This window comes from Hymenobacter terrenus, from assembly GCF_000972495.1.
GTDB classification, from domain to species: domain Bacteria; phylum Bacteroidota; class Bacteroidia; order Cytophagales; family Hymenobacteraceae; genus Hymenobacter; species Hymenobacter terrenus.
Map to the genome: position 1 here is coordinate 115,343 of NZ_LATM01000008.1, position 57,671 is coordinate 173,013.

A 57,671-nucleotide genomic window follows, 5' to 3' on the forward strand; every position below is an offset into this window, starting at 1 on the left:
TCCGTGGGATGGCCCCCGCTGCGGCGCACGGCCTGGCCGGTGGGGGCCTCACCTAGCACCGTCACGGCCAGGGTGAGCCCGCCGCGACTGGCAGTGGTGTCGCCACCCACCAGGTCCACGTTGTAGGCCTCGCATGCCAGGCGCATGCCGGCGTAAAGCTCCTCAATGGCTTCCACGGTGAAGCGCGAACCTGCCGAAATACCCACCACCAGCTGCGTGGGCAGGGCATTCATGGCGGCCACGTCCGACACGTTCACCGCCACCGCCTTATAGCCCAAGTGGCGTAATGGGCAAAATGATAAGTCGAAATGAATGCCTTCAACCAGCAGGTCGGTGGTTATTACCTGCTCGGTGCCGGGCGTGGGGGCAATGATGGCGGCATCGTCGCCAATGCCCAGCACGGTGCCGGGCTGACGCGTGCTGATACCGGCTTGCAGACGGCGAATAAGTGCAAATTCGCCAATGGCGGTGAGGGGCGTGAGGTCGGACATGAGCGTGGCGTGAAGCTCCAGCTTCGAGGTTTTGGGTGGCAAAGAGGCGCGAAACTGGAGCTTCGCGCCACGGCGCAAAAGTACGCTCACAAAAAAAGAGGGAATTGCATCCCTCCTTTTTTCAGTTGAAACCTGCGCTGTTTATTTCACCACCAGCCCTTTGTATATTTTAGGCTGCCCGGCGGCGCTCAATATCTGCGGGCTATTTACTACCTGAACCTAAAACTGGTCAGGCCCCTGGTTGTTGCGCGGAATAAAGCCCTCTACTTTTCCGTTTGGATGGCCAACTAACCGCCTTTTTCACATGCTAGCCCTGCCTAGCAAATCTACCTTATTGTTGTTACCCATGAGTTTTTCCCCTCCCCTTTCCCGCAAGGCCCAAATTGACCATACCGCTACCGCTCTGTTCCATGAGCGGGGCTTTGCAGCCACCAGCATGCGCCAGCTAGCCACGGCGCTGGGGCTGGAGGCCGGGAGCCTGTATTCGCACATCAAGTCGAAGGAGGAAATCCTGCACCGCGTGTGCTTTGGGCTGGCCGAGGATTTCTTCGCCGGGTTTGGGGCCGCCACCGCTGATGCCACGGCCCCAATAGCCACGCAACTGCGACAGGCCATCGAGGGCCACGTACGGGTTCTCACCCGCGACAGCGCCGCCTCGGCGGTGTTTCTGCACGAGTGGCGCCACCTGAGCGGGCCGGCCCACACCGAATTCCTAATCCTGCGCGACCGCTACGAAACCGCCTTTCGCGAGCTGATTCAGCGCGGTATTGCCGCTGGCGAGCTACACACGCCCGATGCCGCCTTTGCCACCCTCACCCTACTGGCCAGCCTCAACTGGCTGCCAGACTGGTATCGCTCCGAGGGCAAATTGACACCCGATGAAATTGCCCATCGCCTGGCCGAGCAGCTGCTGGCCGGGCTTCTCAAAGGATAAAGCGCCCTACGAACGAACCGATAGGTAATCCTCGTTTCCTGAATTACTCGGGCTACTCAACGGCCACGACAACAATATCGATTCGCGGTGGCCGTTGGGGGCCTACGCTGGGCCAGTCCGTACTTCATTGCTCCCCATTACCGTCAATTGTTTGAGCTATTCAGACTGGTGTAGCTTTGCGAAGTCGGTTATTTTCTCTATCTCGTTTTTTCTATGCGCAATTCCCTCTTTTTCTCCCTCAAACCAGTGGTTGTAGGCGTGTTGATAATCACCGGCTGCGCGGCCTCCTGCAAGCGCGATGGCAGCAAGACCGCCGCGCTGAATCCGGCCTCGACCGCCGCCGTAAAAGCCCAGTTTGATATCCTCCGCGACTCTGTTGATGTGAAATGGCGCACCATGACCGAGAGCGACGACCAGAAAATAGGTACCACCCGCCTGCTCTTGCGCGAGCTACAAAACCAGCCCGGCGCCAACGCTACCCAGCTACAAAACCTGGAGCGCGCCAACACCCGCCTCAAGGCCATCCGCTACGATCAGCAAACCATGGCCAGCTCCGCCCTGATTGATCGGTACGACGCCGCGCAGGACTCGCTGCTCAAAGTGGTGTACCCCGTGGCGGCTCCCGGTGGCAACGCCCCCACCGAAAACGCCCGCAACTTCGTGGAGGGCCTCCAACAGCTCGATGCCAGCGTGGTGGGTTACCGCGTGCAGTACGACCGCGCTGCTAAGCAGTACAATCAGTACCTCAAGCTGCATCAGGCCGAGCTTCAGTCCTTAGGCGGCAGGTACGCTGAGCTGAAGCCGCTACCGCTGTTCGAGCTGCAAAACTAAGCCCACAACCAGACTAGAGGCAGGCGCATCAAGTACCGTCGCCCTCACCTCCTGCGAACACCGCAAAGACTACCCCCTGAGAACAAGTGCGGCACGAGCACGCCCACCAAGCTCAGCGGCAATTCATAGCATTAAACTTCAATAAAAAAGGCGGCCGGCAAATTTGCCGGCCGCCTTTTTTGATCTGATTTCGCTGCTTACAGCGCGGCCATTTCTTCTCTCACGAAGTCGGCCAACGTGCGCAGGTAATCGGTGCTGAAATCGAAGCGAATGCCCGCCGCCGCGTAAATCTGGCCGATGGGTGCGGTGTAGCCCAGGGCCAGGGCGCGCTTGTAGGCGGCCAGTCCCTCGGCGGGATTTTGGCGGTAGTTGCGCCACACGGCAATGGCCCCGAGCTGGGCCATGGCGTACTCAATGTAGTAGAAGGGCACTTCGTAGAGGTGCAACTGCTTCTGCCACAGGAAAGGCTTGAACGTTTCCAACCCTTTCCAGTCCACAGTGCGCTGGTTGAACTCGTCGAAAATATCCACCCAGCACTGGTGGCGCTCGGCCTCGGTGTGAGTGGGGTTCTCGTATACCCAGTGCTGAAACTTATCAATGGTAGCCACCCACGGGAAGGTTTCGAGCACGCTTTCGAGGTGAGTTTTCTTGGCCCGGCGCAGGTCCTCGGCGTTGGGGAAGAAGACGTGCCACTGGTCCATGCTCATCAGCTCCATACTCATCGAGGCCAACTCCGCCACTTCGGACGGTGGGTGCTTGTCGGCACCCAGCGGCAGACCGCGGGTGAGGAAGGAATGCACGGCGTGGCCGCCTTCGTGCAGCATGGTCACCACGTCGCGCAACGAGCTGGTGGCATTCATAAAAATAAACGGCACACCCGTCTCGTCCAGCGGATAGTTGTAGCCGCCGGGAGCTTTGCCTTTGCGGCTTTCCAGGTCGAGGTGGCCCATATGGCGCATGGTGCGTAGGCAGTCGCCAAGGTAAGAATCCAGGTTCTGGAAGACGGTGATGGTTTTGTCCAGCAGCTCCTCACCGGTGCCGAAGGGCCGCAGCGGCGGCTGACCGCTGGGGTCCACATCGAGGTCCCAGGGCCGCAGGGCGGGTAGGTTCAAGTCTTGCCGACGTTCCAAATCGAAGTCGTCAATCAGCGGCACCACCGTTTCGCGGATGGCCCGGTGAAAATCAAAGCAGTCTTGCGGCGTGTAGTCGAACCGACCCAGGGCGGCAAACATGTAGTCGCGGAAGTTGACAAACCCTGCATTCAACGCCACTTGGTGACGCAGGCCCACCAGTTCGGTAAAGAGCTCATCGAGGGGTTTGGCGTCTTGCAGGCGGCGGGCCTGAATGGCGCGCCAAGCCGTTTCGCGCACTGCCCGGTCAGGGTTTTTGAGGCGGTCGGCGGCTTGGGGCAGGGTTAGCTCCTGGCCGTCGAGGGTCACGTTCATAGCTCCCACGGTAGCCGCGTACTGCTGCTGCTTGGTGCTGATTTCGGTTTTGAGCGGAATGTTCTCGACCCGGTAAATTTCCGATGCCCGGCGCACCGAACGCAAAAACACGCCGTAGCGGTTTTCGTTGAGCCCAGCCAAGTGCGGCGAGGCCAGCATCTTTTCGTTGAGGGCGTGGTCGTAAGGAGCGACTTGGGGCTCCACTTCGTTCACGAAATACTGGAAGGCTTCGGCCCGGGTGGGGTCCTGGGTATCGCAGGTCATGCGGATGTAACGCCAGGCCAGGTCTTCGCTGAGCACGGCTTCCAGTTCGGAGCGGTCGAGCAACCAGCGTTCCAGCTCGGCGGCCGTGACCACCGGCCGGTCTTGCAGCTCCTGAAAAAACGGCTCAATGGCCGTCCAATCAGTCACTATAAAATCCTCGGGTAAGTACTGGCGTGGAGGCCGGCTGGTGTCGGTCGCCGACTCGGCGGTAGGTTCAGCAAGTAGCATCATAATACAATAGTAATCGAAGGAAATTAGGGAGCGGTTGCTCCGGCCGAGGCCTTCGCTCTACGAAACAAAAAACGAGCCGACTAAGAAATGTTTCCTCAGCTTAGGACTTATCTAACCTAACTCGCCTGCGCTGTTGAGTAAAAGAATGATTCTGTTGAGCTTGCCAAGGGAGGTTTTGGAATCGATTCGAAAACTAATTCGCCAGAACAAGGGTCTTTCAAGAAGCTTCATACTAAACGGTTAATCCAAATTGTAGCCTAACCTTCAAGTAGCACCGAGTTAGCAGTGCTGCCACTTTACGGCTGAGGAAGTCACTGCTCTTTTCCTACCAACGTGTTACAGGTTTACGGCTGGTCCACTATGATTAGAGCGGTGTAGGAATCCATTTCTAGGTCGTCGGGCTACCCTCTCCGCAGGAGAGGGATTGGGGGTGAGGCTTCCCAACCGCGCCGTACCTACGAACTGGAGAAGTGCTACAGATTTCAGTAGTAACTGCCAATTAGCCAATTTCTATCACCACATCGTCGGTCATGGGGTGGGCCACGCAGGTCAGCACGTACCCTTGCTTCATTTCTGAATCCGAAAGGCCTTCGCGTTCATCGAGATGTACTTTGCCGCTTAGGCACTTGCCGCGACAGGCGGTGCAAAGGCCCGCCTGGCAGGAATAAGGCAGGTCAATATCCTGGTCCAGAGCTGTTTCGAGGATGGTTTTATTGGCGGGCACCTCAATCAGATACTCACTGCCTTCGTACTGAATGGTGACGGTGCGGGTGTTCTTAACAGCATCGCTGGAACTGGCCGATACGTCGCCGTGGCCGCTGGGCTGGCCGGCAATAGCCTCCGCCGTATCGGCGCTGGCTACGAAGCTCTCGCGGCGGATGCGAGCCTCGGGCACCTTCAGCAAGTCGAGGGCGGCACGGGCTTCTACCATCAGGCCCTCGGGGCCGCACATAAAGTACTCGGCCTGCTCAGCCGGAAACTGATGGCGCTGCTCCAGAATGCGCAGCAGCATGGTGCGATTCAGGCGACCAGTGTGGCGGTGGGCACCGCCCGGGCGCAGGGGCTGGCTGTACACGTGCTCCACTTGCAGGTGGCCGTTGCTGCGGGCTTCGAGGTCGGCGAGCTGCTGCTGAAAAATCACCGATTCCTCGTTGCGGTTGCCGTAAATCAGCAGCACGTGGCTCTGGGGCTCGGTGTTTATTACGGCCTTCAGAATTGACATCAGCGGCGTGATACCCGAGCCGGCCCCGATGAGCACCAGCGACCGGGCCGCCTTGGGGCTGGGGCTGAGGGTAAAATTGCCCAGCGGCTCCATCACTTCTATTTGCTGGCCTACTTGCACCGTATCGAGCAGATAGTTGCTCACCAGCCCTCCGGTCACTCGCTTCACCGTCACGGACAGCCGGGGCGCCTCGTGCGGGGTGCTGCTCAGGGAGTAAGCCCGACGCTCCTTTTTGCCCTCCGGGCCGCAAGGCAGAATCAGCGTCAGGAACTGGCCGGGCCGGCTGGCAATGGGCTGGCGGTCGGGCCGTTCGAGGTGGATGGTAACAGAATCGGCGGTTTCCTGGGTCAGCGCAATAACAGTCAGGGTTTGGTACATTGGTGAATGAACAAATGAGTGAGGAAGCGAATACGAGGCCGGGCAACCCGCCAGATTCGCCGTGAGTAGTAAACAACAATGGGCGCCAATTGTGAACCTGGCAGCTCCAACTTGCCCGGCAAAGGTAACTTGCCGTCCCTGCTACGGCTCTGCGTCCGCTCCGAGTTTCATATCCTCCCCTTTCTATGCTTGCTGACCTCCTGCTCCGCCACCAGGCCGAATTTGGCCCCGTTCTACCCATCGACCTCAACGGTCCCAACGTCACCCGGCTCGATTTAACGGATAATAACCCCCTCGTAGCCCACGCCGACTTGCGCGATACGGCCGCTTTCGAGGTAATCGTCAACGCGCTGCTGGCCGCGCAGGACGCGACCATCGGCGTGGGCGGCTATCTCGAAAACCGCATTATCTACCGCCGCAGTCAGCATTTCGGGCTTGGCCAGGTCGAGGAAGCTAGGTCGCTGCATTTGGGCATTGATGTATGGATTGCGGCTGGCACGCCCCTGCTCGCCCCCCTGCCCGCCCGGGTGCACAGCCTGGCCGACAACGCCAGCTTCGGCGACTACGGCATCACCGTCATCCTCCAGCACGAGCTCGAAGGCACCACCTTCTACAGCCTCTACGGCCACCTCAGCCGCAAAGAATGGACGTTGCTCCGCGTGGGTCAGCAGCTGGAAAAAGGCCAGGCCTTCGCCACCGTGGGCCCCTACCCTGAAAATGGCGACTGGCCGCCCCACCTGCATTTCCAGCTAATTGCCGACCTGCAAGGCCGAGTGGGTGACTTCCCTGGCGTGGCCCGCCCGAGTGAGCGGGAAATATGGTCCGCGCTCTGCCCCGACCCAAATCTGGTATTACAGTGCTCTCTCCTGGACCGCAGATTGAACGGATTTTAACGGATTTTTTGTGGTTCCGCTCCTTTGTTTTGAAGCGGTAATGTATGTGATTCCCCTAAATCTGGAACCACAAAAAACTGCTTCAACGTGATGGCGAATAAGGCCCAACTCGGTTAAAGCCGCCAAGCGGAACCACAAAAAATCCGTTAAAATCCGTTCAATCTGCGGTCCTTAGTCGAATTTGATGGCCACCACTGGCTTGATGCGCGCGATGAGGTAAGTCGGAATCAGCACCGCCAGCAGTGATGCTCCGAAGGTAGCCACGTTCAGCAGCACCAGCATTTTAGGGTCCCAGAAAATGGGCACCCGGTCCATGTAGTAGTTCTCAGGGTCGAGGGGAATGACTTTGAAATAGTACTGTACGGCGCAGAAACCCAGTGCAATGGCGTTGCCAATGAGCATGCCCCGCACCGTGAGCGACAGCCCCCGGAAGAAGAACATGCGCCGAATCTGATTATCCGTTGCCCCCAACGCCTTCAAAATTCCAATCATGTTGGTGCGCTCCAGAATCATGATAAAGATGGTTGCTACCATGTTGAACGTGGCCACGAAAATTATCAGCACCAAAAAAATAATCACGTTACGGTTCAGCAGCTGCAACCAGTCGAACAGCTGGGCATACTGGTCCGTGATTTTATCAATTTTGAGGTCGTAAGGCAGCTGCTCGTAGAACTCATTCGTCGTGTGGTCCAGGGTTTTGAAGTTTTTCAGCACCACTTCCATGCCGCCCACCAGCGAGTCGGGCCAGGCGGGCGAGTTCAACTCCCGAATCTGCCGGATGTCGCCGATAACGTACACCTCGTCAAACTCATCCAAGCCTGTCGAATAAATCCCGCTCACCCGAAACTGACGAATGCGCGGCGGGTTCTGGATAAAGTAAAACAAGGCTTTGTCACCCACCGCCAGCCGCAGCTTATCGGCCACCCGGCGCGAGAGCAGCACGTCATCGCTGGCCACCGAATCCGGGAAGCTGAGGAAATTGCCCGTAATCAGGTTCTGACGCATCGGCGAGAGGCCGTCGCCTTCCGAAATGCCTTTCAGCACCACGCCCAGCACTTCGTCCTTGGTTTTGATAATGGCCGTTTTCACGGCGTACGGCTGCGTCGATTTCACCTCCGGGAACTCATGTAGCCGCTCCACTAGGCGCGGCCCGGCAATGGGCGCCACCTCCAGCGAGTTATTCGTGTCGTAGCGCGAGATTTGCAGGTGCGAGCCAAACGAGAAAATCTTGTTCTGAATCTCGTTCCGGAATCCTTGCAGGATGGCAAACGACACCACCATCACCGCCAAGCCCATGGCAATGCTGATGATGGCTATTTTTGTGACCGAAGCCGTGAAGGAGCCGGAATCGGCTCCCCCATCAATCTTCTGCGAAATGTAGCGGGCAACATTCATTGTTCGACCGTAAAGCTACGTTTTGAACCGATACCGGCCATGCTACGGCCCTGTTCCCACCGGGCTTCTCCTAGCCGCATCGCTTTCTTTCGTCTTTTATTTCGCATTTATGATTGGTATTTCTGCAAAAGTCACCCTGGCGATGCTGCTCGCGCTGCCCACGTGCGGCACCTCTCGGCCCGCCGCCACGGCCGCCCGGCCGCCTGCCACCGCCCAAGATTCGGCCCATACGGAAATTGCCCCGCCCGCCGTTGCGCCCATCGTCGTTGGGGCCGAGCAGCTAGCCAAATACCTGCCCCAGCTTCAGAATAAGCGCGTAGGCCTGGTCATCAACCAAACGTCTCGCGTCGGCAACACCTATCTGGTCGACACGCTGCGCGCCCGCGGCGTCAACGTGACGGCCATATTTGCTCCTGAGCACGGCTTCCGGGGCGAAGCCGCCGACGGCGCCACCATCAAAGACGGCCGCGACGCCCGCAGCGGGGTGCCCGTGCGCTCCGTCTACGGCAAAACCAAAAAGCCGACCCCCGAAATGCTGGCCGATGTCGACGTACTGGTTTTCGACATTCAGGACGTCGGCGCCCGCTTCTACACCTTCATCAGCACGCTGCACTACGTGATGGAAGCCGCTGCCGAGCTTAACAAAACCGTCCTCGTTCTCGACCGTCCCAATCCCAACGGCAACTTAGTAGATGGCCCCATCCTGGAACCAGCCCACAAATCCTTCGTCGGCCTCGACCCCTTGCCCATTGCCCACGGCCTGACCGTTGGCGAGCTAGCCACCATGCTCAACGGCGAAAAATGGCTGGCCGGTGGCCGGCGCTGCCAGCTCACGGTGATACCCCTCGCGGCCGGCTACACCCACGCCACGCCCTACCACCTGCCCGTGCGCCCCTCCCCCAACCTGCCCACCGACCAGGCCATTGCCCTCTACCCGAGCATCTGTCTGTTCGAGGGTACTAACGTGAGCGTAGGCCGCGGCACTACCACGCCGTTCGAAGTCATCGGCAGCCCTACGCAGCCGGCTACCCGCCCCTACTCCTTCACCCCGCAGCCCAACGCCGGCTCGCCCACCCCGCCCCTCAACGGCCAGCTCTGTTACGGCCTCAACCTGGCCGATGCGCCCACCCGCAGCGAATCAACGGGCCTCGTGCTGAAATACCTACTCGATTTCTACCAGCAAAGCACCGACAAGCCCCATTTCTTCGGGAAATATTTTGAGGAGCTGGCCGGCACCACCACGTTGCGCGAGCAAATCATCGCCGGCAAGTCGGAAGCCGCCATCCGAACCTCCTGGGAGCCCGGCCTCACGAAATTCAGGGCGCTCCGGCGCAAGTACCTGTTGTACCCGGAACGGTAATGGCCGTTTGCCTATTCCCATTTAGTAAGTTGTGCGGTCAACATGACGTTCTTTTTGGTCTGAAACCCATTCTCAATGCTACGAATCATCTTTATGGGCACGCCCGATTTTGCCGTGCCCACCCTGGAAAGCCTGCTGGCCTGGCCCGGCGGACAAGTGGTAGCCGTTGTCACGGCGCCTGACCGGCCCGCCGGGCGTGGCCGCCAACTGCAAGCTTCTGCTGTGAAAACCGCCGCCCAAGCCCACAGCCTCCCCATCCTGCAACCCACCAACTTAAAGTCGCCCGAATTTCAAGCCGAGCTAAAAGCCTATGGTGCCGATTTGCAGGTAGTGGTGGCCTTCCGCATGCTACCCGAGGCCGTGTGGAACATGCCCCGCTTGGGCTCCATCAACATCCACGCCTCGCTGCTGCCCCAGTACCGGGGCGCCGCCCCCATCAACTGGGCCCTGATACACGGCGACACCGAAACGGGCGTCACTTCCTTCTTCCTGCGGCACGAAATCGACACCGGCGACTTGATTTTGCAGGACCGCGTGCCTATTGGCCCCGAGGATAATTTCGGCAGTCTCTACGACAAGCTGAAAACTGCCGGCGCCGCCCTGGCCCGGCGCTCCGTCGAAGCCATTGCCGCTGGCACCGCCCCCAGCACCCCACAGGAGCAGCGCGACGACCTGCGCCCCGCGCCCAAAATTCAAAAGGAAACCGGGCGCCTGGATTTCAGCCGCCCCGCCGCCGAACTGGTGAATTGGGTGCGAGGCCTCTCCCCCATTCCCGCCGCCTTCGCCACCCTGCCCGACGGCCGCATTCTGAAAATATTTCGGGCCAAAGTCAGTCTCCCCGAGCCTGATGCGGAACCACCTCCCGCCCCCGGCACCTGGGCCTCCGATGGCCGGCACTACCTGCGCGTAGCTGCCGCCGATGCCTGGCTCGACGTGCTCGACGTGCAGCTCGAAGGCAAGAAACGTTTGCCCGTGAAGGAACTGCTGCTCGGTTTCAAGCTGCCCGCGCAATCTGTTTAATCGTGTTTTTCACCATCTTTTCATCATGGTTTCATTCGTGGTTGCCGTCGCCGAAAACGGCGTTATTGGTCAGCAGGGCGAACTACCCTGGGGCCGCTTGCCTGCTGACCTTCAACACTTTAAACGCCTCACCGTGGGCCACCCCGTAATAATGGGCCGCCGCACGTACGATAGTCTCGGCCGGGCCCTCCCCAAGCGTCCTAATATCGTGGTAACACGCCAAACCAATTGGGCTGCCCCCGGCTGCGAAACCGCCGCCTCGGTGCCCGCCGCCCTGGACCGCGCCCGCGAATTAGCTGAGGAAGTATGCGTCATCGGCGGCGGTGAAATCTATCGCGAAGCCTTGCCCGCCGCCGATGTCATCTACCTCACCGAAGTCCACCACAGCTTCGAAGGCGATGCCCATTTTCCCGCCCTCGACCCCACCGAATGGCGCGAGGAAACCCGCGAGCGCCACGAAACCGACGAGCAGCACGCTTACGCGTTCAGCTTTGTGACGCTCCGGCGACGCTGAAAATCCAATCTGAAATAAAGCAAAAGAGGCCACCCAATTGGATGGTCTCTTTCGTTGAGAGTAGTTGCTGAACCTTAGCGCATCAGCACCAGCTTGCCCCAATCATTCTTGAAGGCTTTGTCGCCAGCCGTTTCGCGGTGGCTAAACTGGTTGCCGGGATCATCGAGCGCCACACGGTAGAGATACGTGCCATTGGCCAGCCGGTCACCGTAGGTATCGGTGCCGTCCCAGGCAAAATCGGTGATATTGTTGCCAATGTGCAAGGGGCCCAGCTCGTTCATAAAAATCTCGCGCACTACGCGCCCGGTCAGGGTCAGAATCTGAATTTTCATGTTGCGCGGCAACTCCTGTCCGGTCACCGTGAACACGAAGCGCGCCTTGTTAATAACTGGGTTCGGATACGGATAGAGGTTGGTGATTTTCGAGGCGTTCACCACCTCAAACTTCACCTGAAACTCCTGTGAGCCCGCACTGGCATTGCTGGGGTCGCGGCCCTGCACTCGCAATGTGTACATTCCATCGGCCAGGGGCGCGCTTTGGCCAGGTCGGTATTCCAGCTTAGCCACGCTGCCATTGGTTTTATCAACGCTAAAATTGACATCGGCCCCTGTCACGTTCACGGCGGCCGGCACTGCCTGACCAGGCCGTTGCAACGTCACATTAAAAAACGACGCGTCCGTCACGTGACGCAGCTTATCCTCGTCATTAAGCTGGATGCTGATGACTGGCGTAGGTGACACCAACTCACCATTAAGAATATGGCGGCCATCGAAAGCCACGTCTAAGGTCGGCGGCAAGTTGTTGTCGATTATCGTGAAGGCATCCAGCAGCAGCTCGTTATTAGAATACAGTTGTTCAGGCTGCAAGCGAGGGTTTACGAATACTTCGATGGTAAAAGTGCCGGACCTTCCGATCATGTCGATGCTTACGGGCACCACCGCGGTAGCCCCCGCCGCCAGCGCACCAGGCACACTTATAACCGTGGTATAATCTACGTTGTTGGTGGCCGCATTACGCAGATTCACGCGAGCTTGCAACGGCGCGGCGAAAGCTGCGGTCGACACATTTTGGAAATTTACTGGAAAGCTAATATTGCCTGTCGTAGTCGCCTGCTGGACCAAAGTAGCGGGGGCATAGCTTGCGGCCGGCACCAAATCGCGGCGCACCACGCCTTCGGGCAGGGGTCGATACGTGACCAGCCACTGGCGCAGTTGCGGTGGTATCCGCGTAACCGAATCCCCGAGGGCCAGTTCCAAGCGCAGATATGGGTACTGCGAAGCCGCAATGGTGGACAATGCCTGCGCCGAGGAAGTAACGTTAGGGAATACCACTGATTCGGTACCCTGCGGGTCGATGGCCACCACTTTGAGGGTGTGATAACCATTAGCATTAGCCGTGCGGATAGTAGAGTATAAGCTCAGCCATTCTCCAACCGGCCCGATGCGGGGCGACACTACCCGGCCGGCGGTGGACCGCTGCTGCAGGGTATCCCGCAGCTCAATGATTTGGTCGTGGCCAGGGGTGCTCAGGGCCGCGTTGGGGCCGACTTCGTGCACGAGGCGGCCGGTAGTGGCCGTCAGCTTCTGGCCCAGCAATGCCAGCGGCTCGCCATCGGCCAGCTGGTTAATCAGCTGCGAGCCAAGTAAGGTTTGCAGCGTGGCTTTGAGTGATGCCGGCAGCAGCGAGTACCGCAGATGGTTGACCGATACGAGGGCTACGTAAGAACCTGGGGGCACTGCTGCCAAAAAGTTGGCTAGCTCTTGCTGGCGGGCAGCGCTGGAGTTCAGGTTATCGAGCGGATCGGGAGCCGGGTCGGTAGCGGAGACCTGGTCGGCAGCGGAGAAATAATAGAACTTATTCGGGGCCTGTCCGCAGTTCTGATACGCCGCCGGCATGGCGACGGGACGCAAACCAGACGGCTCATACACCGCCACCAACAGGTTGGGAGAAGTTATTCCGCAGCGGCTCACCGACGAGGGCGAGCCAGCCGACTGGATATAGATGCCAGCGCCCGTAAGCGAATTAAATTGGGGCGCGCTACCAACAGCTACGCCCCCGCCACGCGTACGCATCACCAGCGGCACCCGATTTGGTACGAAGGTCCAGGCACCGGCCGGGCCACTTACATCAACGCCCGTGCGAGTAGTGCGTTGCAACTGGGCATAGTGGCTCTGCGACCACCCGCCTGGGCTGCTTGGAATCACCCGGAACGAAGATGTTACCCAATTCCCATCTTCACCAGGATTCGGAGTGTGAAAGCGCGCACGCCAGTACCATACCACACTATCACGCGGGGCTACACTAGGCAAAACGGGCTGCCATTCGGCTGCTACCCCCGCTGTAATGAGGGGAGCACGCAACAACCGGCTACTATTGAAGGTAGAAACGGTATCTAATTCAAAGTCATAGCCGCGCTGGGCCCCATTAGGGTCATTATTCTGCACCACCAGGCGGTGCGGGACAGTATTCACAATTGCAAATTCAGTGGGATTAACAACTGACAAGCCGCCCTCCAAAAAGGTATAGTCTATTTCTGCCGTGTTGTTAGTTTCACTACTCTCTACCACTCGGTTGCTAGGGTCCAGCTCTACCCGAAACGTGCTGGTGCCAGCTTCCGTCGGCGTGTTTGGCAGGGTCAGGGCATAAGTCGTATCCTGGGCCCAGGCCTGACGGCGGGTGAAGATAGAATATACCTGCGGCGGACGCCCCGAGCTATACCGGCGCGTCACCTTGATTTCCAAGGGGTCGTAGGTAATTTTAGCCGGATTGGATACCCCCACATTCAGGATAAACTCGGTGGAAGCGGCCCGCACTCGGCCGGACTGACCCAGTGCCGGAGAGACAGACAATGATGCGGCATTGGCAACAAAATCCGGGCGCTCGGGGGCGAACAAAGCCAGCGTTGGGTCACCTTGCCAGCTCGTACATAACAACTGCTCAATTCCAATATCACTTCTGAAATCAGGAGTTCCCTGCAGACGTCGCACCAGTTCATCATTCACGACTGTTATGGGCTTACCATACCAGGCGGGGTCGTTAAACAGCAGCTTGTATAGCACCGCTTGAGCTTTACTCAACTCATAAGGGAAACCGAAGCCAGACTGGCCCAATGAACCCAAAGCACCTTTCTGGTCAGCAAATAACCATTGTTCTACCGTCGTCGAAACAGATGTGAGTGTACCATTAGCAGCACAGCCGTATAAAAAAAGGAAGGGATACCGCCCGGTATTATTGTAGCTGGGAGACGTGGTCGGCGAACCGAAATTAAGCGCGAAGAAGTTGTTGGCGCCATGACCAAAGTACGTAATTAGCGAAAGCCCGGCATTAAGTTGCGCCGAAATATCAATACTCACAGGTAGTTTATCAGGCGTGACTCGGAACTCGGTAGCCACACGTCCTCCTAGGAAGGGCCGCTCCACTCGGGCTTTGGCACTATCCAGGTAAGACCGGAAGGTAACTGTTTCAGCAGCATCATATCCCCCCACCAAATGAAGCACGTTTTTACGCCAAGGAGCGGCAGGCAGTGCTTCGTGAAAGGTCAGTTTGTTCAGATAGCTTATAATCTGCTGTGGCGTGGTAGCCGTGAGACGCCCCGTATGCAGCTTAGCCACGAAATCATTATTATCGATATTAGCCGTGAGCATGTTATCAGATACCGAACGGCTACTAGTAGGCACCAAGTTCACACCCTCCGCGTTGTTCCGATTGAACGCCCCGCTCTCACTAGGCACGATACCCTTGCCAAGCAATAATAAATAACGGTTAGTTGCCGTAGGAGCAGCCGCAACTATCCAGCGACTAAAGTGGCGCAATGCCAGCCACGAACGGTCTCCATAGGTAAACTGGTCATATAGTTGGGGAGCGGTAACCACCAATGTATCGTAGCGTCCACCCGCCGCCGAAGCCCGGTAAGCCGCGTACGCTTTGGGCGCGTTGACAATGCCCGTAGCCGGGTCCCGTTTCATCAGTTTTGGATGGGTAATAATGATAAACGTGGGCACCGCCGGGTTGATGGCCCGGAAGTACACACGCCTAGCTGGCAGAGAAGGTACCGCAGGGCGCGCTTCATCGGCTAGCAGAAGCTGGTGAGTGGCGTTGGCATTGGCGTCGGGAAAAACGAACCGCCGGCTGGTCCCGCTGCTGCCGACGGTACTCACGATGCGCTGCACGTTGTAAATGTCCTGCACGTCAAATCCTACGGCAGTGGCTGGAATAGAACTGCTCTCAAACTCATAGGTGGCGGGCCCCGTCAGGAGCGAGTCGTTCTGAAATGTGACACTATGGCGGTCTGGAATCCAAAGGTTAAGCTGCGGCGCTATAATGCGGATGTAACAGGCGTAATAATTATCACCAGGCACACCGGAAGCATCTTGTTGATAGACAATCTTAACCTTGCCTGCGGCATCAACATCCGAGCGTAATAATTGGAAAGTTCGCCGCCCCAGGCTGCGGCCAGTCCACCTGATTACCCCCAAACTGCGCCGGGTGCCGGAAGGGGTCACGACCAATACCTCAGTATCATGGACTGACCCAGTGGCTCCAAACATGGCAACTTCTACTTGAGGTGCTGGCCCGGTCGCGGCCACATTTCGGATTACAGAATCGCATTCAACTGTTGCAGTTCCTCCACCAAAGAATCCCTCGCCAGCTTCCAACCACGGTAAGTAAACGCTCTTCAGCATTGGATCATCTAGATAAAAATTCACTTTCAAATTTACCTGGCTAGTCAAGCGGTGTGGATGCACTGCCCCACCGGCCGCGCTGGGCTGAGCCATGCGCCGGCCTGAGCGGGCGGTGCTCCAGGTGATGAAGTAGCTGGCGGTGTCCGTGTAAAAGCTGTAATAGGTATGCGGCTGGTCCTGACGGTTCTTATATAGCTCGCCATCCAGCTTACCGTCGTTGTGCACGGCGTAGAATTCCAGGAAGGTGGTTGGGTCGAGCACGTTTGGGTTGCCTCCCAGGTAAGTGGCAATTTCCCGACCGCGCCGCCAGACTTGCAGCTGGCTGGGAACTACCCCACTAATACCGGCCTGGGTTAGATACTGATAATCGAGCTTGTAAAGCCCGTCTTTCAGAATCTTAACCTTGTAGTATTGCTGGCCCGGCACAATCCACTCGTTGCCCACGGGGCCCGACTGGGCGGCTGCCCACTGGCTACTTAATAATAGCCCTACCAACACCCAAAATATCCTCCAACTCCTATCTACTTGCTTGTAGTTTTTATACATAGTACGTAAGTTTTTCTGCCTGCAAAGGTCTCACCCTAGCAACTAGCCAGGGTGAATAATCTCGTATTCACAAGGATAGGGGTTACTTGAACCCGTACCCTAGCGAGACAATCAGCGAGTTGCTTTGGGAGGAGCTGCCTAGCTTCTCAATCGCCAGACGTGACAAGGCTAGGTCAACGCGCAGGCCGCTGATGGCCACGCCGGCCCCAAGGCTATACTGGCCCTTCCAGCTGCTATTGTAAGTGCCAGTGCTGCTAACGGCAAAGTCCTGAATTTTCTGAAAGTTGCCTACGCCGCCGCGCAGAAACACCAGGTTCCTATAGCCTAGCTCTAGCCCGGCGCTTGGGTCGGCGCTCACAGCTTTACTGGATATGAGCGTATTGCGCTTCCCATCGGTCGTGGTTTCCAAATCGGCAGCTACCAAGGCCGAGAACTGCTTGGGCAGCTCAAAACGGCGCCCCACGCCCAGCACTAAGCGCGGCAGCGTGATTTCGGAGCTGTTGGTGGGAATCGCGTCGTTGCCAATGGCCACGGCACTATTCGCGCCCTTGCGGTACTCATCGGCATTGATAGTCCACTGGGTGAACGTGGTGGTAATGTCGCGGGCCATGAGGCCCAGGTTCCAACCATTGCGGTTGTACTGCACCCCGGCATCAATCCCGAAGCCGTACCCATTCGCAAACTTACCAATGTTACGATAAATGATTTTGGCGTTTGCTCCCACGCTCAGGCCTTCTACGCTACTCAGCTTACGGGCGTAAGAGAGCAGTAATGCATAGTCGGCCACCGAAAAGTATTCGATTTTACTGTAATCGACGTAGCCGTATTCATTGATAAGATTACGAGTGTCAGCAATATTATCGACTCCCAGACGCATCACGCTCACGCCAATAGCACTTTGCTGGTCCAGGGGCATAGAGAAAGCGGCGTAATCATTCTTCACCACTCCCGAAAACAGCTCGGAGTGCATCAGCACCCCATCGTATTTGTGGGTTTGGTTTACCAGGCCAGCTGGGTTCCAGTAGCCGGAGGTTGCATCATTAGTCAGGCTCACCTGCACTTTGCCCATACCGAGTGCCCGAGCGCCCACACCGATGTTCAAAAATTCGTTGCTGTATTTGGGCGTTTTGGAAGACTGGGCAGCAACAGGCAGAGCAAGCATGGCCGTAGCAGCCAGCAGGGAAACCCCACGAGTGACAGAGAAAAGTTGAAGCATAAACAAGGAGATGGGTAAGAGTTGCGCCGACGGAACGCAAGTTACTTCATTATAGTGCATCAGGGCCCATCAATTTCGGGTTAACAAGGCCTCTGGGTCGGGGAATAAGGAGTAATACGCGGTGGGTGAAGACGGGAGAACCGCATCACTCATCAAGCAACTGAGTGAAATTTAAGCACTGGTTTCAGCCTCTATACCGCAGGTGCTGGACTCCGCCACTCCTCTTGGTGAAGACCTCTAGCAAATAGCTACCGGGCCGCTAGTATCTCGGGCAAAAATTTTACATCTGATAATCAGTACAAAGCAAAATAAATGAGTTGCTTTCATTGAATTATTCATCCAGTACCTTGCGTTACAAAGTACCTACCATACATTTGTACTGTTTCTCACCCACTAGCTATTCGTAACGCCCATGAAACTCGAGAACACCCAGGTTCAGATGCGCAAGGGAATCCTTGAATTCTGCATCCTGGAAATCATCGCCCGCGGCGAAGCCTACGCCTCCGACATGCTGGAGGAGCTGACTTCGGCCCGCATGATAGTGGTGGAGGGCACGCTCTACCCGCTCCTGACCCGCCTGAAAAATGCCGCGCTGCTGGACTATGTCTGGAAGGAAAGCACCAGCGGCCCGCCTCGCAAATACTACACCCTGACCGACGCTGGCCGCCAATTTCTGGATGAGCTGCGCGACACTTGGGAGGAGATGGCCACTTCCGTAAGCATCATCCGGCACAGTGCCCCGCCGAAGCCCGCAGTTTGAGTTGCCGCCTTTTTCCTTCTTCACTCACCAGAATTTAAACGGCCGTTTTTCAGCCTTTTGTCATGAAAAAGAATATCAGCATCAACCTGCAAGGAATTATCTTTCACATCGAGGAGGACGGCTACGAGGTGCTTAGCCGCTACTTGGCCGAGGTGAAAGCCCACTTTGCCAACTACCGCGGCCACGAAGACATTGTAGCCGATATTGAAGGGCGCATCGCCGAGCTTTTCTCCGCCCGCCTCTCCCCTCTCCAGCAAGTCATTAGCCTGGACGACGTGAATGCCATGACGGCCAAAATGGGCCGGGTAAGTGACTTCGCCTCGGACGCCGACGAGGACGATGAAGCTACTACCGAAACTGCCGGGGCCACTGGTACCTCGGCTTCGGCCAATGCTTCGGCAGGCTTTGGCAGCACGGCGATTCCCAGCGCTACGGCAACCGCCACCGACGGCCCCAAACGCCTGTACCGCGACATGGCCAACCGCAAGGTGGCGGGGGTAGCCGCCGGCATTGCTCAATACTTCGCCGTAAATCCCCTCTGGATTCGCCTTGGGTTCGTGGTCGGCACGATATTTTTCCCCGCCATCGGAATATGGGGTAACGTACACCACGACCGTTTTGAAGTGGGCGGCTGGCTTGCCCTAGCTTACATCATACTCTGGATTGTGCTGCCCAAACGCTACGATGCCCCGACACCTAACGAAGCCCTGCTGAACTCGGGTCCGCTGGCTGGTCGGCGCCTGTTTCGCGACACAGGCACCGGCAAAGTTGCTGGGGTAGCCGCAGGCCTGGCCGCCTACTTCAACATTGATGTGACGCTGGTACGGGTGATACTACTGGCCGGCCTGTTTGCGGGCGGCTTCACCTTCCTGCTGTACGTCATTTTGTGGATAGTCTTGCCCGAAGCCAAAACGGTTTCGGACAAGCTGCGGATGCGCGGCGACGCCGTAACGCTGGAAAGCTTCGATAGCAGCATGCGCAACAGTGCTTTTGTCGACGGTCCTTCGACCACAAATCGCCCCGTAGGAGCTTTTGTTGAAGATGCCGCCCGTGGCCTGCAGCCCTTAGTAAACTTCCTGGGGTCAGCTATCCGCATCGTGGCTGGAGTGCTACTCACCATCATGGGCTTCAGCCTGCTGCTGACCCTAGCCATTGCCTTGGGAGCCGGCATCGGCCTGCTGCCTAATTCGGAAAACATCTCGTTTGGCGATGCGCCTGCTCACGTCATGCTGAACGGAATACCCGCGTGGGGGCTGCTATCTGGCTTTTTAGTCGCCGGAATTCCCTCTTTGTCGCTGCTGCTGGGCGGCCTGAACCTGCTGTTCCGCCACTCCATCATGCCCCGCACCGTGAGTCTGTCATTACTGGGGCTGTGGCTGCTGAGCGTTGTGGGGCTAGTAATGGTTATTGCGCAACAAAGCCGCCAGTACCAATACAATGCCGAAGTGGAGCAGGTAGAGCGCTATTCCGCCATCACCACGCCGGTAGTGATGCTCGATGCCCGCAACGTGGACCGCCAGTGGGAACAGCACGTGGATGTACGCCTCGCCGCGGCTGATAGCGGCAAAGTAGTAGAGGTGCTGCGCATCTTGGGTGCCAAAGGCCCAAGTGAAGAAGTGGCTCGCCGTAACGCTCTCACTTCCATAGACTATACGGTGCGACCCAGCGGTGACTCCTCGCTGGTATTTGACGACCATTTCTCCTTCTTGCCCGGCGCCAAATACCGCGAGCAAGAACTGGCTATTACCGTCCGCCTGCCCCGGGACCGCACGTTCCGTCTCAGTGAGCGTTTTGCCAACAACCTGCTTGATGATAACAACTTCGTGGATAACCGCCGCCCCACTAACCCCGAGCAGCACCGCTACCGCCTGCGCGGCAACAAGCTGGAGTGCCTGGCCTGCACCGATGAAGAACTCGGCAGAACCGACGACGAAGATGATTCCGAGTTCAACATCAATATTAACGGTGATGACGCTATTGATGATGACGGCGATGATGATAACGACGACGGTGACAACGAAGACAACAAACCCGGCCTCTCGATCAACTACGGCGGTGCGCCTTCCTTCAGCACCGACTTGGACAACTACGGCAACGGCCGCCGCAACTTCGACGAAACCGACTTCACGCAAGTGAGCGTGGTGGGCGCCTACCGGGTAGTGATACGCCAGGCCGATGCTTTCAAGATTGAAGCTGGCGGCGCCGACAATACGTTGAACGACTTGCGCGTGGTGCGTGACGGCAACACCTTGAAAATCCGCCCCCGCAACACTTTCTTTTTTGGCCGTAGCTGGAGCCGGAGCGAAGAAAAAGTGCTCATTCGCATCGACATGCCCAGCGTGGAAAGCTTGGACCTGGCCGGTGCTGTGCAAGCCGACCTAGGTGGCTTCGAGCGGCAAGAGCGCATGAAAGTGCAGCAGGCTGGCGCCAGCCACCTCCGCCTCAATGGCAACTACGGTACGCTAAAAGTAGCCCAAGCCGGCGCCTGCCGCACCACCGCCACCGGCCACGCCGATGACCTCGACCTCGACGCTGCTGGGGCCTGCGAACTAGCCGGTGCCAACCTCCAAACCCGCTCCGCCAAGGTAGCGGTAGCCGGCATGTGCAAGGCCCGCCTCAACGTGACGGAGAGCATCAAAGGTGATGCCGTCGGAGCCAGCGAAATAGCTTACAGTGGCCAACCAAAAAACGTGGATGTAGACGCCACGGGACCGTCCAGCGTCAAACGATTATAGTTCGCCGAATTTCCTTTGTTAAGAAATAAATTCTAGGCAACTTTCCACAGATATTGACATCTATGTCTCCGAGAAAAAGAAGCCAGGCCTAGTTTGGTGAGTGAACGACGCCTCCTTCTGGAGCCAGTCCCATGGCCGCCCCCTGCTGCAACAGGAAGGCCAGGGCTGGCTCCATTTCGTTTTTAATAGTGCCTTCGAGGATGGCCTCCATCACGACCTCCTTCAGTTCGCCCACCTGCCGCGAAGGCTTCAGGCCGAAGGTTGCCATGATGATTTCGCCCGTAATAACCGGCCGGAAGCTGCGCAGGTGGTCCTTTTCTTCCACTTCCTTCAGCTTCTCTTCCACCTGCGCGAAGTTGCGCAGGTAACGGGCCTTGCGGTCGTAGTCTTTGCTGGTTATGTCGGCCCGACACAGTAACATGAGCCGGTCAATATCCTCGCCCGCCTCGAATAGCAAGCGGCGCACGGCCGAATCGGTTACGGTTTCCTTCACCAGGGCAATGGGACGCAGGTGCAAGCGGACAAGTTTTTGCACCATGCGCATTTCCTCGCCCTGGGGCAGTTTCAGGTCGGCGAAGATGCCCGGCACCCAGCGGGCGCCCTTGTCCTCGTGGCCATGGAAGGTCCAACCCACGCGCTGGTCGTAGCGCTTGGTGGCCGGCTTGGCGATGTCGTGAAGGATGGCGGCCCAGCGCAACCACAAGTCGCCACCGGCGTTGGTCACGTTATCCAGCACTTGGAGCGTGTGATAGAAATTGTCCTTGTGAGCGTGCGTACCTACTTTTTCCACCCCGTGCAGCAAGGCCATCTTAGGGAAGATGAGCTGCAAAAGGCCCGTCTGAAACAGCAGCTTGAACCCGTAGCTCGGCGTCGGCGACTCGATAATCTTATTCAGCTCGACCGTTATGCGCTCCTGCGACACAATTTTTATTCGGTCCTTATTCCGAATAATGGCGTCAAACGTATCGGGCTCAATGTCAAAGTTCAGCTGGCTGGCGAAACGAACGGCGCGCATCATGCGTAGCGGGTCGTCAGAGAAGGTCACATCCGGCCCCAGCGGTGTGCGGATGGTCTTGCTGGCGAGGTCCTTCATGCCCTCATAGCGGTCGACCAGGGTACCGAAGTCATCAGAATTCAGGCTGATTCCGAGCGCATTGATGGTGAAGTCGCGGCGGGCTAAGTCTTCTTCCAAGGTGCCCGCTGCTACTTCCGGCTTGCGGCTTTCGGCTCGGTAGCTTTCCTTCCGGGCGCCCACAAACTCAATTTCGCCCGCTTCCTTGGTCGGCAGCATGGCCGTGCCGAAGTTCTTGAACACTGTGACCCGGCCGCGGCCCGGCAGCTTCGCACCCACCGCCTGCGCCAGCGCAATGCCGTCGCCCACGGTCACCACGTCAATATCCTTGCTGTCGCGTCCCAAAGCCAGGTCCCGCACGTAACCGCCAATCACGTAAGCGGGCTGCTTGAGCTCAGCCGCCGCTTCGGCGATGGTGCGAAAAATGGGCAATTCGGGCAGTTTAGGAATCTTCATATAGTATAGCACAATGGGCCGCGCTATAGCGCGACCCGCAGGACAGCAAAGGCTAACGTTGTAGCTCGCATCCCCCAACCCATCTGGTGCGGGAAAGCGAACCACAAAGTTAGCTTCGCTGTCCTGCGAGTCGCGCTACTTTCCCTTTCGGCTCTACTCCCGCACTACTTCCAGTTCTCCACCAGCTCCCAGCCGGACCACGCGCGAAGGTCCTACTCGCGTGGCATCATCCTGCCGCCAGTTCACAACATGGTCGGCGCCGCGCACGATGGCGGCATCAATCTCGGCATATACAGCAGGAGTTGGCTCCCCGGCTTTGTTGGCCGATGTCGACACCAGCCCGTGGCCAAGCCGCCGCACCACCTTGTGGCAAAACTCATCGCGCACCACGCGCAGGCCCACCGTGCCGTCGGGCGCTACCAGGCTGGGTGCCACCGACCGGCTTGCCGGCAAAATGTAAGTTGTTGGGCGCGTATCGGCCGCCAGCAGCGCGTCCAATTGGTCTGGTACTGCCGATGCGTAACGCCGCAGCATGGCCATATCAGCCACCAGCACGATACTCGATTGGCCTTCCGAGCGGCCCTTTAGCTTATACAACTGTTTCACGGCTGGTGGCACTTCGGCGTCGCAACCCAGGCCCCACACGGTATCGGTGGGATATAGAATGACTTGCTGGAGCAGCAGGGCATCTACCGCAGCTTCTACTTCTTGCTGGAAACGGACCACAGATTACACGGGTTTTAACAGATGAAACGGATTTTTTGTGTTGTTGCCTTTATGGTTGTCAATTGCTATTTGTAGCCTATTCACTCAAAGGCTTACCCTGGCAGGTGACCAACACGGATGCAAAGGTGCACCCATCCGAATTGACCCACAAAAAATCCGTTTCATCCATTAGAATCCGTTCAACTTATGGTCTGGCAAAGCTCTACCAGTACGCCGGCCGCACTTTTGGGATGCACGAAGCAAACGAGCTTATTGTCGGCCCCTAGCTTGGGCTCTTCATTTAAAAGTACGAACCCCTCCCCCTTCAGCCGCGCCATCTCCGCGCGGATGTCATCGACCTCAAAAGCGACGTGGTGAATGCCCTCCGGCTTTTTGGCCAGGTATTTCGTGATGGCGCTGTCGGGCGAGGTGCCGGCCAGCAGCTCAATCTTAGAGCCGCCAATCTGGAAAAAAACGGTATCTACTGCCTCGCTGGCCACGTGCTCCTTCTTGTAAGGAACGACGCCCAGTAGCGTAGTGTAGAGGGCCGTGGCGGCCTCCAGGTCGTGCACGGCCAAGCCGAGATGTTCGAGATTGGTAAGCATATATAGCAAGGGTAAGCTCCAGCTTGGTGAAGTGATTAAGAGGTTTCGTACGGGTTTTTACGCGACTATTTACCAAGCTGGAGCTTGGCTATACATTCCTTATTTAGATTGTATCTACTTTTGTGGCACCAAATAAAACTGATTGCCCCGTAACCGTGTTCTACGGGGGACTAGTTATTTGCTGGTTTACCATTCTGCTTTACCGCTGCGCGCAATGCTTAAGCTCCCCATTTATCTCGATAACAATGCCACCACGCCCCTCGACCCGCGGGTACTGGAGGCGATGATGCCTTATCTGACCGAAGTATTCGGCAACGCTGCTTCGCGCAACCATCCGTTCGGTTGGGCTGCGGAGGAAGCAGTGGACTATGCGCGGGAGCAAATTGCCAAGCTCATCAACTGCGATTCGAAGGAAATTATCTTCACTTCGGGTGCTACCGAGTCGGACAACCTCGGTATCAAGGGTGTATTCGAGATGTATAGCCAGAAAGGCAACCACATCATCACCGCCACCACCGAGCACAAAGCCGTGCTTGATACCTGTAAACACATCGAGAAGCTGGGGGGCCGCGTCACCTACCTGCCGGTGAATGAGCAAGGCCTCATCAGCCTCGAAGAGCTGGAAGCCGCCATGACCCCGGAGACTATCCTAGTCACTATCATGTATGGCAACAATGAGACAGGCACCATTCAGCCTATCCGCGAAATTGCTAAAATCGCCCACAAGCACGGCGCCCTCTTCATGACTGATGGCACCCAAGCCGTCGGTAAGATTCCAGTAGACGTCATCGCCGATGGCATCGACATCATGGCCTTCACGGCTCATAAGCTCTACGGTCCTAAGGGTGTAGGTGCGCTATACGTGCGGCGCAAGAATCCTAGGGTGAAAGTAACGGCTCAGATGGACGGTGGCGGCCACGAGCGCGGCATGCGCTCCGGCACGCTCAACGTACCCGGCATCGTGGGTCTGGGCAAAGCCTGCGAGTTGGCCCGCCTCGAAATGGACGCTGACAGTGCCCGTCTGAGCGCCATGCGCGACCGGCTGGAGCGCGAGCTGCTCACGCTGGAAGAAAGTTACGTCAATGGTTCGCGGGAGCACCGCCTGCCGCACGTAACCAATATCAGCTTCAAGTATGTGGAAGGCGAAGGCCTGATGATGGGGGTGAAAGACCTGGCAGTGTCGTCGGGCTCGGCCTGTACCTCGGCTTCGCTGGAACCCAGCTATGTGCTTAAGGCCCTGGGTCTGAGCGACGATTTGGCTCACTCCTCGCTGCGTTTCGGTTTAAGCCGTTTCACCACCGACGAGCAAATCGATTACGCTATTAATCACGTAAAAGAAGCCGTAACCAAGCTCCGCGAAATGTCCCCGCTATGGGAAATGTTCAAAGAGGGTGTCGATTTGAGCAAAATCGAGTGGGCGGAACACTAGAAACTAATTGTGAATTACAAATTATGAGTTTCGTGCTGCTTTAACGAGTTGACGCCTCATTTCCCAGGTTTGTAGTTCATAATTCAAGACTCATAATTCATAATTCAAGCGAAAATGGCTTACTCAGATAAAGTAATCGACCACTACAGCAACCCCCGCAACGTGGGCACGCTGGACAAAAGTAAAAAGAACGTAGGCACCGGCCTCGTGGGCGCACCGGAGTGTGGCGACGTAATGCGCCTGCAAATCGAGGTGGACGAAGCAACCAACACCATCACCGATGCCAAATTCAAAACCTTCGGCTGCGGCTCGGCCATTGCGTCGTCGTCGCTCGCTACGGAGTGGCTGAAGGGCAAATCCATTGATGAGGCCCTGGCCATCGACAACATGGAGATTGTGGAAGAGCTGGCCTTGCCGCCAGTGAAGATTCACTGTTCAGTGCTGGCAGAAGATGCTATCAAGTCGGCCATCTCGGACTACCGCGTGAAAAACGGACTGCCCGCCTTAGAGTTGGCGCACCACTAGTTTTTGGATGAGGAATGAAAAAGAGGAGTGAAGAATTGCCCAAGTGGCGTTCTTTAATTCCTCATTCTTCGTTTCTCATTTTTCATTGCTACATGACCGACGAATTCGAGGCGGCCCGCTTGCAGCGCGAAATCGAGTTGCATTTTGGCCCGCAGGGCGCGGAACTCCGGTTTGACTTCTGGCAACTGAACGAGCAGACACGGCTGGATTTGATTACTGTGAACCCGCGGCACCAGCAGAGCTTTCTGTTTCGTTACGAAACCGGCCACGACCAAGTGGAATGCCTGCGCAAAATGCTGGATTACGTGCGGCGCTACCGTGACAACGAAAGCTCTTTCACTCTGCAATGGCGGACGCGCGGCGATAAGGAGCTGCATACCTCCTACTTCCGGGCACACAACGCCTACGAAGCACTAGACAAACTCTATTTCGGCCGCGACCTCAACACCATAACCGTATTCAGCGTAGTCCTGAATCCTTCGTCGTAGATAGCTGTTAGGTATTAGCTGTTAGCTTTTTATTTCCAGCTTTTTTGCAGTAAGCCAATAGTTACTAGCTGTTGGCTAAAGCTTAATAAAACCATGATTACCGTATCTGATAAAGCCAAAGAAAAAGTGACGCGTCTCATGCACGACGCGCACCTTGACGATACCTATCGCCTGCGTGCCTCGGTAGCCGGCGGCGGCTGCTCCGGCCTGAGCTACAAGCTGGATTTCGACAATGAGGTGCGGCCCATGGACCAGGAGTTTGAGGACAAGGGCGTGCGCGTGGTAGTTGACATGAAGAGCTTCCTTTACCTGGCTGGCACCGAACTAGATTTCTCCGACGGCCTCAATGGCAAGGGTTTCCAGTTCAACAATCCCAACGCCTCCCGTGAGTGTGGCTGCGGCGAAAGCTTCTCCGTCTGACCCACGGAATACTCGAATAGCCAGATTTTGTGTACGGCTCATTCCTGCCACACGAACCTAGTCAAGAAAGCAAAAGGCCACCTAATTGGGTGGCCTTTTGCTTTACGATGTCGCCTACAAAATCCGAGCGAATCCGTAGTTCACGTTACTCCTTCTCGAACTTTTGCACGACGCGGCCGGTGGCAGTTTGTAATTCGAGGAAGTAAAGGCCGGGGATAAGGGTGTCAATTGCCAAGGTGGCGGTGCCGGGTTCGATAGTTCCGTGCAGTAGGGGCTGGCCCAACTGGTTGATTACGCGGTAGGGCGTGGCCGTCTCGGCCAGGAAATTGATGCTGCTGCGGGCTGGGTTAGGGTAAAGTAACACCTTAACTGTGCTGCCATTGTCTGCTACCGTCGCCACGGGCGAGTAGGCTACGGTGCCGTCGCGGTCTACCTGCTGCAGGCGGTAGTAGAGCTTAGCGGCGGGAGCTGCTTTATCGAGGGAAGAATAGACGGTGGGCTGCGTGCTGCTGCCCTGGGCTGCGACTGTAGCTACGGTGGTGAATTTACGGCCATCGAAGCTGCGCTGCACGTCGAAATGGGCGCTGTTTTTCTCGCTGGCGGTAGTCCACTTCACGGCCACTATATTACCATCCTGGCGCTGGGCGCTGAAGCTGGTGAGTTGCACGGGCAGTGGGTTGACGGCCCCACCGAAGATGTTGTTGCTATTAGTAGCGCCCAGGGTAAACTCAAAAAAGGTGACGAAAGGATTGAGTGGTGCCGAAATGAGTGAGCCACTGACGGGCGCCCCCCCGGCGCCGGTGCCGGCTTGGGTGCCAGGGCCATTACCGCTGCGAGATAAGTTGCGCCACGAATCGGAAGCACTACTGCGGTTAGCCACCACTAGGCCCGCGTCGGCGGGGTTGTTCACAAGGTCATCGGGGCCAAAGCTCAGCGTTACGGTGCCGCCGAAGCCTGAAGGCGCAACCCCACCCAAGGGCTGCAGGCTGAAGAAGCGGCGGGATGAAACGCGCAGCAAGTCGGTACCACTTGGGTCGCCGGTAGTCAGGTTTTGGGCCGGGGGCGTATCAAACTGCTCGGCCACGTAAGTTGTAGCGCTGCCCGATGTAATATCAAGCGTGAGAGGCCGGTAAGCGGTGCCTTTGCCTACTGGGAATAGAAGGCCGGCAACGGCTCCACCCACTGAGGTGCGAGCGACCGGACCATTCACGAAGCTGGTGCTACTGCCACCACTGATGGTGGCGTAGCCAGATGGATTAGTAGAGACAGTGAGCAGATTGACCATGCTGGTGGTGAGTACGCCGCTGGTCAGCTGCAGTTCCCGTTTCACGGTGAGGGGCCGGAGCAGCGTTACACCGGTGGGGTTGTTGAGTTGCAGGCGGCCGTTATCGCCGAACGTGACAGCAGCGCTACCAGCCGTCCCACCAATGCTTTGGGCCGTGGTGCCGTTAAACTGCAAAGGTGGCGTAGTAGTACTGCTTGGCGAGAAGGTAAACGTTGCACTACCATTCACCAGCAGATTACCTTGGATGGTGTAGCCGGTATTGCTAGCCGAAGGCGCGCCTGGATTGTACAACAAACTGCTGCTGCCACTCACTTGCACATTGCCCGCGATATTTACCCCGCCAGTCAAGTTTAGGGTAACCGCGCCCTGATCGATGAGCAAGTTGCCCAGGATAACCAGTGGGCTGCCACCGGTTGCGGTAAAATTACTCGTCGAATTGTACTCAAAAATGCCATACGTACGGCCGCTTAAAGCTGGTTGGCCCGTGATGGCGTTGAACAAGTAGCGGCTCTGTGGCTCAAAAGTCACGAAAGAACTCGGTTCCGGTAGGCCGAATGGATTGCTGCCGCCACTGTGCTCGTAGGTAGCTCCATTGCGAAACACAACCGATAAGGGCGAGCCCGCAGTACCGGTAGTAGTCCCAAACGCCGAGCTATTGGGGGAGCCATCGAACTGCGGCGCAGCCTGAAAACGGGCCCCCGAGCGGAACTCAATGGCATTGCTGTTGGCTGCGGCGCTGATGAGGCTGTGTCGCCCACTAGCACTGGCATTGCCACCGAAGATGAGGGTTCCGCTGATGACGGCAGTTTCAGCGCTGGCTAGGCTGATGGTAAGCCCCTGACTGGCTGTCACGTCAGTGTTGGTCACGGTCAGGGAGGAGGTGGCGTCTATTACAAAGTCGTCGCCAAAGGCATTGCCGTCTAGGGTCAGGGTGCGGGTGGCGTCGGTGCCAAAAGTCACGGTGACACCGTTGCGGAAGATGAGCTGCCTGATAGTTTCGGCAGTCGCGTAATTCAAAGAGGCCGTGGTGACAGCAGGGGTCCCAAGAGCCGCGTCGAATACCAGCACGTCGGTGGGGGCGGGCAGAACGCGGGTGGGTGTCCAGCTGGTGGCGGCGGCATAGCTCGTGCCCGACCCATTCCAAACGTAGGTAGTCGGGCCGGCGGGCAGCGTGGTAAATGCATCGTTGCCGGGGCTGGAGGTCAGGTAGTTTTCCAGGCCCGACGCGGCATTATCGTTGTAGGCATAGGCTTCGGCGGTGTAGCCAGTGCTGCCCGCTAGGCCGGTGACAGTAACGGTAGAGGTGCTACCATCAGCCACTACTACAAAGTTGCTAACGCCCGTGGTGGGGTTGGTGCCGGTGGTAGTGCCATAGGCTGTATTGGCCGAATAGGTAATCCCATCCGTGGGAGCTACTGCTGTGGTGGCGGTGGGCCGCAGCACCACGAGGCGCTTGACACCGTTGCCACCACTCAGTGTCAGCAGCACGGAGCTAGCCGTGACCGAAGTGGCCGTGACCGTAGGCTGCACAGTGGGCTCGGGCGCTAATGGCAGGCTGGTTGCCGTACCGAATAGGCTCACGTCATCGACGCTGTAAGTGCCACCACCAGAAGTGGCATCGTAAGCATAAATGCGGAAGGTAATGCCCGCTAGAGCGGAAACGTTGCTGAATCCGGCGCCTGACAAAGCAATGGTTGTGGGCGCATTGGCTGTGGTTCCCGTGACGGCTCCTGTCAGTAAAGGAGCGGCGTAGCCATCGGCGCTCGACCGTACTTCAAAGGCCGTAGGTCCTGTGCCGGAACGCTGGTTTACGAAGCTCAGCCCAGTTAGGGTCGCTTCGTAGCCACTGTTGGGGGTGAGGCTAAAAGAGACGTATTTTCCAAGGTCTACTGCGGTAGAAACAGGCCAGTCCCTTGAGTTAAATCGACCACCACCCGCATTAGGATTCACTCCAACTCGGGCGAAGGAAGTTCCTACAACATTAGCATCCTGAGTAGAAGGACTGGCACCCGAAGTAAAGTTATAGACCAACAAGGTCGGAGGGGCCGTTACAGTCAGCGCGTTTGTAGAGTTCGAACCCGTGGCTGCGGGGCTGCTGGCATTTACCCGAATTCGGTAAGTAGCACCGAGTGCGGTAGTGGTAGGGATAGTAACGGTGAGTGAGCTGCTGCCCGAAGCCGTGGTAGCCAACACCGTGGTCCCGCTGGTGAAACTCCCTGCCGCGTTGGAGAGCAGGGCCGTGAAGATATTGGTAGGGTCAAAGGTGCCGGTAGTGCTGTAGGCTACCGTGACATCGTTGCCAGCTACGATGGTAGCAGGCGAAATAGTGCCCGTGGTGATAACAGGCAACGGGGCAGTGACGTTAACCCGAACTTCGTTGCTGGTGACCGGGCCGCAGCTGGCAAACGTGGTTTTTACAACTACGTAGTAAGTACCAACGGTGGCAAAATTGGGGATGTAGGAGGTGGCAGTTATGCCGGTAGCGGTAGGGTGAGAGCCTGAAGCAGTGCCGTAGAACCACTCCCGGCCGGTCACGTTCGCGGCGGGGGCGTCGGTAGCGATTAGGGTGGTGCCGTTGGTGTTGATTAGGATATTCTGAACGGCAGTTGGTGCAATAGCAACATTGTTTACTGTTACGGCTTGGTCGCCAGTCCCCGTTACGCTAGCAGCATTTATGCGGAGCGCATATCCGCTACCACCAGCTATAGTAGCTGGAATAGCCGCCGGAAAAGTCCCGGTACCGCCGCTAAAAGTTGCGGTGCCAGCAAGTGGCGTGGTACCGCTGGCAAAGCTGCCCGAAGCATTAGACAGCACCGCTGTTATTCCGCTAGGGCTCCCTGTGTAGCTGAAATTAACGGTTGTGATACTACCAGCGCACACAGTAGCTGGAGCAATCCCCGTAGCCATGATAGTGGCAGAGGATGCCGAAGCAACCAGTTTAAGATTTTGTAGTCTGACGCCACGTCCTGTAGCGCCATCATTAGAAATTCGAAGGCGTACTTGGTTGCTTATACCTGATAAGGGGATGCTTGTGGTTGTAACGTAAGGGCTAGCAGCAGTAGGCGTGGCAGAAGTAGCAGTTTGAGTATAGCTAGCACCTCCGTTAAATGAGATTTCAATGTTAGCCGGATTATTTCCTCCTGTTCCGAATGTGGCTACATCGACCGTAAAGGTTGCCGATGAGAACGATGACAAGTCGTAATCGGAAGTCGTAATAATGTCAGTCGGGTTAGTTTCAAGAAGATAATAGCTGTCTTTATCAATAGGTTGAGCTATATTGTTATTATCCCCTGTCCAGCCTGTAGGCAACGAGCCGCCACCAGGCAAATTAAAAATCGTCGTCTGTCCCCACCCAAGCAGAGGCAACAGTAATATCAGCAGCAACGCCGTGCTACGACTGACTGTGGTGGAAAAACGGGTAATAAGGGATGACATAAAAAACGGCTGTTAAGGGGTTTACCAAAATTGCCGTGGAGTAGACACGTCGAGTGTAAAGATATACAGAGAGTCTTGGATTCCGCCATCAAAAGGATTATTAAATCATTATATGCCCGCACAATCTGCCTTTTGCGAATTAAACTGAAGCTTTAAATGAGAAAACAATGCTTATATAACTATTTTTTTTAAACAATTAGTTATATTTTTTCATACACAAGAACTGGCGTGCCCCTTCTAGTAGAACCAAGTTGCTAATACATCGACTCTTTGTATAATATGAATGAGAAAAGAACCTTCCTTAAGTGAGGGCTCTTTTATAAGGCGAGTTCAATCTCGTTAGTCCTTCTTGAAAAATGGCTACCTACTAGCCGTACTGATGCGAAGCTTCAAAAAGAAGATGCTCGTTTCATCAATAGCGCGCGGGATGGGTTTGGCACTGCACAAACACTGGTTGGGGGACGCCTTCATCGCGGCAAAACCGAATAGCGAATGGCTGTGGCACTAATGCTACCTGATAATCTCCCGACCTTTGATGAGCAGTGAATGGCGCATTCCAAGTATGGCGTAACAGAAAGCCAGGGTACCCTGGCGGACAGAAGTTTAGAGCAGAAACACCGATAGGAAGAAGCAGGCACTAACCTAGTTACCAGCCAAATAGTCCTGGCCTACACATCAAAAAGAAATATTGTGCCTGCCATTCCGCACCGACGGCCGAACTGGACGCTGCTGCCAGCGGCGACAAACCGCTGGGTGGATGGCCACGGCCAGGGAGCGAAACCGGCTAAGAATGACAGGACTTAATAATGAATTAGAGGGCGAACAGCATCTGCGACGTCGAAGCTAGCCGTATTGTATCGCGGAGGAAACCATAGGCCTGAAAACCGGAGTATTACTCTGCTTACCAGACCACTGTTTACAATATACTGGACAGAAAGAGCGTGGTGCTGGCATACTAACCAATATTCCGAATACTTCGACCGAAAGCCGACTTTCATCCACTACTTCTGTCTACTGGCTGAGTTGACGGCTATGGACTGTGCAGGCTGCAGCAACGCCGTTTTGGGCACGTCGGTTGGAATAGGTACCAGAGCGCGAATCACGTCTTCGGTGAGGGCGCATTGACGATGGTGCGAGTAGTGCCAACACTCCCGCTGGGCACGCTCCACTCGCTGCCGGGTGGCGGCAGGCTCGTCGAAGGTGAGGCGCACGGCCTGGGCGCAGGCGGCTACGTCGCGCAGCGGATAGAGCAGGCCCGTTTGGTCGTGCTGCACCAGCTCCACGGTGCCGCCGGAGGCAGATGCCACCACCGGCACCCCGGAGGCCAGGGCTTCGAGGGTGACCATGCCATACGTTTCGTTTTCGGAGGCTAATACAAAGACGTCGATGGCTTGGTAGAATAGGGCGGGGTCAGCCCGGAAGCCCCGAAAATGAACGTGCTTTTCCAAGCCCAGCCGGGCCACTTGCGTTTGCAGCTGGTGCAGGTAAGCCTCACCCTCGTTACGAGTGGGTTCGCCCATAATAACGAGGCTCCAGTAGTCCTCATCGTGGCCAGCCTGGCGGCGCAGATGATGCAGCACGTCAATCACGAAATCCTGGCCCTTGCCATCGTCGAAGCGGCCCAGAATGCCCAATAGCCGGCTATGCAGCGGCAGGTCCAACTCCTGACGGGCCTCGGTGGCAGTATGAGTAGGCGACGTAAATTGCTCCAGGGGCAGGCCCAGCGGCACCACATGAAGGCGGCTGACATCGAAATGGGTGAGGCGGGCCACCTCACTCCCCAGGCCGGGCAAGGGCGTCAGCCAGGCATCTATCAGGCGGAAGCGCAGCGTATGCACGAAGCTGCGCTTGGGACGCCCCAGCTGCATGTGCTGCTGGTAGATAATTCGGAGCCGGCCGCCCATCAGGCCCTTCACCAGAGTAGCCAGAGGCAGGTCTTTGTTTTGCGTCACGACCAAGACCTCAATGTGCAGGCGCTCCAGTTGCTGCTTCAGCGTCCAGGCAGTGAGCGGCAAGGCCAAGCCACGGCGCACTACCAAGGTTTCGAAGGGCACAGACCGGTCTTTGGCCCACTGGACCAGCGGCGTGGCGGGTGGCGCGAAAAACGTGACACGCCACCCCCGTTCCTGCATCCAATTCGCAAATTTGAGACTATTCAACTCAAGCCCGCCCAGGCTGCTGGAAAGACACAGCACCCCTAGTTGCAGAGAGGCAGAGGAATTGTCCTGCTCACGCGGGAGTATGGCGCCCCCAGAGGTTGTCAAATTGCTCATAGGTAAATAAGAAGCAGGTAGGAAGTAGGCACCCAGATACCCTGCAATACAGGAGGCGGGTAAGAATGGGTGGCGAATAATACCGTAAGACGGACTACTTTAGACAATGATTTACCGAGCAACAAGGTTTGAAACCGGCAGTTGGCCGGGCTAAACATAGTGAAGATTGGCTACTAACTAGAATTGAGGCCGGCTGGGCTATATATAATAGCGCGCAAAGAAAGGTGAGAGCGAGGTCAGGTCCAGCGGCTGAGGAACTGCAGAAAGGCGTCTTTGTACTGGTCGCCCACTGGAATGGTGACGGCCCCAATCTGCACGGTGAGGCGGCGCACAGCCTCAATTTTATCGAGCGCTACGATGAATGAGCGGTGAATGCGCATGAACCGCCGGGTGGGCAGTCGCTCTTCCATAGCCTTGAGGCTCATGAGGGATAGCAGGGCCCGCGGCGTACTTTTCAAGTGCACTTTCACGTAATCTTTGAGGCCTTCTACATACAGAATATCGTTGAGAGCTACGCGGACTAGCTGATATTCAGCTTTCAGGAAGAGGTATTCCTCTTCTTCGGGACCAGCGGGAGCGGGGGTACTGGCGTGGTGCGAGGTGAGCTCGGCGTAGGTGCGGGCCTTACTGGCGGCTCGCAAAAACTCTTCATAGTTAAAGGGCTTAACCAGATAATCGATGGCATCGACGCGGTACCCATCGAGGGCGTATTGGCTGAAAGCGGTGGTGAAGATGACCCGCGGACCGGTGGGCCCCAGCACGCGGGCCAGTTCCAGGCCGTTGAGCTCCTGCATCTGAATATCAAGGAAGGCCAAATCGACGGTTCCGGGGTGCTCGTGCAGGTACTTCAGGGCTTCGACGGCGCTTCCGAACCGCCCTACTAACTCCAGAAAGGGCGTTTTCTGGACGAACGAGGCGACCAAGCCCAGGGCCAGCGGTTCGTCATCAACAGCAATGGTTTTGAGAGGCGGCAAAGCAGTGCTGCTCATGCGATGTGCAAGGTTAAGTGAACCCGAAACTCGTTGGCGGGCGTGTGGTCTTCGACCAATAGACTGAACTGGCCGGGGTAGAGCAAATCGAGGCGGCGACGCGTGTTGGCGAGGCCGATACCGTTGCTACCGGCCAAGTCGGTAGAGGGCAGCGCCAAGCGGGTGTTGCGCACTTCCAGCTCCACTACATCGGGGGCGGGCTGGCGCAGGGCAATAAAAATGCGGCTGGCCTCGGTGGCCGCCACGCCGTGTTTGAAGGCATTTTCGAGAAAAGGCAGCAGCAGCATAGGAGCCACGGGCACGTCGCGCACGGGCTCGGGCCGCTCGAAGGTCACAGTCACCCGCTCGTCGAGCCGCAACTGCATGAGGGTGATATAGTCTTGCACAAAGGCTATTTCCTGGCTCAGCAGCGTGTGGCCCCCGGCCGTGTCGTAGAGTACGTAGCGCATCATGCGCGAAAGCCGGTGAATGGCGCTGCGGGCCTGCTCGCCGTCGAGCAGGGTGAGGGCGTAAATGTTGTTGAGAGTATTAAAGAAGAAATGCGGGTTGATCTGAGCCTTGAGCACCAACAGCTCCGAACTGACGCGCTGCTGCTCCAGTGTCTGACGGATTTGGGCGTCCTTCTGCCACTTCTGCACCACTGTGATGCTCGTGCTGATGCCCAGTACGAACATGGTAGTAAGCAGACCCATAGAGTCGAATCGCACACCCGTTCGCACGAGCCGGGGCCGGCCAGCAGCAGCCTCAAAGGCCTTGTCCATGAGCACCGGTAGGTTGAGCGACATTTCCAGAAACTTGCTAAAAAGAACCACCGCCACGGTGGTGCCCACCAACGCCAGCACAAACCACTCGGTACGCCCCTGAAACAGCAGGCGCGGCACGCTCACCCGGGCCGTGAGGTAGAATGTAGTCACCCACACCGTGAACATCAGCCCCTGCTTCAGCCAGAACTGCGGGGGCATGACGAGCCGGCCCGTGAGAGGCTGAAACAGCAAAAACGTAAGCCCGAACAGCCCCCACACCAGCACGTGAATCAGCGGGGTGAGGTAGCGGCGGGGGGTAAGGTCAGCCATGGAAGGAGCAGGAATCGAAGCAAAAGTAACGGAACCCCACACCCAACTATTGGCTAAACCGACCGCCAGGAAGATTTTATCGACGGCGAGCAGGGTTCTATCGCTAGGCAAGAGCCAGCGTTCCCTCCTTGCCAAGGAGGGAACGCTGGCGCGAAGCGTCAACTGGGGTGGTCGTGAGCGTTGAACGACTGGTATTAACGCGGTTGTGTATGGCGCGAGTGGGGTAACCTCACCCCCAGCCCCTCTCACAAGGAGAGCCTGACGACCTAGGCATTGACTTTGAAACTGCTTGTGGAGCAGTTCTTCATCGTTCGGGTATGGCTCAGGTGTCGTTCAACGAATCCCCCCTGTTTCAGCTGGCGCTGAAACATCCCCTCCTTGGTAAGGAGGGAAGTTGCCACGCTGGTTTGCCGGGCAAATCCCGAACTTGCGGCCATGATTCGTCCGCTTCTGTTGCTGCTTGTGCTTTTTTCTGCTGCTTCCGCCGCTCCTGCCCAGCCCCTCCTCCCCGACTTCGCCAAATACCCGACCTACAACGGTCCTGACCTCGGCCTGACCTGGCGCGGTAGTCAGGCTACCCTGCGCGTGTGGGCCCCTACCGCAGTGGCGCTGCACCTGCGCCTCTACGCCAGTGGCACCGGCGGTACGGCCCGGGCGAGCTACCTTATGAAGAAGGCTGAGGGAGGCACCTGGACCTATACTTTGCCCGCTGGCACCACCGGCTTCTACACCGTGCAAGCCACGATTGGAGGCAAAAAAATGGCCGAAGTAGCCGACCCGTATGCTCACGCTGTCGGCATCAACGGCCAGCGCGGCGCCGTGCTCAACCCCGCCACGGCCCAGCCGCCCGGTTGGCCCGAAGACCTCCGTCCGGCTCTCAAGCAGCTCACCGACGTCGTCATCGGCGAAGTGCACGTGCGCGATTTGAGCATGCATCCCCAGTCGGGCATCCGGAACAAGGGCAAGTTTCTGGGTGTGGCGCAGTTGGGTACCCGCGGCCCCGGCGGCGTGAGCACGGGGCTCGACCACCTGGTGGAATTGGGTCTGACCCACATTCACCTGCTGCCCACCAATGATTTCGCTTCCATTGATGAAACTCAGCCAGCTAGTGCCAACCGCTACAACTGGGGCTACGACCCGCTGAACTACTCCGTGCCCGAAGGCTCCTACGCCACCGATGCCGCCAACCCCACCGTGCGCATCCGCGAGTTTAAGCAGCTGGTTCAAAACCTGCACATCCAGGGTCTGCGCGTGGTGCTCGACGTCGTGTATAACCACACGGCTGATGCTGGCCGCAGCGCCTTTGAGCAGCTGGTGCCCGGCTATTACTACCGCCACAACCCCGATGGCACGCTCTCGAATGCCACCGCCTGCGGCAACGAAATAGCCTCTGAGCGCCCCATGGCGCGCAAGCTCATTGTAGAGTCGGTGACATACTGGGCCCGCGAATACCACGCCGACGGCTTCCGCTTCGACCTCATGGGCGTGCTTGATATTGAAACCATGCGTGCCGTGCGCATCGCCCTCGATCAGCAGGACCATAGCATTATCGTCTACGGCGAGGGCTGGACCGCCGGCCCCTCACCCCTGCCCGAAGCGCGTCGTGCCGTGAAGGCCAACGTGAGCAAGCTGCCGCGCATCGCCGCCTTCGGCGACGAGCTGCGCGACGGCGTGAAGGGCCACTACGCTCACCAAACCGAGCCCGGCTTCGCCAGCGGCCAGCCTGGCTTAGAGGAAAGCGTGAAGTTTGGCATCGTGGCCGCCACTCAGCACCCGCAGCTTGATTATACCAAAGTAAATTACGCAAAAGCGCCCTGGGCCGACTCGCCCGGCCAAGCCATCAATTACGTGGCCTGCCACGACGACCGGGTACTCTGGGACAAGCTCACCGTGGCCAACCCCGGCGCCTCGGAAGCGGAGTTGATTAAGATGGATTTGCTCAGCAACACCATCGTTTTCACCTCACAAGGCATTCCGTTTTTGCCCGTTGGCGACGAGTTTCTGCGTACTAAGGGCGGCGCCCACAACTCCTACAACCTGCCCGACAGCGTGAACCAGCTCGACTGGGCCCGCAAAGCCCGCTACGAGTCGGTGTACGAGTTCTACCGCCGCCTCATTGCGCTGCGCCGCGCTCATCCGGCCTTCCGTCTCGCCACCACGGAGTTGGTGCAGCAGCACCTCGAATTCCTGCCCAACCAACCCGCCGGCACCATCGCCTACCGCCTAAAAGACCACGCCGGCGGCGACACCTGGCAGAACATCGTGGTGCTCTTCAACGGCAACCGCACCGCCGCTAACATGCCAATTCCCGCCGGTAAATACACCGTTGTACTCAGCGGCAACCAGCTTAACGATAGCGGACTAGGCACAATGGACCCAGGCGGCGTAGCCGTACCCGTACTCGCTAGCTCGGCCATGATATTGGTGCAGTAAGCGCACCCCAACTTGGCGTCAGCTAAGTACCCGTATCAAAAATGCAGTCATGCTGAGCGGAGCCGAAGCATCTCGCCTGCCACTACTAACCTAATCGTGAGGACGAACGCGAGCGAGATGCTTCGACTGCGCTCAGCATGACTGCCTTGTGCGCTTACGTATAATTAACCTCTTAAAAGCGAAGAGGGGACGATTGAGTGTTAATAGCTGGCAGGCAGCTTTTTTAACACTCAATCGTCCCCTCTTCGCTTTATAACTCAGTTCTCAACTGGTTCCCTCTCCTGCAGAAAGGGCCGTACCCGACAGGGGCCAGATGGTGAGGCCACTCGCCGAAACGCAGCCTAGATATACTGGTTAATAATGCTTTCCAACCACTCCTGCTTGCCACTTTTCGGCGTGGGCTCACCTGATTTATGAGCAATGGTGCGCAGGTCTTCCAGCGTCAGCTGGCCTTTCTCAAAGGCCGCACCGTCACCAGAATCAAACGAGGCGTAGCGCTCTTTACGGAACTTCCGATAGGGCGACTTTTCCAGGATGTCGTTGGCCACCACCAGGGCGCGGGCGAAGGTGTCCATACCAGCGATGTGGGCGATGAAAATATCCTCTAAATCGGTGGAATTACGGCGGGTTTTAGCGTCGAAGTTGATACCGCCATGCTGGAAACCACCGTGCTCCAGAATGATGAGCATTGACTCGGTCAACTCATTAAGATTGTTGGGAAACTGGTCGGTATCCCAGCCGTTCTGGTAGTCGCCGCGGTTGGCGTCTATGCTACCGAGCAGGTTGGCATCGGCGGCTACTTGCAGCTCGTGCTGAAAGGTGTGACCGGCTAGCGTGGCGTGGTTCACTTCCAGGTTCAGCATGAAGTCGTTTTCCAGGCCGTGCTCCTTTAGGAAGCCGATGACGGTCGCAGCATCAAAGTCATACTGGTGCTTGGTGGGCTCGGCGGGCTTGGGCTCGATGAAGAATTTGCCGGTGAACCCCTGCTGACGGGCGTAGTCGCGGGCTATGGTCAGGAAGCGGCCCATGTGCGCCTGCTCGCGCTTCATGTCGGTATTCAGCAGGGTCATGTAGCCTTCGCGGCCACCCCAGAATACGTAGTTCTCGCCGCCCAGCGCGATGGTCGCATCCAGGGCATTTTTCACCTGCGTAGCGGCGTGGGCCACCACCTGAAAGTCGGGGTTGGTGCTGGCGCCATTCATGTAGCGCGGGTTCGAAAACACGTTGGCCGTGCCCCAGAGCAGCTTTACGCCAGTCGCGGCCTGATGCTCCTTGGCATAGTCAATGATGGTAGCGAGGTTGCGCTCGTACTCGGCCAGTGAGTGGCCTTCATCCACCAAGTCAATGTCGTGAAAGCAGTAGTAGGGCGTGCCGAGCTTGGTGAAAAACTCGAACGCGGCGTCCATTTTATCCTTGGCGCGACCAATAATTTCGTGGTGCTTGTCCCAGGCAAATTGCTTGGTGCCGGGACCGAATGGGTCGCCGCCCGTGCCGGTAAACGTGTGCCAGTACGATACCGCGAAGCGCAGATGCTCCTTCATGGTCTTGCCGGCCACCACGCGGTTCTCATCGTACCATTTAAAGGCCAATGGGTTATCCGACTCACGCCCTTCAAAGCGAATGGTATCGATACCCGTGAAAAATTCAGTTTTAGAAAGTGTACTGCTTGACATGAGAAAGACTGATTGGGTTATGAAATAAGAGGAGATAAAACGTCCTGCCAGCGACCATATGCGGCCTGGTATTGTTCGCGGAGCCCGGCGGTGGGCTCTACGGTAAGAATGCGTTCGAGACCGGTAAATGCCTCATTCGGACTGGCATACACCCCCGCGCCAATACCTGCGCCACGGGCTGCGCCCTGGGCTGCATCGGTGTTGTACAGCTCCAGCTCCACGTTGCCGCTGTTCACGAAAGCTTCGCGAAATACCGGGCTGAGGAACATGTTGGCATTGCCAGCCCGCACCCGGCGCACCTGCACGCCCGAGGCCCGCATAATGTCCATACCGTAGTTCAGAGCGAAGACGATGCCCTCCTGGGCAGCGCGCAGCACATGGGCCTGGCCGTGCACGTTGAAGTTGAGGCCGTGCAGCTCCGCGGCGGCCGGCTGGTTTTCGAGGATGCGCTCCACGCCGTTGCCGAAGGGCAGAAACTGCAAGCCCTCGGCTCCCACCGGGGCCCGCGCCGCCAGGTGGTTCATCTGGTCGTAGGGCAGCTCGCCCACGAGCCTGCGCAACCAGCTGTTGAGAATACCGGTGCCGTTCACGCACATCAGCACGCCATTTTTGGGGCGCTCAAGCGTGCTGTTCACGTGCACGAAAGCGTTTACCCGCGAGCGAGGGTCGGCGGTATTGGTTTCGTTGATGCCGTAGACCACGCCGCTGGTGCCGGCCGTGGCCGCGATTTCGCCGGCCTCCAGCACGTTGAGGGAGAAGGCATTATTAGGCTGGTCGCCGGCCCGGTAGCTGATGGGCGTGCCGGCCGTCAGGCCCAGCTCCTGGGCCGCCTCGACGGTCAGGTGCCCCTGCACCGAAAACGTGTCGACCACTTCCGGGAGCAAATCGGCACTGATGCCATAGTAGTCCAGCAGCTCCTGAGCGATGGCCTGCCGCTTGAAGTTCCAGAACACGCCCTCTGATAAGCCCGAAACGGTGGTTTGCAGCTGTCCGGTCAGCTTGAAAGCGATGTAGTCGCCGGGCAGTTGAATCTTATGAATCTGGGCGTAGATGGCGGGCTCGTTCTCCCGCACCCACTTCAGTTTCGAGGCCGTAAAGTTGCCGGGCGAGTTCAGGAAGTTGCTCAGGCAGTATTCTTCGCCCAGCGCCGTGAAAGCCTCATTACCATAAGTCACGGCTCGGCTGTCGCACCAGATAATGGCGGGACGCAACACCTCACCCGCCTTGTCAATCAGCACCAAGCCGTGCATCTGGTAGGTGATGCCGATACCAGCTATCAGCTCGGTAGCAAAGTTGTAGCTGGCCTTGAGCTGGGTGGTGGCATTCACCACTTCCTGCCACCAGCGCTCGGGGCGTTGTTCAGCCCAACCGGCTTGTGCAACAGCAATTTCCATCTCCGTTTTGGGGGAGGTGACGGAGGATACGCATTGGCCGGTGGCAATGTCCAGCAAGGAAGCCTTGATGGAAGAGCTACCAATGTCGTAGCCGAGAAGGTATTTCATGGGAAAAACGAAAGGATTAAGCCGGATTAAGCCAAGGAAGGCGCGGCGTTATTGGCTTCAACAGACCGATAGCGAACCGGAAGCTCAGTCATGGGCCAGAGCGCGCTCATATGGCCGCCGGGGTGAGCCGTCAGCAGGCCCGTGCATCGGACCGGCCGGGCACCAAAGAGCGAAACAGAGGAATGGGGCGCAAACCGATGGCTAATGGGCAGCATCGCTCTTGAGGGAAAATACAATTTATAAATGCGCAGAGCCTAGTCATTGTTCTGCATCTTGCAAGGGAGGATGGAGCGCGGTCGGTAAACTTTCAAGCGAAAGTACTCGGTGTTGTGTAATTGTCAACTGTAAAAAAGTAGCCTTAGAAACTCTTCTGGGCCACAAAACTATCGGCAACGATTCCGGAACCGTTGCCGATAGGTATCGTTCCTATGCGGTAGCTAAAAAAAATTGTGGCTTACTTTTGAAACAGCACATAATGGCAGAGGCTGCGAGGAGTCTTGAAATCCGCCCATCCTCGCGAAAAGTACAAATCAAGATGACAAGCTGCGTCAAATGCAAGCTGGCCGGCTCGGTCCTGAAGGCTGGTTTCGTGCGGGGTCGCCAACGCTTCCGCTGTAAAGCCTGCGACTACCACTTTATCGAGGAAAAAGCCGCGGGCCAGCTCACTGAGCGCCGCCGCCGCCAAACGACGATTGGCGACGTAGCAAAGGCCGTCGGTGTGGCCTCGTCCACGGTGTCGCGGGCCCTGAACGGGCACACCGACATCAGCCCTACCACCCGGCAGGCCATTCTGGACGCGGCCCGGCAGTTGGATTACCACCCTAACTTACTGGCTCAAAGCTTAAAGAGCCAGGAAACGCACACGCTCGGCGTTATCATTCCCGACATTGAGCGGCCGTTTTTTGCCACGGTAGTCAGCGGCATTCAGGAAGTGGCCACGGAGGCCGGCTACCGGGTCATGATTTGCCAGTCGAAGGAGTCATACGCGACCGAAGTGAGCAACGTTCAGGCTCTGATAGCCAGCCGTGTAGATGGCCTACTTATCTGCCACTCGCGCGAGACCCAGGATTTTACCCATGTCAAGCCCGGGGCCTGCCGGGGCGTGCCCGTGGTGCATTTCGACCGCGTGAGCAACGAGGTAGACAGCGCCAAGGTAATTCTGGACGACTGGAACGGTGCTTTCAACGTTACGGAGCACCTTATTGAGCAGGGCGCGCGGCGCATCGCCATTCTAGCTGGCCCCAAGTCTTTACTCATCAGTCGCAACCGGCTGGCCGGCTACCAGAAAGCACTCAAGCGCTATCAGTTACCCGTACGGCCGGAGTACGAAATCCATATCCAGTTCCGCACCGAAGAAGCCGTGGCGGCCCTCGACACTTGGTTGGCACTACCCGAGCCCCCCGATGCCATTTTCGCCATCAACTACACCAATGCCTTTGACCTGCTGGTTGCCCTGAAAAAGCGGGGCCTGCGTGTGCCCGACGACATTGCCGTGGTCGGCTTCGGCGACGAATTCATGGCGTCGATGATTGAGCCAGGCCTTACCACGGTGAACCTGCACCCCTACCGCATCGGCCAGCAAGCGGCCCGGCTTTTCTTGGAGCAAGTGCGGTTGAAGGAAGAGTTTCAGCCCCGCACGTTCGTTATTTCCGGGGAACTGGTCGTCCGGCAATCATCTCTGAAAGGAAAGGGCGACTTATTCAGCCTGAGCATTTAACTAGGTTGAAGTTACAAAAAGGATATGGTGCCGGACTATGCCCCGCGCTATCTCCTTTTTGAAAATTTAACCTTTTCATTTTGAAAAAATTTCATCCCCGCTGAGCTAAGCGCCTAGCGGGGATTTTTTATTAACCAGTTAATCACCAAACAACTACTCGCACTAAAGAGAAATAATTGCCGAATCGGCACTGGTATTGGCATGGGGTGCAAGTCACCAATCACACGCTGCTATGCCAATTCTCGACAACATCACCAAAGCTGCCAAGGGCTTTTTCATTGAAGGCGATGAGTCGGCGGCTGGCGCCCCGGTCGCGGTGCCGGCCGCCGGGCAGCCGGCCGTGGCCGCGCCTCCGCCGGCCGACCCGGCGGCGCTCATGACCCAGGCTGAGCAGCGCCATATTGACCACATTGCCAGTCTGCTGGTGGGTGATGGCAAGGATTTCGGCACCTATGCCAAGATGGTGAACAGCATGGCCAGCAGCGGCCTCACGGGCCCACTGCTCTACCAAACGGCCTTCAGTGCCTTCGCCGCCCTCACCGGCGTGGACCGGCCCGCCCTGCTGGCATCGGCTGAGCAGCTGGCTCAGAAGCTGGCCGATGACCGGGCCCGGGTGCTCCAGCGCCACCGCGAAAAGCTGGGCGAAAGCACCAACGCCAAAGGCCCGCCGGGCCCGCTGACGCAGTTCCAGCAAGAAGAAGCCCAACTGCAGGCCGAGGTGGCCGCCCTCACGCAGCAGCTCACTGCCAAAAGTCAGCAGCTGAGCGAAATCCAGCAGCAAGCGCAGGCCGAGCGGCAAAAAACGCAAGCCGCGCTGGCCTCCTACGAGCTAGCCAACGCCGCGGCAGTGGCCGATTTGCAGGCCCACCGGCAGGCCGCCCAATCTTTCCTTACCCCCTCTCCTTCCGCCAACCATTCAACCACTTAAAACATGAACACTCTTCTTTCCTCTTCTGAAAACGACACCGGCCTCCCCAAGTGGCAGCAGCCGGAAAAAGTGGCCGGCCGCGTGGTGCTCCTTGGCCTGGTGGGCACGGCGGTGTACTTCTGGGGCGCCATTCTCCCCTTTCTGGTCGACATGGTGTTCGACACCGTGAAGCTGGGCATTGGCCTGGGGTCCCTGTTCGTGCTGTTTTTGCTGGCGACGAACAAGCGGATTCAGGCGGGGCTGTGGTACGCCGGGCAACGCATTCTGCGCACGGCAGCCGGGATTTTCGTCAATACCGACCCTATCGGCATCATGCAGGACTACATCAAAAACACCGAGCAGGAAGCCCGGAAGATGGACGCCGAAGTGACCAACATCGAAGGGGCCCACGAGTTGGTGAAGCGCAAGCTGGCGGCCAACGACGGCCAAATGAAGGAGTACCTGGCCCTGGCCGACTCGGCTGCCCGCCAAGGGGAAAAAGACATGGCAGAGTCCTACGCCTCGCGGGCAGCGCAACTCGAAGACTACAACCGCCGCCTGCAGCCGATGGCCACCACCACGGCCAACGTTTCGGTGGTGATGCGCCAGATTCTGAAAGCTGCCCTGCGCCAAATCGACGGCAGTAAGTTCAAAGTCAACCTGCTCAAGGACGAGTACGAGCTGGTGAAGCGCACGAGCTCGGGTATGCGGGCGGCGATGAACATTCTGCGGGGCGACCCGGACAAGAAGTACTTCTTCGACCTGGCCACCGACCGCGTGGCCCAGGACATGGCCCAGCAGCTCGGCCAAATCAAGCAGGCCATGCGCTATTCCCAGGAATTTGTCAAGGAAATGGACATTCAGAACGGCGTGATGAGCGAGAAGGGCCAGCGCCTGCTCAACAAGTACCAGAATGGCGATTTCAATGCTGTACTCAACGAAAAGCCGCAAGCGCAGCAAAGTATGCTCACCACTAAGAAAGCTTCCGATGATGCCTATTCTAGCCTCCTTGACTAGCTTTTTGCTGACTTCCTGCCTGGTGAATTTGCTGGGCCAGCCCGAGCCAACGCCGGTGGCCCACCACTACCAGGCAAGTCATTTTGATTCTCTAAGTCGTCATGCTGAGCGTAGCCGAAGCATCTCTCCCGTAGCAGTAATCAATGGCCTTGCAACGAAGCGGTAGAGATGCTTCGACAAGCTCAGCATGACCGTTCTGAGCCGCGCCTGTAGCAGCTGTCTGAAGCACCCGCCGCTAATCAACCCCACCGAAACAACTCAAAAACGACTGCGCCCAAAACGGGCGCCTCACCCCTCTTTTGCCTTTAAAAAATGACAACTCGCGGTAAAATTTTAATCGGGCTGCTCCTCGTAGCCGCCCTGTATTTCGGCATCAACAAGCTGGTATCCAGCGGTGCCGTATTTAAGAAAGCCGACACGCAGTCGGTCCTGCTCAACTCAATTGAGCTGCCCACGGCCACGGGCGGCAACCGGGCCAACATCGTGGTACCGCTGGCTCCGCTGCCGGGCACGGCACCCGCCGAAAAGGGCACGCCCATCGTGTGGGAAGTGATGGCCTGGAACAGCCAGATGGCCGGCATGCTGGCCAATGGCGGCCCGCGCACCACCACGGGCTCCAGCCTGGCTGCCAACGGGGTGGACATGCAGATTGTGCGCCAAGACGACGTATCGAAAATGCAGGCCGACCTGGTGAAAAATGCCCTCGACCTGCAAAACAACCCGGAAACGCCGGGGCTGATTGTGAGCATTATGGGTGATGGGCTGCCGGCTTTCTCGGCGGTGCAGGAGGAGTTGAAGAAAGCTGGCACGCAGCTGCAAATCATTCCTTACAGCGTGGGCAAGTCCTTTGGCGAAGACAAGCTGATGGGCCCAAAAGAATGGCTGGATAATCCTAAGCTGGCCCTGGGCAAAACCATTGCCTGCTACCTGCGCGACGGCGACCACAACATTGCCCTGAAGTGGTGCGCCGACAACAGCCTGAAGGTGAACCCCGACGAAACAACCTACGACCCCGAAGCCGTGAATTTCATGGCGGCCTCCGACTTCCTGGTGGCCGCCGAGAAATACATTCTTGGTAAGCCCGAAGCCCGTACCAAGGTGGTGAATGGCAAGAATACCGGCGTGAAAGTGGATGTAGTAGCCGACGGCGTAGCCACCTGGACGCCCGGCGACGTGAACATCGCCAAGCAGAAAGGCGGCCTGGTCAACATCGTGTCGACCAAGGATTACTCCAACCAGATGCCCAACATCATGGTGACGACCAAACGCTGGTACGACGCCCACCCCAAGCAGGTGCTGGGCCTGATGACCGGCCTGGCCGTGGCCGGCGACCAGGTAAAATCGCACCCCGAAGCCCTGACCCGCGCCGCCGACATTTCGGCCACCGTGTACGGCGACCAGGACAAGCCCGGCGCCTACTGGCTGAAGTACTACAAGGGCGTGAGCGAGGCCGACCGCAACGGCGAAGTAGTAGAACTGGGTGGCAGCAAGGCCTTCAACTTCAGCGACAACCTGAGCCTGTTTGGCCTGGATAACGGCGGTACCAACATTTACGCGGCCGTGTACAAAACCTTCGGCGACGTGCAAAGCAAGCTCTACCCGAAGGAGCTGCCCAGCTACGTGCCCCTCGACCAAATGCTGGACCTCACGCCCCTGAAAAAGCTGCAAGCCCAGTACAAAGGCAAAGCCGTGGCCCCGGCCGAAACCCAGCAGTTCGCGGCCGGCGACGAAATCCGTCGCAACGTGAGCAAGCGCGCCTGGAACATCGAGTTCAACAGCGGCAAGAGCACCTTCACCCCCGCCGCCGAGCGCCAGCTCCAGCAGCTGTTTGACGACCTGGTGGTGGCCGGCAACCTGAAAGTGGCCGTGCACGGCCACACCGACAACTCCGGCGACCCGCAAGCCAACCAGCAGCTCTCCGAAGACCGCGCCATGGCCGTGGAGCGCTGGCTGGAAGCCAAGAGCCGCAGCGCCTTCCCCGAAGGCCGCGTGCAGGTGTACGCCCACGGCGCCTCGGAGCCGGTAGCCAGCAACGCCACCGTGGATGGCAAAGCCAAAAACCGCCGCGTAGAAATCGTGCTGGGCAACTAGCACAAAAACTCCCCTCCTTACCAAGGAGGGGATGTTCGAGCCAACGGCTCGAACGGGGGTGGTTGACCTCGTTGAACGACACCCGAACGAGCTTGGAATGCCCCACGCGCGAGTCGTTCAACGAGTCAACCACCCCAGTCAAACCTGCGGTTTGACGTCCCCTCCTCTTCTGAGGAGGGGAGTTAGACCGCCCTTCACATTCCTACGATGAAATCCCTCTTCGCCCCCAATTCCCAGCCGCGCCCTATCGTTTTCACCTCCATGGTGGTGGCGCAAGTGGCCTTGCTACTGCTGCTGTGGCTGTTTTATCCCATGCGGCTGTTTCCCAGCTTAGGCGAAGTTTTCCGCTCGCTGGGCGACCTCATCACCAGCCAGGGTCTGATTCAGGAGCTGTGGGCCAGCATGACCACTGCTTTGCAAGCCCTGGCGGCAGCCACGGTGCTGGCGCTGGGCATCTCGTACCTGACGGCACTGCCCTTCTTCCGGCCCATTGCCTACGCGGCCTCGAAGATGCGCTACCTGACCCTGACGGGCCTCACGTTTTTCATGGCCCTGCTGCTCAGCTCGGGCCACCAGGTCAAGCTCTCGGTGCTGATTTTTGGGGCTACGGTGTATCTGGTAACGGGCATGACGAGCGTGATTCTGACCACCACGCAGGAGGAGATGGACCACGCCCGCACCCTGGGCATGAGCGAGTGGCGCAGCTTTTATGAGGTGGTGGTGCTGGGCAAGCTCGATGAGATGCTCGAAGTCGTACGCCAGAACTTCGCCATCATCTGGACCATGATTACCCTGGTTGAGACCCTTTACCAGTCCGAAGGCGGCATCGGCCTGCTGCTCTATAAGCAAAACCGCTACCTGCACCTGGATGGTGTGCTGGCCATTCAGCTCGTGATTCTGGCCACGGGCGCGGCGCAGGATTATGTGTTCGTGCTGCTGCGGAAGGTGTTTTTTCCCTACTCCGCGCTGACGACTGTGAAGTAGCGTGGACTCTGCGAGTCCGCGCGTTGGGCCGGTCAATTTGCAAGTTCCGCTCATGCGCGGACTCACAGAGTCCACGCTACTATGAGGGGGCCAGGTAGGTATACGGCCACTGCTCCCAGTCTTCCACCAAGCCTGCCTTCACCAGATTTTCCAGTACATAGGCAACAATCCGTGCTAGCTCTCCTTTCCGCACAATATGGTCGTAGCTCTCGGCTTGCCAGCAAGCGCCACTTCTGGATAGCAGCTTGTTGGCCTTCGAAGCAGTGTAGCTCTTCAGCCGTTGCAGCGTCTTGACCAGCGGCGGGGATTCATCCAGTAAGAGCACCACAGCATGCACATGGTTGGGCATCAAACAATAGCAAAGTAAGCTGTACGCCTTACCATCAAAATAGCGGAGCGATTGTGCCACTAACGAGGCAATGGCCGGCTGCCGCAGATATGTCGGGCCGTACTCGCCCTTGCCCAATTGCGCATCGAAGCGGCCGAAATACCTTTTCTGCTCGGCATAGAGTTGAGCCGGCTCAATTGCGAGACGCTTTTGTGCTAGCTCAGTATCGGCCTGCAGCTGCTCCAGCACTGTGCGAGGTAATGAGCCCGCCAGCCGGAATGTCAGAAAAATCGCCTCGCCCGGCGGCAGTCGGTGCGGGAGGTTTCGCTCATAATAAACCAAGTCAGACACAAACGCAATGTAGCGTGGACTCTGCGAGTACGCGCCTGAACCGGCTATTTTCTCACCTCCCCCTATACGCGCGGACTCGCAGAGTCCACGCTACCATCCGCCATGACTGCCCAACCCTACAACTACCGCGACGCCATCCTCACCCTGAGCAACGTTTCGATGTCCTTCCACGGCGAGCCTGTCCTGCGCGACATCAACGCTCAAATTCTTGATGTGACGCGGCCCGGCATGAGCCAGGGCCAGGTTGTGGGCTTCTATGGGCGCTCGGGCATCGGCAAGTCGGTGCTGTGCCGCATCATGGCGGGGCTGATGGTGCCCAGCAGCGGCAGCGTGGAAGTGGGCCTCGCCCAGCAGCCCGTAGAACCTGGCATGGTGGGCTTCGTGCAGCAGCGCTACCCGTTGTTCGACCACCGCACGCTATTTGATAACCTGCTGGTGGCCGCCGCGCGCAAGTATGCCCCTGCCGAGGCCCGCCAGCACGTGGAGGCCTACTTGGAGCGGTTCTGCCTCGTGCCGCACCGCCGCACCGCAAGTACCCGGCCCACCTTTCGGGCGGGCAGCGCCAGCGGGCGGCCATTGCCCAGCAGCTGCTCTGCTCCGACCACCTCATTCTGCTCGATGAGCCCTTCTCCGGCCTCGACGTGGCGATGATTGACGAAGTGAAGAAAATAATAGTCGAAGTGACGACCATGGACGAGCTGAACACCGTCATCATCGTCTCGCACGACATCGTGACCACCACCGCCCTGGCCGACCGCCTCTGGCTGCTCGGCTACGAGCACGATGCCACTGGGGCCCTCGTGCCGGGCGCCACCATCAGCCCCGAGCACCAATACAACCTGGCCGAAATGGGCCTCGCCTGGCACCAAAACGTCGAAGCTGAGCCCGAATTTGCCCAGTTCGTCGAGCACATCAAGCAGGAGATTCGGGGGAGCTAGGGCCTTTTGCCTTTAATTAGTTTTCACCAGGGGCACGTCGGTGAATTCTCCGTGGAAGTCGGCGCGCACCATTGTTCCATCGTCTTTCACCTCACTCACGCCATTACCGGCGAAAGACCCGGAAATCAGGTTGTTTGCGCTCTTCGTGATTTCTATGGAGCCGGTCGCGCCCATGCTGCCAAGCAAGTGCCGGTCGGTGCCGTCGCCGTTTTCGATTTCAATGGTGACGGTGTTTTTTTCCTTCTGGGTAATATCCGTGATGGGATACTTCCCGACGGCAATGTTATGCAGCGAGATGCCAATGTTGCTGCCGCCCGGTCCGTCGCCCCCTATCTGGTAGCGGATGCCCTCGCCTCCTAGCCCCGTGTGGTCGTAATACACGTAGTCGGTGAACGCCACTTTGCTGCCCCCGATGTAGGCCACGAAACTGCCCTTCTGGACGGGATTCGCTCCTTCGTTTTCAGCAACTTCCGTGACGTTGTCCGCGGTGGTGGCGGCCCCGGTTGGTTCGCTGTTGCCGCAGGCCGTGCAGGCGAGCATAACGATGGCACAAAGCAGGCTATTCTTTTTCATGGGGAAGGTTGTAGGGTTCGATGCTTACTCCAGCATCATGGTGAAACAGCTTCACCAGATTTGCTCGTGCCGGGCAAAGGCAAGCCTGGCACGCATATGCTCGACGAAAAATATGCGCAAAAGTAGATAACCGGCCCCATCCCCCACTCTGCCAGTCAATGCCTGAGTAGCCAGGGCTGCTGGTTTGATAGCTGACAATGCGCTAAGGAGCGGTGCGGTCCACGCCAGCCCCACCGTTCCAGGTTCCTTTAACCTTTCACTCGAAAATCTTTACTGAATATCGAACCCGGCGGCCTCCACCGCCCAAGCCACTGCGCAATGAAACCCTGGGGTTCCCACCGCTACCGAAAGCCGTCGCGCCCGACGACGGGGCTTCCCACCGGCCCCGAACCAGCCGGCGCGGCAGGGGTGGGGAGCCCACCCGTGCCGCACCCAGCGGCGCGGCCGTCCTGGGCTTCCCACCGGCCCCGCAGCGGCCGGCGCGGCATAGGTGGGAAACCCCGGACGCCCGCGCCAGCCCGGGCGGGGCCAGTGGGAAACCCCCACCGCACCGACCGGGAAATCCCCGAAAATCAATAGCTTTACATCGTACTCATTTCAACCCAACCCGTATGCAACCAACCCCTACTCCTCCCGACCCCACGCCACCGGCCACCACGCCGCGCATTCCGCAGGACCAGGACGAAAAAGCCAGCCTCGCCGTGTTTCTGGCCACCGCCTGGCTTGCCAATCCCGACCTCATCTTCCGCTGGACCACCCAGGCCGCCTTTGCCGTCACGGCCGAGAAGTTCCAGCAGGTCATTGGTGCCAAAACTAGCACCGCCGCCCTGCGCGCCGACATCACCCTCAGCCTGACCGAGGCCGATGACCAGATTGACGAGGGCCTCCCCTACCTCAAAGCCGCCCTGCTCACCAAGTTCAAGAAGGGCAAAGACAAGGCCATGTACCCGCAGTTCGGCATCATCACCCGCAACGGCGGTTACGAGTTGCCCATCGGCCACACCGAGCGCGCCCTGGCCCTAAAAACGCTGGTGACCGGCCTCAACACCCACGGCCTCACGGCCGGCGACTACGGCACCACGTTCTGGGGGCCCCTGGCCGCCGCCTACCAGCAAGGCACCACCGATGCCAAAGTCAGCGCCGCCAGCGTGAGCGCCCTCGTCGGCACCAAAGACGCCCTCGAAGTTCAGGTAGACCTGGTGCTCACCAAGATGCTCGTGCTGCTCGAAGCCCAGTACCCCGACGAAAAGGAGCTGGCCGCCAAACGCCGCGAGCTGGGCTACTTGAAGGAGTTTAACTAGCCGCCCCGCTAACGCAAGCGCCCCCGCTGAGCCGTCAGCAGGGGCGTTTTTCGTTGGGTGCCGATGCGCGGGCCGCAGCAGCGGGCAACGCCCGGCTCTTTGGTTTCAGCCGTAGCCGCTATATGACCTAGCCGCAATGAGCTTCGCCTAGCGCGGAAAGGTGGAAGATGAACCGGAATTTGGCCGGTTTGTGGAGCATATTAAGCAGGAGATGTGGGGGGATTAATTCATGTTAATTTTTACAATAACACAATCTACCTTTCAAAATCATGACTGAATCTTTAAAAGAATCAATGTTACTACTTTTCAAAAAGAGTGTAGATATTGAAAAGCCCAAATTGGCGACGAATCTGGAAGAGAGTTCAACATTGGAATTCAAATTATCACTTCATACCAATGGTGAGACAATTAGTAAGGACTATCTGTCTTCGATAGCTGGCTTCGCTAATAACCGCGGAGGAACTTTGATATTTGGAATAGACCCGGTAACGAGCGAATTAATAGGAATAAAAGACAAATACGAAAACTTAGACAATGTCTATGTAAGCACAACCGTACGCAATGGTATCGATGGAAATATTGAGTACATTTTCTACACGCACAGATACGTTGGAATACTGATTGGTTTTCTAACTATACAAAAAGCAAATAGTAAGCCTGCTATTGTCAAAGTGGATTCAGGCCCAGTTAAAAGAGGCGAAATATATTATAGATACCCAGCGCAGACAACTAAGATAGAAGCTGCTGACTTACGTACGATACTGGAGGAAGAAGTACAGGGCCGCGTAAACAAGTTAATAGAGTCAATGCAAAAAATCCAGGAAATGGGTGTGCAAAACGTTGCTCTTATCAATACTCAAAACGGTGAAATCGACCTTGGAAATCAAGATGGAAGAAAACTCGTATTAAACAAAGAAACGCTTAAAAACCTTAACCTAATTAAACAAGGCAAACTAGTAGATGCAGATGGTGCACCTGCTTATATGATAAAAGGCGAGATAGAAGTAGAAGGCCAGAGCAAGCCTATTCTATCAAAGGAAGCTGATATATATGAAAGCTTTTTCAGCCAGACATGTGAGCATCCTCATGTTATGTTGGAACAATTGGCTTTATCATCAAGCCAATATAACCCGCTCTTTTTCCTGATTCATAAAGCAAATATGAGTAAGTCTGAGGCAACAACGCTTATATCTGGCGTCGAGGGAGCAGATGTAGTAGTTAAAACTAAAAATGAAGTTCTCAAACGTATCAAGAGTGATAAAGTCACCACTCTATACCATGAAGGAGTGTTAATTGACGCAGTCAAGACAATTCTTGAGCCTAACAAGATATTAGATGAAACAGTCAACCTTGTTTTTGAGAAACATAATGAATTAAGACCATCCGATAGGGCAAAAATCATTCGGACGCTTGCTTACAATACATTAGTCAGTAAGGGCGCTCTATCTGATGATGTGTATGCAGAGCATTTAAAGCGCATAATTGAAGCAAGCAGCAATTTTACTCCAGAATTTATCACGAATGAGAAAGAATACGTTCTAGAGCAAATCAAGAAAATTTATACCCTCCTTTCTGTCATGAAGCCATCGGAATCCACTTTGATAAGAAAATCAATTTGCAATATTGACCGTATTCTGTATCTAGATTTAATTAAATCATAAGCTTGGTAGATCAATCCCCCCTACGCCCCAATAAATGCCCACCGGAACCCTGCTCATCATCGACGACGAAGCGCGCCTGCGCAACTACTGACGTGCTGGAGCTGGAAGGCTACACTGTGCTGCAAGCCCCCGACGCCCACCGTGGCCTCGAGCTGCTTCAGCAACACGCCGACGACGTGGACCATCCCGCTTCAATAGGGCGAGTATCAGGAATGAGGTTTGGGGAAGTTAGGCGAGGTCGCGCACTTGCCAGTCAGGCGCAGGCGCCGGGCGGTCAGTCAGGTTGTACAAGCGAAAGTCCAAGCCCCACTCCCCCAGCTTTGCAGTCAGGCGCTGGTCAAGGGCGGTGATGTAGTCTTGGCGATTTAAGCGACGTAGAGCATTTTTGGCATCACCTTCAAGTATGGGAACCGGCGGTGGTTCTACCAGGAACAAAATCACCTCGATGTCTGGTCGTTGGCTGAGGCAAGCACAGAAGCTTAATGAGGGCTCGTTAAGTCGTTCAGCTAACAGTAGTCCCACCAATGTACCAGCGGTTTTGCCGAGTATGGAGATAAAAAGCTCAGCATGGCGTGGCCCAACCGCAAGGGTACGTCTGCGGTCGTCTTTCACTTCGATGAATTGTAGTTGCTCGGGGACACCGGGGAGCCGACAGATGATATCTACTCCCTGTACGTTCTGAACACCACCTTTCTCAATCGTGCGTCGATAGAAGCTCGCGGGTTCGTTCGTTACCGGGTCAGCTTGATGGTCGTATTTAATAACGGCCCAGTTGGACGGAAAATCAAAGGCGAGTTTCTTTTCAACGACGGTCGGCATTCGCTTTTTGGTCGTCTTGTATGAAAACCTCTTCCAGCGCGTCGGCTTGTTTCAATTCTACTTCCAGGGCTACCACATCGGGCAGGTACTCGAAGTCATCCTTGGTAATAACCGTGGTAGGCTGTCCAGGCTCGGCATTCAACCCAAAGTATTGAAGTGGCAATTTTACCTTATCCTTCTCGCGTGATAGAATGTGAAACTCCTTTAGCAAGCTCATACTATGGGTTGCTAAGATTATTTGGAAGCCTTGACGGGCTAGTTCGGCTAGTATTGCGGCTAGTTTTCGGAGCAGCGCAGGATTTAGGTTGGCTTCGGGCTCGTCCCAAAAAAGGGTACTCTGCTTGGTGAGACTGCCGTTATTTAGCAGGCGCTGCAATGTTCCAAACTTACGTAGCCCCTCTGCTACCATGCTTACATCCATGGACTTTTCCTTGGCAAAGGACACATAAAAGCGGCTGCCATCTGACTCCACTTCGCCGCCAATGACCTCATTCAATTGCATGAGTACATCTGTCGTCTCTGGTTGCTTGAGTGGCAGATTATCCAATTGATTTAACAAATCCAAGTATGTTTCGTCAATTGGTAGCCGGAGTTGTTTTGAAGCGGGGCGCATCCAGCCCAAAGTAAGAATCTCTTTGGCCGGAATAAATACTGGGGCTGCGTTAGCTCTACCTATTTCTGCTGCCGCAGAGGGTGGGTTCAAAACGATACGATGCTCAGCTGAAATATCGGGAGAGAAATTGAGCAGTCCAGGACTGAGGCGTTCATCATCTAATTCGTATAAAACTGCTGCCTGCGCAGGATTAGCTTGTCGTCTAATTAGCTCTGCTACATCAGCAGGAGTAGGCCGAAAAATCTCTTTCAGAGACGTCAGCGGCGAATCTAAGTTGATATCTCCTCCATTATGCACACGGCTTGTTAAGCTACGAAGCAGCGCATACCCCAGCTTCAATACATGAGTCTTGCCCGTCCCATTAGTGCCAACAATAACATTCAGCCCCTGCACAAACTCAAAGTCGGCATCGGCGAAAACGGTGAAATTCTTAAGGTGGAGGCGCTTTAGCATAGTCAAAACTACGTAATTGCGGTCCCATTCGGCCAATCCTTCTCCAAAATGCCCACCGGAACCCTGCTCATCATCGACGACGAAGCGCGCTTGCGCCAGCTGCTGGCCCAGGTGCTGGAGCTGGAAGGCTACACCGTGCTGCAGGCCCCCGACGCCCACCGTGGCCTTGAGCTGCTTCAGCAACACGCCGACGACGTGCTCCTGGTGCTCTCCGACGTGAAGCTGCCCGACGGCCACGGCGTAGACCTACTGCCCCGCTACAAAGCCGCCGCCCCCGATGCCGAAGTGGTGCTGCTCACCGCCTACGGCACCATCCCCGACGGCGTGAAGGCCATGAAGCTCGGCGCGTTCGACTACCTCACCAAGGGCGATTTTGAGCAGCAGCTGGTGGTGGTGGTCGACCGCGCCGCCGAAAAAGCCCGCCTCCGCAAGCGCGTGACCGAGCTGGAGCGCCGCGTGGGCCAGCAGTACACCTTCGAGGCCATGATAGGCGACTCTGTGGAGCTGAAGCGGGTGCAGAAACTGGCGCAGCAAGTGGCGCCCACCGACTCGACGGTGCTGCTGGAAGGGCCCACCGGCAGCGGCAAGGAGCTGTTTGCCCAGGCCATTCACCAGGCCAGCGGGCGACGGGGCAAGGCCTTCGTGGCCGTCAATTGCAGCGCCTTCCCCAAAGACTTGCTCGAATCGGAGCTGTTTGGCTACAAGAAAGGCGCCTTCACCGGCGCGCTCACCGACAAGAAAGGCCTGCTGGAAGAAGCCAACGGCGGCACCCTGTTTCTGGACGAAATCGGCGAGCTGGAGCTCAACGTGCAGGCCAAGTTCCTGCGGGTGCTCGAGATGCAGCAGTTCACCAAGCTCGGCGACACCAAGCCCACCAAGGTGAACGTGCGCTTGGTGGCCGCCACCAACCGCAACCTCAAGCAGGAAGCCGACGAGGGCCGTTTCCGCCCCGATTTGTACTACCGCTTGTCGGTGTTCATCATCCAGGTGCCGCCCCTCAAAGACCGGCCCGCCGACGTGCCGCCCCTGGCCCACTATTTCCTGCAATACTTCGCCGCCAAGCTCGGCAAGCGCCTGCCCGGCCTGGAGCCCGAGTGCCTGGCGCTGCTCCAACGCTATACCTGGCCCGGCAATGTGCGCGAGCTAAAAAATGTGCTCGAACGCGCCGCCATCCTCGCGCCCAGCCGAGAATTATTATCCGCCGATTTCCTGCCCGACGAATTCCACGCCCTCACCCGCCCCCCCCGCCCTGGCGCCGACGCGGCCGATGAAAGCCTGCGGGCCCTGGAAGCCCGCCACATCGGCAAGCTGATGGCGGAGCTGGACGGCAACAAGCCTGAAGTGGCCAAACGGCTGGGCATCGGGCTAACCACGCTCTACCGCAAGCTACAGGAATACGGGCTGGACGGGTAAAGAACGATGTAGAGACGCCACCCTTGGCGTCTCAGCGGCCGCGCCGTTAGGGCAACACCGGCAGCATTGTTCAACCCCGAGACGCGAAGAGTGGCGTCTCTACATCGCTCAGGCCGACAACCGACACCAACCATGTCCCTCAAACTAAAAATCCGCCTCAGCGTCTTGCTGCTGCTGCTGTTGCTGCTGGGGCTGGGCGGCTACGCCTTCTTCACCATCAATTACCTGGAGCACGGTGCCCACGGCATCGAGCAGGCCGATTTTAACGTGGCGCGCTCGGCGGTGCTGGCGTTTCTGGGGGCGGGCACGGCGGTGGGCATCACCATGATGGTGCGGCTGCCGCGCATCGTAGTGCGCCCACTGCGCCGCCTCACCGTAGACATGGAACGGGTGGCCGGCCCCGGCCCGGCCACCCGCGTGGGCGTGAGCCGGCACGACGAAGTGGGCACCATCGCCACCGCCGTCAACCGCGTGCTGAGCCAGGCCCAGGACGAGCGCCGCGCCACCCTGGCCCAGCTGTTTACCGAGCGCAACCGCATGGACAGCCTGGTTCGAAGCCTGGACGAAGGCCTGCTGCTGCTGGATGAGCAGAAGACCATCGTGCTGGCCAACCCCGTGGCCTGCGACCTGCTGGGCCTGCCCCAAACCGAGCTGCTGGGCCAGTCGGCCGAAGCCGTGGCGCAGCGCAACGAGCTGCTGCGCGAGCTGCTGGTGCCCCTGGCCGCAGCCAACCTGGCCGGCGACACCGTGCCTGACCCCATCTTCACCTTCCCGCACAAGGGCGACGCGCCGCACTATCAGCTTAGCATCAGCCCCATCGAAACCCTCGACCCGGCGAGCAAGCCCATGCCCGGCGGCCACATTCTCTGCCTGCGCAACGTGTCGGACTTCAAGAAGCTGGACGAGCTGAAATCTACCTTCCTGGCCACCATCTCGCACGAGCTGAAAACACCCCTGGCCAGCATCAAGCTCAGCCTGATGCTGCTGCAAAACGAGCGCACCTCCACCACCGAGCGCCAGACCCTGGCCACCGGCATCGGCGAGGAAACGCAGCGGCTGCTCAGCATGGTGGGCCAGCTCATCGACGTGGCCCGTCTCGACGCGGGAGCCGGCATCAAGCTCAACGTGCAGCCCATGAGGCTGGCGGAAGTGGTCCGCTACGCCACCCAAACCGTGCAGCCGCAGCTCCTCGATAAGCAGCTCAAGCTCGACATTCTGATGCCCG

General features: G+C 57.5%; 44 protein-coding genes (2 of these 44 running past the window's edge). 25 read left to right on the forward strand and 19 right to left on the reverse strand.

Features of this window, described 5'->3' with window-relative positions; translation table 11 throughout:
- Positions 1 to 491: the beginning of a thiamine-phosphate kinase gene (gene thiL / locus WX88_RS12605; protein ID WP_046244803.1), read on the reverse strand. The gene continues 538 nt to the left of window position 1, outside the view; the window shows 491 of its 1,029 coding nt (coding positions 1-491); its start codon is at positions 489 to 491; its stop codon lies beyond the left edge, outside the window.
- Positions 492 to 837: 346 nt separating this feature from the next.
- Between thiL and WX88_RS12610 the strand changes: the two genes are divergently transcribed.
- On the forward strand, positions 838 to 1,425 hold the full coding sequence (locus tag WX88_RS12610) for a TetR/AcrR family transcriptional regulator (protein ID WP_046244804.1): 588 nt from the start codon (positions 838 to 840) through the stop codon (positions 1,423 to 1,425).
- Between the two features lie 213 nt (positions 1,426 to 1,638).
- Entirely contained in the window at positions 1,639 to 2,256 is a 618-nt protein-coding gene (locus tag WX88_RS12615) for a hypothetical protein (RefSeq protein WP_046244741.1), read from the forward strand.
- Positions 2,257 to 2,453: 197 nt separating this feature from the next.
- On the opposite strand, the gene WX88_RS12620 is transcribed toward WX88_RS12615, so the two are convergent.
- Positions 2,454 to 4,196, reverse strand: coding sequence for a M3 family oligoendopeptidase (locus tag WX88_RS12620; RefSeq protein ID WP_231590692.1), 1,743 nt, complete (start codon positions 4,194 to 4,196; stop codon positions 2,454 to 2,456).
- A gap of 499 nt (positions 4,197 to 4,695) precedes the next feature.
- On the reverse strand, positions 4,696 to 5,796 hold the full coding sequence (locus tag WX88_RS12625) for a ferredoxin--NADP reductase (RefSeq protein WP_046244742.1): 1,101 nt from the start codon (positions 5,794 to 5,796) through the stop codon (positions 4,696 to 4,698).
- A gap of 185 nt (positions 5,797 to 5,981) precedes the next feature.
- Here WX88_RS12625 and WX88_RS12630 point away from each other — a divergent pair, with 185 nt between their 5' ends.
- Positions 5,982 to 6,689, forward strand: coding sequence for a peptidoglycan DD-metalloendopeptidase family protein (locus WX88_RS12630; protein WP_046244743.1), 708 nt, complete (start codon positions 5,982 to 5,984; stop codon positions 6,687 to 6,689).
- Between the two features lie 171 nt (positions 6,690 to 6,860).
- Here WX88_RS12630 and WX88_RS12635 read toward each other — a convergent pair whose 3' ends face one another.
- A complete protein-coding gene (locus tag WX88_RS12635; protein WP_046244744.1) occupies positions 6,861 to 8,084 on the reverse strand; it encodes an ABC transporter permease in 1,224 nt (407 codons plus the stop codon).
- A gap of 109 nt (positions 8,085 to 8,193) precedes the next feature.
- On the opposite strand from WX88_RS12635, the gene WX88_RS12640 reads away from it, so the two are divergent.
- The 3 genes from WX88_RS12640 to WX88_RS12650 all read left to right on the forward strand — a co-directional run bounded on the left by WX88_RS12640 (position 8,194) and on the right by WX88_RS12650 (position 10,978).
- On the forward strand, positions 8,194 to 9,444 hold the full coding sequence (locus WX88_RS12640; protein ID WP_046244745.1) for an exo-beta-N-acetylmuramidase NamZ family protein: 1,251 nt from the start codon (positions 8,194 to 8,196) through the stop codon (positions 9,442 to 9,444).
- Positions 9,445 to 9,519: 75 nt separating this feature from the next.
- On the forward strand, positions 9,520 to 10,464 hold the full coding sequence (fmt, locus tag WX88_RS12645; RefSeq protein WP_197076770.1) for a methionyl-tRNA formyltransferase: 945 nt from the start codon (positions 9,520 to 9,522) through the stop codon (positions 10,462 to 10,464).
- A gap of 25 nt (positions 10,465 to 10,489) precedes the next feature.
- The gene (locus tag WX88_RS12650) at positions 10,490 to 10,978 is read left to right on the forward strand and encodes a dihydrofolate reductase (RefSeq protein WP_046244747.1); all 489 of its coding nucleotides are present in this window, start codon (positions 10,490 to 10,492) and stop codon (positions 10,976 to 10,978) included.
- Positions 10,979 to 11,052: 74 nt separating this feature from the next.
- Here WX88_RS12650 and porU2 read toward each other — a convergent pair whose 3' ends face one another.
- Positions 11,053 to 16,206, reverse strand: a complete 5,154-nt coding sequence (gene porU2, locus WX88_RS12655) for a putative type IX secretion system sortase PorU2 (RefSeq protein WP_082116006.1) — start codon at positions 16,204 to 16,206, stop codon at positions 11,053 to 11,055.
- Between the two features lie 82 nt (positions 16,207 to 16,288).
- Complete coding sequence (locus WX88_RS12660) at positions 16,289 to 17,422, reverse strand: putative type IX sorting system protein PorV2 (RefSeq protein WP_156176100.1); 1,134 nt, start codon at positions 17,420 to 17,422, stop codon at positions 16,289 to 16,291.
- 412 nt (positions 17,423 to 17,834) lie between these two features.
- Here WX88_RS12660 and WX88_RS12665 point away from each other — a divergent pair, with 412 nt between their 5' ends.
- Both WX88_RS12665 and WX88_RS12670 read left to right on the forward strand, forming a co-directional pair.
- Positions 17,835 to 18,182, forward strand: a complete 348-nt coding sequence (locus tag WX88_RS12665; protein WP_046244750.1) for a PadR family transcriptional regulator — start codon at positions 17,835 to 17,837, stop codon at positions 18,180 to 18,182.
- A 62-nt stretch (positions 18,183 to 18,244) separates the two neighbouring features.
- Positions 18,245 to 20,917 carry a PspC domain-containing protein gene (locus WX88_RS12670; protein WP_046244751.1) on the forward strand — a complete coding sequence of 891 codons (2,673 nt, stop codon included), beginning with the start codon at positions 18,245 to 18,247 and terminating at the stop codon, positions 20,915 to 20,917.
- A gap of 88 nt (positions 20,918 to 21,005) precedes the next feature.
- On the opposite strand, the gene WX88_RS12675 is transcribed toward WX88_RS12670, so the two are convergent.
- From WX88_RS12675 to mce, 3 genes are all read right to left on the reverse strand, one after another.
- On the reverse strand, positions 21,006 to 22,445 hold the full coding sequence (locus WX88_RS12675; protein ID WP_046244752.1) for a CCA tRNA nucleotidyltransferase: 1,440 nt from the start codon (positions 22,443 to 22,445) through the stop codon (positions 21,006 to 21,008).
- A gap of 153 nt (positions 22,446 to 22,598) precedes the next feature.
- On the reverse strand, positions 22,599 to 23,171 hold the full coding sequence (locus tag WX88_RS12680; RefSeq protein WP_046244753.1) for an L-threonylcarbamoyladenylate synthase: 573 nt from the start codon (positions 23,169 to 23,171) through the stop codon (positions 22,599 to 22,601).
- A gap of 179 nt (positions 23,172 to 23,350) precedes the next feature.
- A complete protein-coding gene (gene mce / locus WX88_RS12685) occupies positions 23,351 to 23,755 on the reverse strand; it encodes a methylmalonyl-CoA epimerase (protein ID WP_046244754.1) in 405 nt (134 codons plus the stop codon).
- A 214-nt stretch (positions 23,756 to 23,969) separates the two neighbouring features.
- Here mce and WX88_RS12690 point away from each other — a divergent pair, with 214 nt between their 5' ends.
- The 4 genes from WX88_RS12690 (at position 23,970) to WX88_RS12705 (ending at position 26,617) form a co-directional block, all read left to right on the forward strand.
- Entirely contained in the window at positions 23,970 to 25,184 is a 1,215-nt protein-coding gene (locus WX88_RS12690) for an IscS subfamily cysteine desulfurase (protein ID WP_046244755.1), read from the forward strand.
- 114 nt (positions 25,185 to 25,298) lie between these two features.
- Positions 25,299 to 25,709 carry a Fe-S cluster assembly scaffold IscU gene (gene iscU, locus WX88_RS12695; protein ID WP_046244756.1) on the forward strand — a complete coding sequence of 137 codons (411 nt, stop codon included), beginning with the start codon at positions 25,299 to 25,301 and terminating at the stop codon, positions 25,707 to 25,709.
- A gap of 92 nt (positions 25,710 to 25,801) precedes the next feature.
- Positions 25,802 to 26,197 (forward strand): hypothetical protein, encoded by a 396-nt coding sequence (locus WX88_RS12700; protein WP_046244757.1) that lies wholly within the window; start codon positions 25,802 to 25,804, stop codon positions 26,195 to 26,197.
- Positions 26,198 to 26,290: 93 nt separating this feature from the next.
- Complete coding sequence (locus WX88_RS12705; RefSeq protein WP_046244758.1) at positions 26,291 to 26,617, forward strand: HesB/IscA family protein; 327 nt, start codon at positions 26,291 to 26,293, stop codon at positions 26,615 to 26,617.
- A gap of 145 nt (positions 26,618 to 26,762) precedes the next feature.
- Here the strand turns inward: WX88_RS12705 and WX88_RS12710 are convergent, their stop codons facing one another.
- The 4 genes from WX88_RS12710 to WX88_RS12725 form a co-directional block, all read right to left on the reverse strand.
- Positions 26,763 to 30,809: a T9SS type A sorting domain-containing protein gene (locus WX88_RS12710; protein ID WP_197076771.1), complete on the reverse strand. Its 4,047-nt coding sequence runs from the start codon at positions 30,807 to 30,809 to the stop codon at positions 26,763 to 26,765.
- 1,529 nt (positions 30,810 to 32,338) lie between these two features.
- Positions 32,339 to 33,610 carry a glycosyltransferase family 4 protein gene (locus tag WX88_RS12715; protein ID WP_082116008.1) on the reverse strand — a complete coding sequence of 424 codons (1,272 nt, stop codon included), beginning with the start codon at positions 33,608 to 33,610 and terminating at the stop codon, positions 32,339 to 32,341.
- Between the two features lie 236 nt (positions 33,611 to 33,846).
- Positions 33,847 to 34,599 carry a LytR/AlgR family response regulator transcription factor gene (locus WX88_RS12720; RefSeq protein WP_046244761.1) on the reverse strand — a complete coding sequence of 251 codons (753 nt, stop codon included), beginning with the start codon at positions 34,597 to 34,599 and terminating at the stop codon, positions 33,847 to 33,849.
- On the reverse strand, positions 34,596 to 35,672 hold the full coding sequence (locus tag WX88_RS12725) for a sensor histidine kinase (protein WP_046244762.1): 1,077 nt from the start codon (positions 35,670 to 35,672) through the stop codon (positions 34,596 to 34,598). Before WX88_RS12725 ends, WX88_RS12720 begins: the two co-directional genes overlap by 4 nt.
- 435 nt (positions 35,673 to 36,107) lie before the next feature.
- Between WX88_RS12725 and pulA the strand changes: the two genes are divergently transcribed.
- On the forward strand, positions 36,108 to 38,105 hold the full coding sequence (gene pulA, locus WX88_RS12730; RefSeq protein ID WP_046244763.1) for a type I pullulanase: 1,998 nt from the start codon (positions 36,108 to 36,110) through the stop codon (positions 38,103 to 38,105).
- Between the two features lie 341 nt (positions 38,106 to 38,446).
- Here the strand turns inward: pulA and xylA are convergent, their stop codons facing one another.
- Both xylA and WX88_RS12740 read right to left on the reverse strand, forming a co-directional pair.
- The gene (gene xylA / locus WX88_RS12735) at positions 38,447 to 39,778 is read right to left on the reverse strand and encodes a xylose isomerase (protein WP_046244764.1); all 1,332 of its coding nucleotides are present in this window, start codon (positions 39,776 to 39,778) and stop codon (positions 38,447 to 38,449) included.
- Positions 39,779 to 39,795: 17 nt separating this feature from the next.
- On the reverse strand, positions 39,796 to 41,280 hold the full coding sequence (locus WX88_RS12740) for a xylulokinase (protein ID WP_046244765.1): 1,485 nt from the start codon (positions 41,278 to 41,280) through the stop codon (positions 39,796 to 39,798).
- A 535-nt stretch (positions 41,281 to 41,815) separates the two neighbouring features.
- On the opposite strand from WX88_RS12740, the gene WX88_RS12745 reads away from it, so the two are divergent.
- From WX88_RS12745 to WX88_RS12765, 5 genes are all read left to right on the forward strand, one after another.
- Positions 41,816 to 42,997, forward strand: a complete 1,182-nt coding sequence (locus tag WX88_RS12745) for a substrate-binding domain-containing protein (protein ID WP_046244766.1) — start codon at positions 41,816 to 41,818, stop codon at positions 42,995 to 42,997.
- 232 nt (positions 42,998 to 43,229) lie between these two features.
- Positions 43,230 to 43,925 carry a hypothetical protein gene (locus WX88_RS12750; protein ID WP_046244767.1) on the forward strand — a complete coding sequence of 232 codons (696 nt, stop codon included), beginning with the start codon at positions 43,230 to 43,232 and terminating at the stop codon, positions 43,923 to 43,925.
- A 3-nt stretch (positions 43,926 to 43,928) separates the two neighbouring features.
- Positions 43,929 to 44,921, forward strand: coding sequence for a hypothetical protein (locus tag WX88_RS12755; RefSeq protein WP_046244768.1), 993 nt, complete (start codon positions 43,929 to 43,931; stop codon positions 44,919 to 44,921).
- 312 nt (positions 44,922 to 45,233) lie between these two features.
- Positions 45,234 to 47,012, forward strand: coding sequence for an OmpA family protein (locus WX88_RS27600; RefSeq protein WP_052732634.1), 1,779 nt, complete (start codon positions 45,234 to 45,236; stop codon positions 47,010 to 47,012).
- A 207-nt stretch (positions 47,013 to 47,219) separates the two neighbouring features.
- Positions 47,220 to 47,996 (forward strand): ABC transporter permease, encoded by a 777-nt coding sequence (locus WX88_RS12765; RefSeq protein ID WP_046244769.1) that lies wholly within the window; start codon positions 47,220 to 47,222, stop codon positions 47,994 to 47,996.
- Positions 47,997 to 48,075: 79 nt separating this feature from the next.
- Here WX88_RS12765 and WX88_RS12770 read toward each other — a convergent pair whose 3' ends face one another.
- A complete protein-coding gene (locus WX88_RS12770; RefSeq protein ID WP_046244770.1) occupies positions 48,076 to 48,675 on the reverse strand; it encodes a transposase in 600 nt (199 codons plus the stop codon).
- Between the two features lie 102 nt (positions 48,676 to 48,777).
- Between WX88_RS12770 and WX88_RS12775 the strand changes: the two genes are divergently transcribed.
- Both WX88_RS12775 and WX88_RS12780 read left to right on the forward strand, forming a co-directional pair.
- Positions 48,778 to 49,326, forward strand: coding sequence for an ATP-binding cassette domain-containing protein (locus tag WX88_RS12775; RefSeq protein WP_046244771.1), 549 nt, complete (start codon positions 48,778 to 48,780; stop codon positions 49,324 to 49,326).
- Positions 49,251 to 49,613, forward strand: coding sequence for a P-loop NTPase family protein (locus tag WX88_RS12780; protein WP_394331749.1), 363 nt, complete (start codon positions 49,251 to 49,253; stop codon positions 49,611 to 49,613). Before WX88_RS12775 ends, WX88_RS12780 begins: the two co-directional genes overlap by 76 nt.
- Before the next feature lie 12 nt (positions 49,614 to 49,625).
- Here the strand turns inward: WX88_RS12780 and WX88_RS12785 are convergent, their stop codons facing one another.
- Complete coding sequence (locus tag WX88_RS12785) at positions 49,626 to 50,186, reverse strand: hypothetical protein (protein ID WP_156176102.1); 561 nt, start codon at positions 50,184 to 50,186, stop codon at positions 49,626 to 49,628.
- Between the two features lie 318 nt (positions 50,187 to 50,504).
- Here WX88_RS12785 and WX88_RS30835 point away from each other — a divergent pair, with 318 nt between their 5' ends.
- From WX88_RS30835 to WX88_RS12800, 3 genes are all read left to right on the forward strand, one after another.
- A complete protein-coding gene (locus WX88_RS30835; RefSeq protein ID WP_197076772.1) occupies positions 50,505 to 50,765 on the forward strand; it encodes a hypothetical protein in 261 nt (86 codons plus the stop codon).
- Between the two features lie 32 nt (positions 50,766 to 50,797).
- Positions 50,798 to 51,487: a hypothetical protein gene (locus WX88_RS12795; protein WP_046244775.1), complete on the forward strand. Its 690-nt coding sequence runs from the start codon at positions 50,798 to 50,800 to the stop codon at positions 51,485 to 51,487.
- Between the two features lie 269 nt (positions 51,488 to 51,756).
- Entirely contained in the window at positions 51,757 to 53,148 is a 1,392-nt protein-coding gene (locus WX88_RS12800) for an ATP-binding protein (RefSeq protein ID WP_082116009.1), read from the forward strand.
- A gap of 228 nt (positions 53,149 to 53,376) precedes the next feature.
- Here WX88_RS12800 and WX88_RS12805 read toward each other — a convergent pair whose 3' ends face one another.
- Positions 53,377 to 53,967, reverse strand: a complete 591-nt coding sequence (locus WX88_RS12805) for a hypothetical protein (protein WP_046244777.1) — start codon at positions 53,965 to 53,967, stop codon at positions 53,377 to 53,379.
- Complete coding sequence (locus tag WX88_RS12810) at positions 53,951 to 55,033, reverse strand: AAA family ATPase (RefSeq protein ID WP_046244778.1); 1,083 nt, start codon at positions 55,031 to 55,033, stop codon at positions 53,951 to 53,953. The genes WX88_RS12805 and WX88_RS12810 overlap by 17 nt, the downstream gene beginning before the upstream one ends.
- Before the next feature lie 48 nt (positions 55,034 to 55,081).
- Here WX88_RS12810 and WX88_RS12815 point away from each other — a divergent pair, with 48 nt between their 5' ends.
- Positions 55,082 to 56,446 (forward strand): sigma-54-dependent transcriptional regulator, encoded by a 1,365-nt coding sequence (locus WX88_RS12815; RefSeq protein ID WP_046244779.1) that lies wholly within the window; start codon positions 55,082 to 55,084, stop codon positions 56,444 to 56,446.
- 132 nt (positions 56,447 to 56,578) lie between these two features.
- Positions 56,579 to 57,671, forward strand: the 5' portion of a protein-coding gene (locus WX88_RS12820) for a sensor histidine kinase (RefSeq protein WP_046244780.1). 359 nt of this gene lie beyond the right edge of the window; the window shows 1,093 of its 1,452 coding nt (coding positions 1-1,093); its start codon is at positions 56,579 to 56,581; its stop codon lies off the right edge, out of view.

Bases quoted from the DNA above. Each gene is read 5' to 3' on its own strand.
- WX88_RS12815 (WP_046244779.1), top strand. From the start codon at position 55,082: ATGCCCACCGGAACCCTGCTCATCATCGACGACGAAGCGCGCTTGCGC.
- mce (WP_046244754.1), bottom strand. From the start codon at position 23,755: ATGCTTACCAATCTCGAACATCTCGGCTTGGCCGTGCACGACCTGGAG.
- WX88_RS12725 (WP_046244762.1), bottom strand. From the start codon at position 35,672: ATGGCTGACCTTACCCCCCGCCGCTACCTCACCCCGCTGATTCACGTG.
- WX88_RS12615 (WP_046244741.1), top strand. From the start codon at position 1,639: ATGCGCAATTCCCTCTTTTTCTCCCTCAAACCAGTGGTTGTAGGCGTG.
- WX88_RS12690 (WP_046244755.1), top strand. From the start codon at position 23,970: ATGCTTAAGCTCCCCATTTATCTCGATAACAATGCCACCACGCCCCTC.
- WX88_RS27600 (WP_052732634.1), top strand. From the start codon at position 45,234: ATGACAACTCGCGGTAAAATTTTAATCGGGCTGCTCCTCGTAGCCGCC.
- porU2 (WP_082116006.1), bottom strand. From the start codon at position 16,206: ATGTATAAAAACTACAAGCAAGTAGATAGGAGTTGGAGGATATTTTGG.
- WX88_RS12625 (WP_046244742.1), bottom strand. From the start codon at position 5,796: ATGTACCAAACCCTGACTGTTATTGCGCTGACCCAGGAAACCGCCGAT.
- WX88_RS12785 (WP_156176102.1), bottom strand. From the start codon at position 50,186: ATGAAAAAGAATAGCCTGCTTTGTGCCATCGTTATGCTCGCCTGCACG.
- WX88_RS12675 (WP_046244752.1), bottom strand. From the start codon at position 22,445: ATGAAGATTCCTAAACTGCCCGAATTGCCCATTTTTCGCACCATCGCC.
- WX88_RS12640 (WP_046244745.1), top strand. From the start codon at position 8,194: ATGATTGGTATTTCTGCAAAAGTCACCCTGGCGATGCTGCTCGCGCTG.
- WX88_RS12620 (WP_231590692.1), bottom strand. From the start codon at position 4,196: ATGATGCTACTTGCTGAACCTACCGCCGAGTCGGCGACCGACACCAGC.
- pulA (WP_046244763.1), top strand. From the start codon at position 36,108: ATGATTCGTCCGCTTCTGTTGCTGCTTGTGCTTTTTTCTGCTGCTTCC.
- WX88_RS12635 (WP_046244744.1), bottom strand. From the start codon at position 8,084: ATGAATGTTGCCCGCTACATTTCGCAGAAGATTGATGGGGGAGCCGAT.
- WX88_RS12670 (WP_046244751.1), top strand. From the start codon at position 18,245: ATGAAAAAGAATATCAGCATCAACCTGCAAGGAATTATCTTTCACATC.
- WX88_RS12740 (WP_046244765.1), bottom strand. From the start codon at position 41,280: ATGAAATACCTTCTCGGCTACGACATTGGTAGCTCTTCCATCAAGGCT.
- iscU (WP_046244756.1), top strand. From the start codon at position 25,299: ATGGCTTACTCAGATAAAGTAATCGACCACTACAGCAACCCCCGCAAC.
- fmt (WP_197076770.1), top strand. From the start codon at position 9,520: ATGCTACGAATCATCTTTATGGGCACGCCCGATTTTGCCGTGCCCACC.
- WX88_RS12720 (WP_046244761.1), bottom strand. From the start codon at position 34,599: ATGAGCAGCACTGCTTTGCCGCCTCTCAAAACCATTGCTGTTGATGAC.
- xylA (WP_046244764.1), bottom strand. From the start codon at position 39,778: ATGTCAAGCAGTACACTTTCTAAAACTGAATTTTTCACGGGTATCGAT.
- WX88_RS12800 (WP_082116009.1), top strand. From the start codon at position 51,757: ATGACTGAATCTTTAAAAGAATCAATGTTACTACTTTTCAAAAAGAGT.
- WX88_RS12710 (WP_197076771.1), bottom strand. From the start codon at position 30,809: ATGGCTACGGGGATTGCTCCAGCTACTGTGTGCGCTGGTAGTATCACA.
- WX88_RS12745 (WP_046244766.1), top strand. From the start codon at position 41,816: ATGACAAGCTGCGTCAAATGCAAGCTGGCCGGCTCGGTCCTGAAGGCT.
- WX88_RS12665 (WP_046244750.1), top strand. From the start codon at position 17,835: ATGAAACTCGAGAACACCCAGGTTCAGATGCGCAAGGGAATCCTTGAA.
- WX88_RS12775 (WP_046244771.1), top strand. From the start codon at position 48,778: ATGACTGCCCAACCCTACAACTACCGCGACGCCATCCTCACCCTGAGC.
- WX88_RS12650 (WP_046244747.1), top strand. From the start codon at position 10,490: ATGGTTTCATTCGTGGTTGCCGTCGCCGAAAACGGCGTTATTGGTCAG.
- WX88_RS30835 (WP_197076772.1), top strand. From the start codon at position 50,505: ATGAAACCCTGGGGTTCCCACCGCTACCGAAAGCCGTCGCGCCCGACG.
- WX88_RS12750 (WP_046244767.1), top strand. From the start codon at position 43,230: ATGCCAATTCTCGACAACATCACCAAAGCTGCCAAGGGCTTTTTCATT.
- WX88_RS12705 (WP_046244758.1), top strand. From the start codon at position 26,291: ATGATTACCGTATCTGATAAAGCCAAAGAAAAAGTGACGCGTCTCATG.
- WX88_RS12755 (WP_046244768.1), top strand. From the start codon at position 43,929: ATGAACACTCTTCTTTCCTCTTCTGAAAACGACACCGGCCTCCCCAAG.
- WX88_RS12810 (WP_046244778.1), bottom strand. From the start codon at position 55,033: ATGCTAAAGCGCCTCCACCTTAAGAATTTCACCGTTTTCGCCGATGCC.
- WX88_RS12715 (WP_082116008.1), bottom strand. From the start codon at position 33,610: ATGAGCAATTTGACAACCTCTGGGGGCGCCATACTCCCGCGTGAGCAG.
- WX88_RS12765 (WP_046244769.1), top strand. From the start codon at position 47,220: ATGAAATCCCTCTTCGCCCCCAATTCCCAGCCGCGCCCTATCGTTTTC.
- WX88_RS12630 (WP_046244743.1), top strand. From the start codon at position 5,982: ATGCTTGCTGACCTCCTGCTCCGCCACCAGGCCGAATTTGGCCCCGTT.
- WX88_RS12795 (WP_046244775.1), top strand. From the start codon at position 50,798: ATGCAACCAACCCCTACTCCTCCCGACCCCACGCCACCGGCCACCACG.
- WX88_RS12660 (WP_156176100.1), bottom strand. From the start codon at position 17,422: ATGCTTCAACTTTTCTCTGTCACTCGTGGGGTTTCCCTGCTGGCTGCT.
- WX88_RS12610 (WP_046244804.1), top strand. From the start codon at position 838: ATGAGTTTTTCCCCTCCCCTTTCCCGCAAGGCCCAAATTGACCATACC.
- WX88_RS12700 (WP_046244757.1), top strand. From the start codon at position 25,802: ATGACCGACGAATTCGAGGCGGCCCGCTTGCAGCGCGAAATCGAGTTG.
- WX88_RS12805 (WP_046244777.1), bottom strand. From the start codon at position 53,967: ATGCCGACCGTCGTTGAAAAGAAACTCGCCTTTGATTTTCCGTCCAAC.